Genomic DNA, 57,671 nt, shown 5'->3' with positions numbered 1-57,671 from the left:
GCAGGCCCGCACGCTTCGCGAGCGCCGCGGCTCGTTTATCAAGATGGTCGTCATCTCCGCCCTTGTCGCGGCAATCTGCTCGCGCCTTCGTGGTACAGTTGGTGCGCTTGGGTTTTCGATCTCTACGGGCCTGGTGATCTGGGGCGTGGTCGACGCGGTAATGCTGACCAGTCAGATCAAGGTACTCGACAGGCGCGCGATGGATATGATGCGCGCCCGCGACGCTGCCGCCAAGATCGCCGCCGAGGCACAGGAACTGTAACGACTCCGGACTCGATGGGAAGGTCTAAAGATGGCACAGGATATGCAGGACGCCGGTAACGTCTCCGCCGAGCTCGACGCCATGGTGTGCGATCTGATTGGCGCCTTCTTGGACGACCTGGCCGCAGGCGAAAACCCTGGCGTGGTTGTGGCAATTGAGGACGCCACTTCCAACCGTTATCTTGCCGCGCTCGACGAGGATGGCGAGGAGGCATGCCTGGAGGCTGCCACCAACTTTATCTCCGAGCACAAGATGGGTCTTAAGGACGAGGGCCTGGGCCGTATCGCCCGCTATGCTATCGGCTATACCGGCTGCGTCGAGATTGACGGCGGCTATCACGACGCCCTGCTCGTGAGCTTCTTTGAGACTACGCTCGAGAGTGGTTTTTCGGCATATGTGCTGTATGAGGGCATGGGTGCCGGCGATGGTTTTATGTGGAGCGACCCTGAACCTGCAGGTGAGGAAACCCCTCTTATCTAAAATCGCTAAAATAAACGAGTTTTCGGTAAAAGGCTCAATATTCCCGCTGAGCGTTGTATCGCTGGGCGGGCCGCATACGCGTGCCGTTTGTATATGGATAGAAGATAGGGGAACTACATGCGCGTAGACAATCTGAGGAACATCGCCATCATCGCTCACGTCGACCACGGCAAGACGACGATGGTCGACAAGCTCCTGCGTGCCACGGACGCCTTCCGTGCTAACCAGCAGGTCGAGGACCGCGTCCTGGACTCTAACGACCAGGAGCGCGAGCGCGGCATCACGATTCTCGCCAAGAACATCTCTATCGAGTACAAGGACGTTAAGATCAACGTCATCGACACCCCGGGCCACGCCGACTTCGGTGGCGAGGTCGAGCGCGTGCTGCGTATGGCCGACGGCGCCCTGCTGCTGGTCGACGCTTTTGAGGGTCCCATGCCCCAGACCCGCTTCGTGCTGCGTCACGCTATCGACACCGGCCTTAAGATCATGATCGTCATCAACAAGATCGATCGTCCGGGCGCTAACCCCGAGAGGGCCTACAACGACTGCCTCGACCTTATGGCAGACCTGGGCGCTACCGACGACCAGCTCGAGTTCGCCATGGAGCACGTTATCTACGCCAGCGGCGTCAACGGCTTTGCCCGTCATGACCCTGAGGACGGCAACATGGACATGTACCCGCTGCTCGACATGATCATCGACGACATGCCCGCGCCCGAGGTTGACGAGACCGCTCCGCTCGCCATGCAGTGCGTGACCATCGACCACTCCAACTTCGTCGGCCGTATCGGTATCGGCCGCGTGTACTCCGGCACCATCCACCAGGGCGATCAGATCTTGGTTGTTAAGAACGACGGCTCCAGCGCCACCGCTACCGTCAAGCAGCTCTTCACCTTCGACTACCTGGGCCGTACCGAGTGCCAGGAAGTCGGCGCTGGCGACATCGCCGCCGTCGTGGGCATCGACCGCACCGATATCGGCGATGTCTACACCGACCCCGAGAACCCTGTCGAGCTCGAGCCCATCGAGATCGACCCGCCGACCCTGTCCATCGTCTTCGAGGCTTCGACCTCCCCGCTCGTCGGCCGCGATGGCGACATCGTGGGCGCCCGTCAGCTCAAGGAGCGCCTGTTCAACGAGGCCGAGAACAACGTGACCATGAAGATCGAGGAGCTCGAGGACAAGAGCGGCGTCGAGGTCTCGGGCCGCGGCATCCTGCATCTGTCCGTTCTGATGGAGTCCATGCGCCGCGAGGGCTTTGAGTTCCAGGTCGGCCGTCCCCGCGTTCTGTTTAAGAAGGACGAGAACGGCAACAAGTTGGAGCCTGTCGAGCAGGCCGTCGTCGAGTGCCCGGACGAGTACTCGGGCAAGGTCGTTGAGGTCTTCGGCACCTCCGGTGGCATCATGACGAGCATGGATACCTCGGGCATCGTGACGCATCTCGAGTTCAAGATCCCGACGCGTGGCATCATGGGCCTTAAGAACCGCATCATGAACGTCACCCACGGCGAGGGCGTGTTCTATCACACCTTCCTGGAGTACGGTCCCTACGCCGGCGAGATCGGCAACCGTCAGAACGGTGCCATGATCTCCATGACCACCGAGAAGGCCGTTGCCTATGCTCTGGGTACGCTGCAGGAGCGCGGCCAGCTCTTCGTTGAGCCGGGTACCGAGTGCTACGAGGGCATGATCGTGGGCGAGCGCAGCAAGGCTGGCGACATGGTCGTCAACATCGCCCGTACCAAGAATCTGGGCAACCAGCGTTCTTCGACTTCCGATATCTCCGTCCAGCTGGTGCCGCCCCGCACCTTCTCGCTGGAGGAGGCGTTGGAGTACATCGCTGATGACGAGCTGGTTGAGATTACGCCCAAGAACATTCGCCTGCGCAAGCGTCTGCTCAACGCAACCGACCGCAAGAAGGCTGCCGTCCGCGCCGGTCAGGTCAACAAATAAGCGCTGGACTTTATAGCTTTAACGAGAAAGGGCGTCGACCGCAATGGTCGGCGCCCTTTTTTGGTGCACGGGGGTTGAGACGGCCTGCACCACCACAAAGGTGCCTGTCCCCTTTGTGGTGGTTGGTGGTTAGGCGGTGGGGAGCCCCGGCGTGTTAGCCGGCTGCTGCGGCTTGAGGTGGGCGTTGCGCCAGATGATTTGGATGACGTAGCCGAGCATAAAGACAAAGGCTACACCGCTGACAAAGTTGCCCATAAGAGGAAGTGCCGTGAGTGCGCCCGCGACGATACCGCCCACGGCGGCCATGGCGTAGCGATTCTGGTTGTGTCCGACCATACGTGCGACCGCGGTGCCCGTAAATGCCGCCGAGATCAGAGCGATGCCGATGATGCCGCACATGAGGGTGCCGGCGAGCGACAGGCCTGCAATCGAGATGATGAGCAACAGGACGGCGGGAACGACGGCGACCGTGCCCAGAAGACCGCTTACCCACAGCGGCGTGGGACGCTGATGCAGCATGCCGGCGGCGCTGGCGGTTGCGCGCGGAAAGACAAGCTCAAGCAGGATGGCGACAAAGCAGGTAGAAAGCGCCGCGGCAACGATGCCGCCGATAATGTCGTTGACCGTAGAGGTGTCCTCGTTTTCGGTTCGGTCGATCTTGAGAGCCCCGACCTGAGCGCCCTCTGCCCGCTCGGGATCCTGTGAGACGTGGGCGTTCACCGTGCCGGTGATGCGGGCGTTTTTGCCCAGGATGAGCTTGTCGGCCCAGACCTCAACATCGCCATCGACGGTGCCGTCAATGGTAACGGTGTCGCCGGCGAGCGCCGCCGATTTGGCAGAGCCACGCAGGGCGACCGTCTCACCCGCTGCGTAAAAACAGTTGGCAGTACTGCCGGTGTTGAGGACGACGTGCTGGCCGGCCACCGTGACGCTGCCATCGATTGCGGTTTTGGCGATATCGATGGTACGCGCCGCCAGGCGAACGGCGCCGCCTACGGTGCAGTCGCGAATCGACAGGCTCTCGCCCGCCGCGATAATATCGCGGCCGATGGGGGCATCGTCTAGGTTGAAGCTTTGACCGGCCCAGTACAGATCGCCCTCGATACCCGACGGAGTTGAGTCAACTTCGGTCGCGAGCACGTTTCCCGCGGTGTCGGTGCTGGCGAACGATGCCGCGGGGAGTGCGGTGAGCGCGAGCGCAATCAGCGCGAATAGAATAGCGATGTGACTCCGCGCTTTGCGGCGCCGGGTTGACGGTACTTGGTTGTAGGGCATAGTGAATCCTTCGTTAGATACTCGACAGGTATCTAACAGGGTACCCAATGCGCAAGCGCTCTAAAAGAACCTGCCGGTTGCATTTCGAAGGTCTGGGCCGTGCTACCTACTTTTTACGGTGCAAAAAGCGTGCGATGTCGTCTTCGGTGGGGCTTTTGATGTCAAAGCGCAGCGATAGCCAACGCAGCCCCATGGTCACGATGACGCATACGACCAGCGCCGCGACATTGCTCATGAGCCCGCTCATGACGAGGCTTACATAACTTGCCGATCCGGCGATGGCCGCGATGGCATAAAAGTTAGTGCGTTGGAAAATGCCCGGCACCACGCCCATAAAGCCGTCGCGCAGCATGCCGCCGCCCACTGCGGTGAAGAAGCCCATCATGATGCATACGGCGGGCGCAAAGCCGTAGACCAGCGCCTTGTCCGCGCCGGTGGCCGCATAAATGCCGACCGAGATGATGTCGAGCAGGGGAATGAGCTTGTCGGGCTTATCGACGATTGCCGGGAAGATATAGATGATGGCCGCCGTGGCGATGGAGAGCGGTAACGCCATTGGTTGGTTGAGGATATACACGTTGCCGACCTGGAGCGTCATATCGCGCAAGAGACCGCCGCCCAGACCGCAGACCACCGCGAGCGCGACCGCGCCCACCAGATCGAGCTTGTGCTCGCGCGCGACCAGCACGCCCGAGATCGATGCCGCGACAACGGCGAACATCTCGAGCCAAAATGGGATAGCGACCATGGCATCCGAAGCATGTGAAGTAATGGTCATAGCGGCGGCGACGGGCAAGATGGGTCCTTTGAGTTGTAGGTTTGAACAATGCCCGTACATAGTACATGGTTGACGGCGATTGAGACCTTATTGCTCGGCAAACGGTAGGGACTGGGCGCGGGCGTGGCATTGCTGGAATGTCAGGGGTCCAAAACATGTACGTCACCCTCCAAAAACGACATTTTTCGGCATCTTTGGAGGCTGACGTACATGTTTGGATTGGGCCCACAGCATGAATGAGTTGATTTACTCACATCCGGTATATTTCCCCACTTCAACGGACATAAGAGTTGGATACCGGCTCAGAGCGAGAGGCCCTCAATGGACACCCCTGTTCTCATTTCGCATAAAACCGCATGGCTTGTCCATCATGCACCCCAGAATTTGGTTCAGTCTCTTGCGCGGCACGACTACCAGATAGGCGCACAAGGCATTTCCACCCAGCAACGTGTTGCGCGCATACGACAGGCCCTTACCGACTGCGGCATTCCGTCCGATATGCTCAAGACTATCGATATCTCGGTTGTATTCGAATTCGAGCGAATTCGTACCAAAGGCGTCGTTTGCCACATTCTTGGACAAAATCTTCCCTACGAGCATATTAACGAGTTGACGCCCGGAATCTTCATCACCGACGAAGCCTTCACCTTCGTGCTCGCTGCCGAGTGGATGGATAGGATCGAATATCTCGAATATGGCTATGAAGTTTGCGGCGATTATCGCATGAGGCTCAATCCCGCCGACCCTTATACCGAGCAACCAGCCACCACCTCCAAGGATGAAATAATCGAACTGCTCGATCGGCATCCCGGCAAACCCGGTGCCACACGTGCACGGCTCGCGCTCAGGCACATCTACGATCGCTCTGCCTCGCCTATGGAGACCGCTTCGGCAATCGCCCTCTCACTCCCAACAAGCGAAGGCGGCGTTGGCATCCGAGGTATCGAACTCAACAAACCGCTCGAGATCCCTCAACGTCTCTGGCATTGCGCCAAAGCTCGAACACTCAAAATCGATGCGCTCGTTACCTACAAGCGCAGGGAGCTCGGTATCGAATATAAGGGCGGCTTTCACGATGAGTTCGAGCGCAAAGGAGCAGATGCGGAGCGAGAGGCCGTTCTCTCCCAAATGGGATATCGAATCGTTACGCTCACTTCGGCTCAGTTCGGCAGTCAGCTCGCCTTTCACCGCGCCATGAACAACATTCGCGAAGCACTCGGCATGCCTCGCTGTACCGACACCGGGCACCAGCGAGAGCAAAACGAACTACGCAAGGCGCTTATCCGCAACTGGAAAGGCATGCGAGACGAAGAGGCGCCTTCCGAATAGTGCCACTCCCGTGAGCTCAATCCAAACGTGTACGTCAGCCTTCAAAGATGTCGAAAAATGTCGGTTTTGGAGGGTGACGTACATGTTTGGGGAAGCGTGGGATCGAGACGTATTTCGATAACAAAAAAGCTCCCATTGTTGGGAGCTTTCTCAACCAAAATGGCGGAGGAGGAGGGATTCGAACCCTCGTGACCTTATACAGGCCAAACGGTTTTCGAGACCGCCGCATTCAACCACTCTGCCACCCCTCCGCGTGGGGTAAAAACAAAGCAGGCTCGAAGGCCTGCTTTGGAATTAACTGGCGGAGAGTCAGGGATTTGAACCCTGGAGACGCTTTTGACGCCTACACGATTTCCAATCGTGCTCCTTCGGCCACTCGGACAACTCTCCGTTAAATGCGAAAGTTAGTATACACGAGGAATCGTAAGGTGCAAGCCGAAAACTTAGCATTTTTTGATCCGCAGTGTCTTGCGCTATGCCTAAAACGTGCGGCACATGCAGCCTGACCAGCTAAATCATGCGAAGCGAATTGTTCAAAAAAGGACTTTATAGACCACGAGCAAACGAATTTAAATTCTTTTTGGCGATCAATTGGACCACTGGTATGCATTTCGCGACCACAGCGTTGTGCCCGTTGACCTGCGGCTTGGTGCGACTTGTCCCCACGGCGCCGTATCTTGTCCACAGTTCCGTCAAGCATTTGGTCAGCATTTGGTTGGAAGACGCATGAAGTGCCGTGCGAGTATGGGCATATGTGGAGGTCATGAGGTTGTAGCTGCATATTCTTGCAGCCTAGGAGGTTGAAAGATATTATTACCAAGTCTTTTCCTGCTTCAGGCGCACCTTCACGACCTGAAGCCACATTTGCCCAGAGGAGGTGACAATATGAAGGCTTATGAACTGCTGTTCTTTGTTGACCCGTCGCTCGACCCCGAGACTCGTCTCGCTGTTATGAAGCGTATCGATACCACGATCGCTGAGGGCGCTGGCAAGGTCGACTCCGTTGACGAGTGGGGCAAGCGCAAGCTCGCCTACGAGATCAACGACCTCACCGATGGTGACTACACCCTCATCAACTTCCACGCAGATCCTACCCAGATTGCCGAGCTTGATCGCGTTCTGCGCATCACCGACGCTGTGGTCCGCCACATGATCGTCCGTCGCGACGACCAGGAGTAAGACTGTCGTTTTGGACTGGGCTTGTGCCCCAAGAGGAAGTAGTGAGTTATGAGCATCAATCGAGTGAACATCACCGGTAACCTCACCCGCGATCCCGAGCTGCGCGCCACCGCCGGCGGAACCCAGGTTCTGTCCTTTGGCGTCGCTGTGAACGATCGTCGCCGCAACGCGCAGACTGGCGAGTGGGAGGACTATCCCAACTTTGTCGACTGCACTATGTTCGGCACCCGCGCCGAGGCCGTGAGCCGTTTCCTGGCAAAGGGAAACAAGGTCGCGATCGAGGGCAAGCTGCGCTACAGCTCTTGGGAGCGCGACGGCCAGCGCCGGAGCAAGCTTGAGGTCATCGTCGATGAGATCGAGTTTATGAGCTCCCGTGGTGGCCAGGGTGGTTACGATCAGGGCGGTTACGCCCCCGCAGCTCCCGCGCCCATAGCACGTCCTGCCGCACCGGTGGCTACGCCGCCCGCGGTCGACGTCTACGATGAGGACATCCCGTTCTAAGGGTTGTTCACCTATTTTTGAGTGAGAGGCGGCTTCGGTTCGCCGAAGTTGCCAAACGAAAGGTATTTTGACATGGCTAATGATTTTTCTGCACGTCAGCCGCGTCGTAAGTACTGCCAGTTCTGCAAGGAGAACACTGAGTTCATCGACTATAAGGACACTCAGCTTCTCCGTAAGTACATGACCGACCGTGGCAAGATCAAGCCCCGTCGCGTCACTGGCGCTTGCACGCAGCATCAGCATGACATCGCCAACGCCATCAAGCGCGCCCGCGAGATGGCTCTCCTGCCGTACACCGTCCCCGTGGTTTCCTCTCGTGGCAACCGCGACCGCGGCTAAGAAGGGAGACGCATCATGAAGGTTATTCTTCTCGATGAGATCAAGGGCAAGGGCGGCGAGGGTGACGTCGTAGAGGTCGCCCAGGGTTACGCTGAGAACTTCCTGTTCCCCAAGAAGCTCGCTGTTGCCGCTACCAAGGGCAACCTCAAGCAGCTCGACGAGCGTCGCAACAACATCGCTAAGCGCGAGGCCGTCCGTCTGGCTACCGCCAACGAGACCAAGGCTGCCCTCGAGGGCAAGCAGGTCACCGTTGACGTCAAGGTCGGCGACGAGGGTATCCTCTTTGGCTCCGTTACCGCCGCTATGATCGCTGACGCCATCAAGGCTCAGCTCGGTATGGACATCGACCGCAAGCGCGTCGAGCTCGGTAAGCCCATCAAGGTTGCCGGTGCCCACACCGTTGCCATCTCGCTGTACCGCGAGATCAAGGCCGAGGTTGTCGTTCTCGTCGGCGTTACCGCCGAGGAGCTCGCTGCCGAGGCTGAGGTCGAGGAGGCCGCTGAGGTCGCCGAGGCCGAGACCGCCGAGGTCGAGACTGAGGCTGCTGCCGAGTAGCATTTGCTGCAACGCAACAATCTTGTTCTAAGAAGGGCGCTCTGGGAAACCGGGGCGCCCTTTTGTTTTTTGCGCTGAGTGAGTGTCATGGTGAACGTTGCGTCGAAGTCCTATATACGGGACCGTTCATCCGTTTCGTTCGGTGATGATTAGCGGCGCGTGGCGCGTTTTGGGACCGTGGCTGATACTATGGATGCTCGCAAGCGATATGAATGAGGATGCTCATGGCATATGACGAAAGGGAGACCGGGCTGACGGTTGAGGACCGCGGCTCAAAGTTGGGTCTTCCCCAAAACCAAGATGCAGAGGCCAATGTACTGGCCGCCATGCTGCTATCGCCCGAGGTGGTCGAGGAGGCCCAGGTCGAGCTGCAGCCCGATGACTTCTACCGGCCCATTCATAAGACCATCTATACCGCGATGGTCGATATGTACAACAGCCGCATTCCCATCGACTCCATCTCGCTGATCGATTACCTGCGAAGCATCAACAAGCTCGATGCCGTGGGCGGCGAGGCCTACATTTTGGAGCTGATGGGCCAGACTCTGTCGCTCGTGAACTGGCAGCACCATGCCGCCATCGTCCGTCGCGACTCGATGCTGCGCGAGCTGATCGGCGCCACCAACGAGATCAACGCGCTGGCCTATAACGCCCCTACCGACACCAAGGAGGTCGTGGAGCTGGCCGAGAGCAAGCTGCTCAAGGTCACGGCGCGCGAGGTCAAGTCGAGCTACAAGACGTTGACCGAGTTTATGGTCGAGGCCTATAACGAGGCCGAGGAAGTGTGCCAGGCCGGTGGCCAGGCTGCGGGCGTGCCCACGGGTTTCCCGTCGCTCGACCGCATGCTCATGGGTTTTCGCGAGGGTCAGCTCATCATTATCGGTGCCCGTCCTGCTGTAGGTAAGACGTCGTTCGCCCTGAATCTGGCGCTCAACGCTGCCGCCGCTGGTTATACCGTCGGCTTCTTCTCGCTGGAGATGTCGGGCAAGGAAATTGCCCAGCGTCTGATCTGCGCCTACGCCATGATCTCGATCAGTGACTTTCGCATGGGCCGCATTAGCCCCGAGCAGTGGGCCAATATCAACGAGGCCACGCAGACCTTGTCTAAGCTCGATATTCTGATTGACGATACGCCCGGCACCACAGTGACCGAGATTCGCGCCAAGAGCCGCCGCATGCTCCACAACAAGGAGAAGGCCATCATCATCCTGGACTACCTGCAGCTGGTGAGTCCTCCGCCGGGACGTCGCTCCGAGAGCCGTACCGTCGAGGTCTCCGAGATGTCGCGTGGTCTGAAGATCATGGCCAAGGAGCTCAAGATCCCGCTCATCGCGCTGTCGCAGCTCTCGCGTCAGGTCGAATCCCGTACCGGCAAGCGCCCGCAGCTTTCCGACCTTCGTGAATCGGGCTCCATCGAGCAAGACGCCGATATCGTTATGTTCTTGGACCGCTCCGCCGACGAGGCCGAAGCCTCACGCGACGATCGACCCGACGAGGGCGTTACGCGTATCGTCGTGGCCAAGAACCGTTCGGGCCCGATCGGCGACGTCGACCTGATGTTCCTGCCGGCATCCACCAAGTTCTATGAGCTTGATGGGGCACATGCCGAGGAGTAGGACAGGCGCCCGTTGCACGGGTATACTGGGAATGTTTTGTGCTTCTGCGTGCCGACGCGGCGCGTAGACAGTCCATGAATGTAAGGAGTAAACATGCCGTCAACCGTTTTGGTCGGTGCCCAGTGGGGCGATGAGGGCAAGGGTAAGATTTGCGACCTGGTCGCCGGCGACTTCGATGCCGTCGTGCGCTACTCGGGCGGCAACAACGCCGGCCACACCATCGTCGTCAACGGCAAGAAGTACGGCCTGCACCAGGTGCCCTCCGGCATCATGTATTCCGACCACGTGTCGGTAATCGGTAACGGCTGCGTCGTTAACCCCAAGGTTGTCCTTGAGGAGATCGACATGTTCGAGGCCGACGGCATCACCACCAAGAACCTCAAGATTAGCGGCAACGCGCATGTCATCATGCCGTACCACATCGATCTGGATGGCGCCTTTGAGCAGAAGCTCGGCAAGAAGAACATCGGTACCACCAAGCGCGGTATCGGTCCGTGCTATCAGGACAAGATGGCCCGCATCGGTCTGCGCATGCAGGACATGCTGGACGAGGCACTGTTCCGCGACAAGCTGGAGACCGCTCTCGCCCGCGTGAACCCTGAGCTCGAGCTCATCTACAACCTGCCCACCTACACCGTGGACCAGATTTGCGACGAGTACCTGCCGATGGCCGAGCGCCTGCGTCCCTACATCACCGAGACGAGCCTGCTACTCAACAACATGATCGATGAGGGTAAGGACCTGCTGTTTGAGGGCGCCCAGGCGACGCTGCTCGACATCGACCACGGCACCTATCCGTACGTGACGTCTTCCAACTGCACCGCCGGCGGCGCCATCACCGGTTCCGGCGTGGGCATGAAGAATGTCGACCGCGTGCTGGGCGTCATGAAGGCCTATATCACCCGCGTCGGTTCGGGCCCCATGCCCACCGAGCTTTCCTATGAGTCCGAGGCCGGTCACACGCTGACCGAGGAGGGCTATGAATACGGCGTGACCACCGGTCGCCGTCGTCGCTGCGGCTGGTTCGACGGCCCCATCGCCAACTACGCCTCGCGCGTCAACGGCCTCACCGATATCGCCCTGACCAAGCTCGACGTGCTTTCGGCCTTCGACACCATCAGGGTGTGCGTCGCCTACGACGCCGCCGGCGAGCGCTATACGAGCGTGCCCGAGCATCAGGTGCGCTTTGAGCATGCCAAGCCCATCTACGAGGAGCTCCCTGGCTGGAAGTGCGACATCACCGGCTGCCGCAGCTTTGACGAGCTGCCGCAGGAGGCCCAGGACTACGTGGCGTTTATCGAGGATCTGGCACACACCCGCGTGACGTTTGTTGGCGTTGGCGCTGGTCGCGAGCAGATCATCAACCGATTCTGGAAGTAATCGGGACCATTTGGTTATTGCGATATACCCCTTTGCAGCCCAAGTGGGCGGCCGAGGGGTATATTTGCTTGCAAAGGGCTCGCGCGGAGCGGGCCATTCATCCATAGAGGAGGCACCCTTGAAGGCGGACACTCAAACCATCGACATCCTGTTGTTGGGCAGCGGCGGCCGCGAGCATGCTTTGGCAGCAAAGCTCGCAGCATCACCGCGCGCCGGCAAGCTCTACATTGCGCCGGGTAACGGCGGCACCGCGAGCTGCGGCGAGAACGTTGTTCTCGACGACTGCGATCCTGCGGCCGTGGCGGCGTTTGCTCAGAGCCACGGATGCGGACTCGTGGTAATTGGCCCCGAGGCTCCGCTCGTGGCGGCCGTGGCCGACGCCGTGCGCGCGGCGGGTATTCCGTGCTTTGGCCCGGGTGCCGAGGGCGCCCAGATGGAGGGCTCCAAGCTGTTCTCCAAGCAGCTCATGGAGCGCGCCGGTATCCCGACGGCAGCCTACGGCTCGTTTACCGACGAGGCTTCGGCTCTCGCCTACGTGCGCGAGCAGGGCGCCCCGCTGGTCGTCAAGGCCGACGGCCTTGCCGCGGGCAAGGGCGTTATCGTGGCGACCGAACTTGAGCAGGCCGAGGAGGCCGTGCGCGAGTGCTTTGGCGGCACCTTTGGCGATGCCGGCAACACCGTGGTTATCGAGGAGATGCTCGTTGGTCCCGAGTGCTCACTGCTCGCCTTTACCGACGGCAAGACCGTGCGCCCCATGGCCACCTCGCAGGACCACAAGCGCGCCCTCGAGGGCGACAAGGGACCCAACACCGGCGGCATGGGCGTCTACAGCCCGGTGCCCATCGTGACCGACGAGGAGCACGCCACCATGGTGGCGGTCATGGAGCAGACCGTTGCCGAGCTTGCTGCCGAGGGCATCGACTACCGCGGCTGCCTGTATGGCGGCTTTATGCTCACGCCTGCCGGCCCCAAGGTGCTGGAGTTCAATGCCCGCTTTGGCGACCCCGAGACGCAGGTCGTGCTGCCGCGCCTTAAGAACGACCTGGTTGAGGTCATGCTCGCCTGCGCCAACTGCGAGCTCGATCAGATTGAGCTCGACTGGCGTGACGAGTGGGCCGTGGCCGTTGTCCTGACGAGCGCGGGCTATCCCGGCAGCTACGAGAAGGGCAAGGTCATCACTGGTATTGAGGATGCCGAGGCCATGGAGAACGTGACCGTGTACCACGCGGGCACCGCCGTGGTGGATGGCCAGCTCGTGACCAACGGCGGCCGCGTGCTTGCCGTAACCGCTCTGGGTGACACGTTCGAGAACGCTCGCAACCTTGCCTACGAGGCCTGCGAGAAGATTGATTTTGAAGGCAAGACCCTGCGCCACGACATCGGCCTGCGCGCGCTGCGCGGCCGCGACGCCTGGGATGCCTAAAATCCGAGAGGAATGAGACGGATGGACGAGAAGAACGAAGAGCTCGTGGATGCGCAGATCGTTGAAGAGGGCAGCCGCATGTATGGGCACGCCGAGGGCGAGCCTGGCGGCGAGGTCGCTGACGAGCCGGCGCTGGTGCTGGGCGACGACGACCCGCACGATGCCGAGCTGCACGAGAAGATTCTTTCGGAGGAGTGCGCCTGGAAGGGCAAGATCCTCGACGTCCACCGTCTTGAGGTTGAGCTGCCCAACGGTCGCCGCAGCGCCCGCGATATCGTTCGCCATCCGGGTGCGGCGGCCGTTGTAGCGCTGACCGAGAGCGGCAAGATCGTACTGGTGCGTCAGTACCGCACCGCTATCGACCGCGTGACGCTCGAGATTCCCGCCGGCAAGCTCGATCCAGGCGAGGACCCGCTCGATTGCGCCAAACGCGAGCTGCATGAGGAGACGGGCTTTAGGGCTGATCGCATTCGCTTTTTGACGTCGATTGTCACGTCCTGCGGTTTTTGCGACGAGATCATTCACATCTACTTGGCTACCAAGTTGGAGTTTGATGCGCCCAACCCCGACGATGACGAGTTTGTCAACGTTGACCTGGTGCCGCTGCACGAGCTGATCGACGCCGTGCTCGACGGCAAGATCGAAGACGCCAAGACCGTCGTTGGCGCCTTGGCCTGCGACAGCATCGCGCATCGCCTTGGGGGTGCGGAGCTTTAACGAGCGGGGATGATCCCGCAGGTTTGTGTAAGTCAGCGAAAGTGCTCCATTTGAGACAAGGTGGCCCAAAAGAGGAGGGAAGCGTATGGATATACGCGACCGACGATTGAAGGCCAGATTGTCCAAATGGAGCACTTGCAGCGTCGAGACGAAACGCGGTTTGGTAAAACCGCGTAAGGTGATTATGCTGAAGAGGTTTCTTTCTTACTACAGGCCCCAGATGGGGCTTTTTGTTGCTGATACTGTTTGTGCTCTGGTGCTTGCCGCCATTGACCTTGCGTTTCCTATTATTCTGCGCAATTTGACCGGTGGGCTGTTTACCCAGGGTCATGCTGCCATTATGCAGGCGCTCGGTATGATCGCGGTAGGTTTGGTGCTGATGTATGTCATCCGCTGCGCCTGCCGCTATTTTGTGAGCTATTGGGGTCACGTGATGGGTGCGCGCATGGAGTCCAAGATGCGCGAGGACCTGTTCGACCAGTATGAGCGCTTTAGCTTTGCGTACTTCGACCGTAACAGCTCGGGCGACATGATGAGCCGCGTGGTCAACGACCTGTTCGATATCTGCGAGGCGGCGCACCACGTGCCCGAGTGGATCATCATCTGCGGCATCGAGATTATCGGCTCGTTTGTGATCCTCTTTACCATCGCCCCGGTGCTGGCGCTTGCCATGGCTGCGGTGACAGCAGCGTTTTCGGTCATCATGTTTTGGCAGAACATGCGCATGCGCGAGGTCTTTAGCGACAACCGCAAAAAGATCAGCGGCATCAATGCGCAGCTGCAGGATTCGCTGGCGGGCATGCGCGTGGTCAAGAGCTTTGCCAATGAGGAGACCGAGCGCTTCAAGTTCCGCGCCTCCAACAATCGCTATCTTTCGTCCAAGGAGAACATGTATCACGCCATGGGCGTCTATACCGCGACGTATGGCCTGCTCTCGGGTGTGCTCTATGTGATCGTGGTGCTGCTGGGCGGCTGGCTGGTCGCCCAGGGACAGCTGCAGGCGGTCGATATGGCGACCTTTGCACTCTATATTTCGCTGTTCTGCACGCCGCTCGAGACACTCGTCAATTCGGCCGAAACGTATCAGAAGGCCATCGCCGGCTTTAAGCGCATGGACGAGGTGCTCTCGACCGCGCCGGATATCCAGGACAAGCCGGGCGCTACGGATCTGCAGGTGACTGCCGGCGCCGTGGAGTATCACGACGTGTGCTTTAACTACGAGGACGTTGAGCTGGGCGAGGGCGATGCCGAAGAGCGTCCCGTTATCGACCATATGAACCTGTCCATCAAGCCCGGGCAGACCATCGCTTTGGTTGGCCCTTCGGGCGGTGGCAAGTCCACGACCTGTTCGCTGCTGCCGCGCTTTTATGACGTGGCTGCCGGATCCATTAGCATCGACGGTCAGGATGTACGCGATGTGACGCAGCAGAGCCTGCGCCGCGCTATCGGCCTGGTGCAGCAGGATGTCTACCTGTTTGACGGAACAATCGGCGAGAACATCGCCTACGGCAAGCCGGGCGCCACGGCAGAAGAGATCGCCGGAGCCGCCCGTCGCGCCAACATCGATGCCTTTATCGAGTCGCTTCCGCAGGGCTATGACACCGTGGTGGGCGAGCGCGGCAGCCGTCTTTCGGGCGGACAGAAGCAACGCGTCGCCATCGCGCGCGTGTTTCTCAAGAATCCCAAAATCTTGATCTTGGACGAGGCGACGAGTGCTTTGGATAACGAGAGCGAGGAGGCGGTGCAGGAGTCACTCGAGGAGCTGGCACGCGGCCGTACCACAATCATCATCGCCCACCGTCTTTCGACCATTAAACATGCCGATGAGATTGCGACCGTTGAGCATGGTCGCGTTGTGGAGCGTGGCACGCACGAGGAGCTTCTCGCCCGTGGCGGCACCTATGCCCGTTACTATCGAATGCAGTTCGAAGGTGCGCGTGCGCACGAGCTCGACTGATTGATATGACAGGAAGTTTATGGCTGACAAGAACCCTTTGACTCCGGAAGAAGTGACGGAGTTATTCTCCGAAATCGATGCATCCGGCGTCTTGGATCCCACGCTTGCCAAAAAGCGAACCGAGCGCATGCGTGAGAAGGAGGCTGCGGCCAAGCGCGGTGACAAAGCGGCGCTAGCGCAGCTGCGCAGCGAGGACCGCGCGAGCCAGGCAAAACATATCGACCCGCTGTCCGAGGACGATCCTTCGGGCTCGCAGGTGAGCCATACCATTACGAAGACCGCGGTGGCCGTAGTCATTGGTATTTTGGTGCTGATCGTGGGCATGCAGATCGGCTACGGCGTGATGCGCCGTCTGAATACCGCCAACCTGTCCGAGAGCGTTTCGGTGGATACCGTCTCGACCGCGCTCAAGGGTGGACTCGAATGGGGCAACGGCTTTACGCAGTTCCCGCTCGATTTTTCTGTCGACGAGGCCGATGAGCGTACGGGCACGGTTGAGGTGACGGTGTTGGACACGTCGTCTGCCAATGAGCTCGAGCTGCTGTCCAACGGGCAGATCCAGGCCGCGGCGCTTGCGACCAACGCCCTGCTCAACGACAAGATTGACCGCGTGGTGTATAACGTTCACGCCTATATCGACGAGGATAGCAACATTCAGCACGATTCCTTTTTTGGCATGTTCCCCGCGCGGGGTCATCAGAGCGCCATTTTGACGTTTGTGTGGACCAAGAGCTCATCCAACGCCACGAGCATCGACTGGAAGATGCGCATCGTAAGCATGGACGACACCATTGCCGAGCGCATTCAAAAACAGGTGAACTCGGTTTCGTCGCTGATCGAGGACCCGGTGGTGAGCCAGACCAAGATTGACGAGGAAAAGGCCGAACGTGACCTGGAGCATCGTCTGCATGGCCGCGAGATTTTCCGCGGCGGCAAGCCCGATCGCTCACCGTCCGATCTGCTGGAACAGGACAAGAAAAAGTAAGACGCCATCATCCCGCGTGAGCCACAAGCCCTGCGGGATGATTTTTCTGGGACGGGGATTAAATAATCATTATGCATAGAAAGTCATAATTATCATTTCGTAAACAATTTGATGAAATTAACGCCATGAGGCATGCTTGCGGTTACAATACCGCGAGGCCTAACTACACACCTTTAAGCCGGTCCTGTGAGACCGGGAAGGAGAATTATGGCGAACAACCATACCGCGGGCGCTGCCGCCCGCACCTTCGCGCCCAGCGAGCTTTGCCAGCATATGCTGGCCAAAACCAGCAAGGGCACCTGCGGTCCCTGTATCCTGTATCTTGAGGATGGGACCATTTTTTATGGACGTGCATGCGGCGCCGAGGGCACCGCGACCGGCGAAGTCTGCTTCAACACCTCGCTCGAGGGCTACTTTGAGGTCATGACCGACCCGAGTTATGCCGGCCAAATTGTAACCATGACCTATCCGCAGATCGGCAATTACGGTATCGACGAGACCGATGTCCAGTCGGCCTTCCCTGGCGACGCCGTGCGCCCTGCGAGCGCTCCGGCTATGCGCGGCATGATCGTTCGCGACATGTGCGCCACGCCTTCTAACTGGCGCTCGGCCGTCAGCGTGCCGGAGTACCTGCGCGCTCACGGCATCGTCGCTATCGAGGGTGTCGACACCCGCGCTCTGGTGCGCCATCTGCGCGACAATGGTTCCAAAATGGGCATTATCTCGACCGAGATCTTCGACGTCGACGAGCTTGCCGAGCGTCTGGCCGCAGCGCCCACGCTGGTAGGCGAGAACCTGGTCAAGACCGTAAGTTGCCCCGCGCCTCACGAGTTTGTGGCCGCCGACCTGCCTGCCACGCATGACTTTGCGCTTGCGGTTGCCGCTCCTGCCCGTCAGAAAGTGGTCGCCTACGACTGCGGTGTGAAGCGCGGCATTCTGGAGGGGCTGGTCCGCGCCGGCTGCGACCTTACCGTCGTGCCGTGGGATACTCCCGCCCAGCAGGTGCTCGAGATGAATCCCGATGGCGTCTTTTTGTCCAACGGCCCCGGCGACCCCGACGCCGTGGTGGAGACCTACGAGCAGGTGCAGCAGCTGATCGGCAAGGTGCCGGTCTTTGGTATTTGCCTAGGTCACCAGATGATCAGCTTGGCCTGCGGCGCCCAAATGGAAAAGCTTAAATTCGGTCACCGTGGCGGTAACCAGCCGGTTATGAATCTGGTGAGCCGTCGCGTGGAGATCACCGCGCAAAACCACGGCTTTGGCCTGCTGTTCCCCAGTCTGGGCAAACTGATTCCGGAGCTTTCCGGCGGCGAAACCGAGCATGCGGCCGATGGCGACCTGCGCGCCTGGGTGCGCCGCGGTATCGCGCCGGTCGTGATGAACGAGCGCTTTGGCCGCATTCGTCTGACACATGTGAACCTCAACGACGGCACCGCCGAGGGCATCCAGCTGCTCGACGCCCCGTGCTTCTCGGTCCAATACCACCCCGAGGCTTCGCCCGGCCCCACCGATGCCCACTATCTCTTTACCGCCTTTACGCGACTCATGGACGGCGAGGAGAACTACCTGGACATCGACACCGCGAAGGACCGCCTCGCCGGCTGGAATTTCGCCGAGTCCGAGAACGCTGCGACCGAGGAGAACTAACATGCCGAAACGTACCGACATCAAGCGCATCCTCGTTATTGGTTCGGGCCCCATCGTTATTGGCCAGGCCTGCGAGTTCGACTACTCCGGCGCCCAGGCCTGCAAGGTGCTCAAGGAGGATGGCTTTGAGGTCATCCTGGTCAACTCCAACCCGGCGACCATCATGACCGACCCGGGCTTGGCCGACCGCACCTATGTCGAGCCCATCACCGCCGAGTTTATCGAGCGCGTAATCAAGAAAGAGCATCCGGACGCGCTGCTGCCCACGCTGGGTGGCCAGACCGGTCTGAACGCCGCCGTCGAGCTGGCGAAAGACGGCACGCTGGACAAGTACGGCGTCGAGATGATCGGCTGCGACCTGGCCGCTATCGAGCGCGGCGAGGACCGCAAGCTCTTTAACGAGGCCATGGCCGAGATCGGCCTGGAGGTCGCGCGCTCGGGCTATGCCTACAGCGTGGCCGACGCCGAGGCTATCGCCGAGCGCGTGGGCTATCCCTGCGTGCTGCGTCCGAGCTTTACCCTCGGCGGCGCCGGCGGCGGCATCGCGCACACCCACGAGGAGCTCGTCTCCATCGTGAGCCAGGGCCTTGAGCTCTCGCCTGCCCATGAGGTGCTGGTCGAGGAGTCCATCGAGGGTTGGAAAGAGTATGAGATGGAGGTCATGCGCGACCACGCCGGCAACGGCATCATCGTGTGCTCCATCGAGAATCTCGACCCCATGGGCGTGCACACCGGCGACTCCATCACCGTGGCGCCGGCGCAGACCCTCTCCGACCTGGAGTATCAGCGCATGCGTGTCGCCTCGCTCGCCATCTTGGAGAAGATCGGCGTCGAGACCGGCGGCTCCAACGTGCAGTTTGCCGTGAACCCCCAGACCGGCCGCCTGATCGTCATCGAGATGAACCCGCGCGTGAGCCGTTCGTCCGCGCTGGCCTCCAAGGCCACGGGTTTCCCCATCGCCAAGGCCGCCGCTCGCCTGGCCGTGGGCTACACGCTCGACGAGATCGTCAACGACATCACCAAGGCCACGCCCGCCTGCTTTGAGCCCACGATCGACTACTGCGTGGTCAAGGTGCCGCGCTTTGCCTTTGAGAAGTTCAAGGGCACCGACCCCACGCTCACCACGCGCATGAAGGCCGTGGGCGAGATTATGGCGATCGGCCGCACCTTTGAGGAGGCCTTCGGCAAGGCCATGCGCTCACTGGAGGACGGGCATCAGGGCATTTGTGCCGGTGGCAAGGAAGGTGCCGAGAAGCTGAGCGACGATGAGCTCGCTCAGGCCGTGGCAACCCCGACCGAGCATCGCATCTTCTTTGTGGTCGAGGCCCTGCGCCGCAGCTGGGACGTTGCGCGTATCCATGCCATTTGCGGCATCGACCCGTGGTATCTCAACCGCATCAACGACATGGTGCAGGTCCAGGAGAGCATCCGCGGCCTGCGTGTGGAGGATATCGACGCCGACGCGATGCGCCTGCTCAAGCAGTACGGCACGAGCGACGCCGAGATTGCCGCGCTGACCGGCTCGGACGAGCGCTTTGTGCGCGCCTATCGCAAGGGTCTGGGCGTGGTTCCCAGCATGAAGACGGTCGATACCTGCGCTGCGGAGTTTTCGAGCGCCACGGAGTACCACTACAAGACGTACGAGAACATCTACCGCACGAGCCCGGATGCCAAGAAGTGCGTGGCTCCCGACGAGACCACGCCGGCGGACAAGCCCAAGGCGATGATCCTGGGCGCCGGCCCCAACCGCATTGGCCAAGGTATCGAGTTCGATTACTGCTGCGTGCACGCGAGCTACGCACTGGCGGCTCGCGGCTTCGAGACCATCATGGTCAACTGCAACCCCGAGACCGTTTCGACTGACTACGACACCTCGGACCGCTTGTACTTTGAGCCGCTCACCTACGAGGACGTCATGGACGTTATCGATGTTGAGCGCCCCGACGGCGTCGTGGTGACGCTCGGCGGCCAGACTCCGCTTAAGCTGGCGCGCATGCTCGAGGAGAGCGGCGTGAACATCATGGGCACCAAGCCCGATGCCATCGACTTTGCCGAGGACCGCGAGCGCTTTGCCGCCCTGCTCGACAAGCTGGGCATTATGTATCCGCCGGCGGGCCAGGCAACCTCGTTTGAGGAGGCCGAGGCCGTGGCCGCGCATATTGGCTACCCGCTGCTGGTGCGTCCGAGCTACGTGCTGGGCGGCCGCGGCATGATGATCGCCTACGATGCCGAGCATCTGCGCGATTACATGGCCGAGGCTGCGCGCATTAGCCCCGACTACCCGGTGTACCTCGACCGCTTCCTGGAGGGTGCGATTGAGTCCGATGTCGATGCCCTGTGCGACGGCGAAGAGGTCTACATCGGCGGCATCCTGGAGCATATTGAGGAGGCCGGTATTCACTCCGGCGACTCTGCGACCTGCATTCCGCCGTTTAGCTTTAGCGAGAGCCTGCAGGCGAAGCTCCGCGAGACCACGCGCCGCATCGCGATGGCGCTGGGCGTACGCGGCCTGGTCAACGTGCAGTATGCCATCAAGGGTGAGACCGTCTACGTGATCGAGGCCAACCCGCGTGCCAGCCGTACCGTGCCGTTTATCTCCAAGGCCACCGGCGTGCCGCTGGCCAAGTGCGCGGCGCGTATCATGGCGGGCGATTCCATCGCGAGCTTGGGCCTGCCGAGCGATGAGCGTCAGCTGGACTGGTTCTGCATGAAGGAAGCCGTTGTGCCCTGGGGCCGTTTCCCGGGCGCCGACGTCATCCTGGGGCCCGAGATGAAGTCGACGGGCGAGGTCATGGGTATCGCCAAGAGCTATCCCGAGGCATACGCCAAGACGCAGCTGGCGATCGACTACAAGCTGCCCGACCCGAGTTGCGGCAAGGTGTTCATTAGCGTGTGCGACCGCGACAAGCGCCATATCCTTTCGGTCGCCCGTATCCTGCGCTATCTGGGCTTTGACATCTGCTCTACCGAGGGTACGGCGCGCGTGCTGCGTGGAGGCAACGTGACGTGCGAGATCGTGGAGAAGATTAGCGGCCCGCACGACGGCGAGCGCCCCAACATCGGCGACCTCATCGCCGATGGCAAGATCGCGGTGATCATCAACACGCCGTACGGTCCTGGCTCGCGCGGCGACGGCTATCTGCTGCGCACCGAGGCAGTGCGACGCGGTGTGACCTGCGTGACCGCGATGTCTGCCGCCAACACGTACGTGAGTGCCATCGAGGCGGTGCGTGAGGACCAGCAGGGTCACGGCAGCGCCAACGACATGGGCATGGACGTCATCGCCCTGCAGGACCTGCCGCAGCACACGGTGTAGGTTGAGCTGGCCGGTCGGGGCGGGGGGCTGAGTTTCCCCCTTCGCTCCGGCTGCAAGCAGAGTCGCTCAGTGAGAAACTCAGCCCCCTCCGCCCCGGCCTACGGTGACTCGGTTGCACCGTGTGCTGCCGAAGGGGCTTTGTGCGATGACTAGGGCTGAATAGAAAATGAGTGTGGGCGCCGTCGTTCGTTTGAACGACGGCGCCCATGTTTTGGATTTATTGGGCTGTGGCGGTGAAGGTTGTTTTGTCGGCGGCGATGTGCACGTGCAGCTTTGCCTGACCGTCGCAGCTGATGAGCACGCCTACCTCGAACGGGGTTCCCGTCTTGTCGTAGGTCGAACGCACGATGCGCATCGCCGCCTTACCGGTGTTCTGTCCCAAAAGACGCGCCTCATGCTTGTCGAGGTTGACCGTCTCGTAGACGGCATCGACGCTTGCGGGCAGGATGCCGGTCTTTTCCGCGATGTAGGCGTAGAGCGAGCCATCCACGTCTTTGCGCGTGAGCTCGGGGCAAAGTGACACGGGGATATAGACGTAGTTGAGCTCCATGGGTTTGTCGTTGGCGAGACGCAGGCGGCGAATCTCCCAGACGGGTGTCCCTTCGGGCACTTTGAGCCCGGAGGCGATGCCGCGGACGGCCGGTATGCTTGAAAAGGCGAGAATCTGCGAGCTCGGAACCCGCCCCGCTTCGCGCATCCGCGCGCTGAAATTCAGGGCCAGGTCGATGCCGGGTGCTGAAGTTTGGGGCTTGATGAACGTGCCCTGGCCGCGCTTGCGCACCACGCGCCCCTCGATGACGAGATCTTGGAAGCAACGGCGCACGGTCGCGCGCGATAACTCCAGCCGCTCACAGATTTCGAGCTCGCGTGGCAGCGGCGTCTTGGTGTCGAACGCCTGGTTGGCGATAAGCAGAGCGATTCGATGTTTAAGCTGGACATAGAGCGGCGTATCACCGCTGCGGTCGAAGGGTTCGGAGGCGAGAAACGAGATCATATCCATGGGGTACCTCCATGTCGTGGGCGTACGTGACATGGTCTGACACTGCGGGGCAAACCGGAGATGCCAGGCCCGATTCTTGCTGGTATGTATGGTGCATAAGGAACATAAAACATTTATCAGGCAATCTACCTGCTATTTTAAAAATAATTAGAAGAAAAAATAATTTAGGCACAAAAATAGTTGCTACTGTTAACCGATGAATAGTTGCCGTTCGCAACTATTTTCTTGTACCGAACATGCCCCGGCGCAACAATAATCTCAGCAAAAAGCAAAGCCGTGCGACACACGGCAGGTCGAGAGGAGACCGCATGCGGTATCTGGTAATGGTCAGTCACGGAACGCTCGCTCCCGGACTGCACAGTGTCCTCAAGATGCTCGGCAATGACGCCCCGAACATCTTGTCGACGAGTCTCGTGGACGGCATGGGCGCTGACGAGTATGTCGAGAACGTCAAGGCGATGCTCGCTCCCGTTACCGCCGATGACGAGGTTGTCCTGCTTGGTGACATCCTGGGCGGATCGCCGCTCACCAATGCCATGAACACGCTGGCCGAGAAGGGTTTGCTCGCCCACACCATTGCCTTCGGCGGTATGAATCTGCCCATGGCTATGACCGCCATGATGGGGCTTGCCACCATGGACCTGGATTCCCTCAAGCAGATGATGCTGCAGGAGGGCAAGAACGGTATGTCCGAGCTCGTTGTCCCGACCGATGACGCCGACGACGAGGACGACGACATCTAGGCAGCGCATCCGCCCAAATTTTCGTGATGGAGCGGGGGTTAAGAGGAAAGACCCCCGGTGATAAAGAAAGGGAGAACGCATGATTTCGTTCATCCGTATTGATGACCGTATGATCCATGGACAGACCGTTACCCGTTGGGCCCTCGAGTATCCCTGCGACGGTCTTATCGCCGTCAACGACGCTGCAGCGTCCAACCCCGTGCTCAAGGAGGCCTACAAGAGTGCCTCGGGCAAGAAGACGTTCGTGTGGACCAAGGAGCACTTCAAGGAGGTCTCCGAGAAGGTTCTCAAGTCCGACACCAAGTACTTCCTGATCACCAAGAACCCGCTCGACATGAAGGAACTTCTCGTCGATTTTGGCTTTAAGCCCGGCATGGACCGCATCATCGTCGGTCCCTGCAACGATCGTCCCGGCACCACCAAGCTTGGCAACAACCAGTCGATCACGCAGGAAGAGGCCCAGGCGCTCGAGGATCTCACCAACGCCGGCTACACGGTCGAGTTCGCCCTTATCAAGGAGAAGTCCATCGGTGAGTGGCCCAAGTTCCGCGGTCAGTTTGGCTTCTAGTTAGGTGCCAGCCGCATTTTGGTATCTACAGCCCTTGGTGAAAGGGGCTGAGGAATAAAGAAAGGGGAAAGCATGGCAATCAATGCATTCCAAGCCGCGCTGTTCGGCCTGTTCGCCTGCCTGGCATCACTGCCTGGCATGGGCGGCACGACGATCGGCAACTACACTCTGGGTCGTCCTCTGGTCGCCGGCCTCATCGTCGGCATCATCATGGGCGATATGCAGACGGGTATCCTCGTCGGCGCTGCCATCCAGGTTGTCTACATCGCTCTCGTGACCCCCGGCGGAACCGTCTCCGCCGACGTCCGCGCCGTGTCCTATATCGGCATCCCGCTGGCGATCCTCGCCATCAAGAACTCGGGCATCGATCCCGCCTCCGCTGAGGCTGCCGGCATGGCCGCATCCCTCGGTGCCGCCGTCGGCACGCTCGGCACTGTGCTCTTCTATGGCACCGCCACCATCAACCTGGTGTGGCAGGGCATGGGCTGGAAGTGGCTCGAGAAGGGCGATCTCCACAAGCTCTACCTGGTCAACAACGTTCTGCCTTGGATCGGTCACATCGTCTGCTCGTTCCTCCCGACGTTCATCATCACCATGGGCGGCACCGCCATGGTCGACCTCATGAAGACCTACATGCCCATGGACGGCATCGCGATGAAGACGCTGTTTACCGTCGGCTCGCTGCTGCCTACCGTCGGTATCGCCATCCTACTCAAGCAGGTCATCTCTAAGCCCACGGACTTCCTGACGTTCTTCTTCGGCTTCACCCTGTCCGCTGTTATGGGCTGCAACCTGATCGCCGCTGCCGGCATCGGCTGCTTCTTCGCCCTGATCAACTATGAGATCGCTTCGCTCAAGATCGACCTCGCAAACGCTCCCAAGGCAGCTATCGCCTCGGGCTCAGATGATGAGGAAGAGGAGGACATCTAATGGCAGAGAAGAAAAAGCTCTCTAAGAAAACGCTTGCCAAGTCGTTCCGTAACTGGTCCTATGGCAACCTGACCTGCTTCTCGCAGGAGCACATGCAGACCTTCGGTTACCTGTGCGCCATGCTTCCGATTGTCGAGGAGCTCTACGACACGCCCGAGGAGCAGAAGCAGGCCCTCCAGACCTACTCCGCGTTCTTCAACACCGAGCCGCAGATCGGCACCATGATTGTCGGCGTCACCGCCGGCCTCGAGGAGGCTCGCGCAAACGGCGAGGCCATCGACGACGACGCCATCAACGGCATCCGCGCCGGCCTCATGGGCCCGCTCGCCGGCCTTGGCGACTCGCTGATCGTCGGTACCCTGATCCCGATCCTGCTCGGTATTGCCCTCGGTCTCTCGACCGGCGGCTCCCCGCTCGGCGCCATCTTCTATATTGTCGTGTGGAACCTGCTCATGTTCCTTGGCATGCGCTTTGCCTACAACCAGGGCTATGAGCTCGGCGGCAAGGCGGTCGAGGCCCTCGTCGGCCCCAAGGCCAAGGCTCTGCGTGATTCCATCGTGATGGTCGGTACCATGGTCATCGGTGCAGTCGGTGCTACCTGGGTCTCCATCACCTGCAGCCCCAACCTGGTGCTGCCCGGTGGCGGTAAGTTCCAGGACACGCTCGATGGCATCTATCCGCACCTGCTGCCGATGATCTTCATCATCTTCTGCTGGTACATGATGACCAAGAAGAAGGTCAACCCCATCGTTATGATGCTGATCCTCGTTGTGATCGCATTTGTGGGCGTTCTCATTGGCTTCTTCGACCCGGCACTGAGCTACTAGTCATCATCCCCTGGCCCCCTGTAAGGCCGTGCGGCCTCAACCGCACGGCCTTCTGATTTTGCGCCGCCCTTCAAGGGCAATATGGCCAGCGACCTCCATCGCCTACACGACACCCGCTATATTGCTCTTGAAAGATGACGTATTCGACAAACGATGCACTTGCGCATGATGCACACTTTGCACGAGGAGGACCATATGCACGAGAAACATGGACACGACCTTTCGCGCGACGACTTGATTCGCGAGGCAAAGATGCAGACCGATGCTATTCAGCGGCTCAATGTTTGGCTGCGCCTGGGCTATTCGCTCGTGGCGATTGGCTTTTTGATGGGGATGTGGGGTATGCAGGGCGGCCCCGGCTGGGGTGTCCCCGTGGGCATCGTGTGCCTGGTGGTGGGCACTCCGCTTTCGATCGTGCTTAAGGTCGGCACGACCAACGCCAAAAAGAATGTCGAGCGCATGCTCGAGGCCGCTGGTGTCGACGTTGAGGAGCTTATGCGACGCAAGAAGGACGAGCAATAGACTTCCGCGTTGGGGTATCATAAATAATTGTTGCGAATGTTAACTAATGTACGGCAAATGACGGTTTTATGGCCCTTCTAGAGTTGCAAAGGACAATATCCCCAGTGGATTACGATGACGTCGCTCGAAAACTGATTGTGTACTCACGTTCCCTTGCCAAGGGATCCTTGAGTGCTGCCGGCGGCGCCAGTGTGGGCGAGGCACCGGTTTTACAGTATCTATCGGGTATTGACGGTGATGTCATTCCCTCCGAGATTGCCAAGAAGCTGAAATTCTCCCGTGCGCGCATGTCGCATATCTTGGATTCACTCGAGAGTAAGGGTTACGTTCAGCGCAGGACTGATCCAAACGATCGTCGGCGTGTGCTGGCGAGCATTACCGAGGAAGGCCGTGATTTCGCGGCGAAAAAAAATGCCGAGAGTGTGGCATCGCTCTCGAAACAACTCTCAGCGCTCGGCGAGCACGATGCCCAGGAGCTCGTGCGCATCCTGAATAAAGCTTACAGCCTTACCTATGATGCCGACGACTACCTGGACAATCTATAAGGATAAAGACAGACATTTAGGTGCATCTTGAAATGCACCCGGGACAGTTGTGCCCATCAGCCACCGTCAACATCTCATTCCAAACCAAATCAGCCAACGTACGTCATGGCAATCCCCGGTAGGTTGCAGGATGGCGGCTGAGCCTTTCCCTCGGGAAACTTCGCGAAGCCCAGTTCCCGAGGGAAAGGTATGGTCTGTGTAATACCAGACAAACAGTACATTTTTGCTAGATTGGTATTTGACTGAAGAACCAATTGGTATGGCTTATTAAGCCCACCTTGCCGTTGACGCTTATTTTGCTGCCGCTGGGAGAATTCCGAACTTGGGTGCGCAAGTGCTCCCATATGTTGATATGACCTAGTAGGTGGCTATCTGGTTACTACCAGTTGGCCCCTTGGTAACGGGTGGCCCCCATTGTGCGGAATGTACCGAACATCTCCGTTTGATACGTTTTCCCATGCTGCCGGGGGGGGGCGTCCTCGGCACCTCAGCATGTCGGAAGAAAGGAGACCAGATGCGCAGGAATTCCATTTTTACGAAACGGTGGGTGAAGGGAAGCGCGGTCCTCGTTGCCACTGCAGCGACGCTCGTGTTTGCCAATCCCCAGCAGGCGATTGCCACGCCACTCAAGGGCGTCGACTCGGCGACCGTGTCCCAGTCTGCCTCGAATGTCGTCGACATCGATTTCGCTGACGGCATCAAGGGCCGTATTACGTTCCTCGAGGACGGTATTTTCCGTTATAACGTCGACCCCAAGGGTGAGTTTTCCGAGTACGCCACGCCGCGTAGTAAGTCCCACACGGCTAAGATCCAGGCTCAGCCCGATACCTCGGACACCTACAGCAAGCCGAGTGCGACGGTTGCCGACAAGGGCGACACTATCGAGATCACCGGCGGAAAGGCGACCGTGATCCTGGACAAGGCGACTGGCAAGATGAGTATCAAGTCAGGCGACCGTGTCGTGGTTTCCGAGTCCGCGTCCCTCGACCTTGATAAGAAGGGTACCGTCCAGACGCTCGCCAAGGAGAAGTCCGAGAACTTCTTTGGCGGCGGCACCCAGAACGGACGCTTCCTGCACACCAACCAGACCATCGCCATCTCCAACACGAACAACTGGACCGATGGCGGCGTTGCCTCGCCCAACCCGTTTTATTGGACGAGTGACGGCTACGGCGTACTCCGAAACACGTTTGCAGAGGGTTCCTACGACTTCGGTTCCACGGACTCATCGACGGTCACGACTTTGCACAGCGAGAATGAGTTTGATGCCTACTACTTCGTGGCGACCAACGAGGGCGCTTCGAACGTGGCAACCGAGATGCTGCAGGACTACTACAAGGTGACCGGTAACCCGGTACTGCTGCCCGAGTACGGGTTCTACCTTGGTCATCTTAATGCCTATAACCGTGATGGCTGGTCAACGACCTCGGGTCAAAAGAAGTGGGAGACCAAGGGCAGCAAGTCCTCGAGCGAGAAGGGCGACGTTAAGTACGAGTCTGGCATGTCGACGGGCTACAAGCTCGACGGCACACTTGCGGCCGAGACGCTCAACGGTGAGGGCCCTACGGTTGATACCGAGAACATGAAAGCGACCGATTTCGACCGCCAGTTCTCTGCTCGGCAGGTTATCGATGACTACGAGGACAACGACATGCCGCTCGGCTGGTTCCTGCCGAACGACGGTTACGGCGCCGGCTATGGCCAGAACGGTTACTACAAGACCGGCGGCGTCAACTCCGACGGAGCGAGCTCGGCCGACCGTCTTAACGCTGTGCGTGCCAATGTCGACAACCTTAAGAAGTTCACCGAGTATGCCAACTCCAAGGGTGTGAGCACGGGCTTGTGGACCCAGTCCAACCTTGAGCCCGACAGCAACCCTGAGACCCCGTGGCATCTGCTTCGCGACTTCGACGCCGAGGTCAAGACGGGAGGCATCACTACCCTTAAGACCGACGTTGCCTGGGTTGGATCTGGCTACTCCTTTGGTCTTAATGGCATCAAGACAGCTTATGACACGGTGACGACCGGCGCTAACAAGCGCCCCAACATCATCACGCTCGATGGTTGGGCCGGCACGCAGCGCTTTGGTGGCATTTGGACCGGCGACCAGTATGGCGGTAACTGGGAGTACATTCGCTTCCATATCCCCACGTATATCGGTCAGAGTCTTTCGGGCAACCCCAACATCGGCTCCGACATGGATGGCATCTTTGGCGGCGACCCCATCATCTCTGCGCGTGACTACCAGTGGAAGACGTTCACGCCCTCTATGCTTGACATGGACGGTTGGGGCACCTACCGTAAATCGCCCATGACGCACGGCGATCCCTACACAGGCATCTCGCGCTTCTACCTCAAGCTCAAGGCGCAGCTCATGCCCTATATCTACACGAGCGCGGCCTCGGCGGCCAACATCGACACGGGTAACGGCGATGCCGGCCTGCCCATGATCCGCGCCATGCTGCTTTCCGACAACTCCGAGTACGCCGCAAGCACTTCGACGCAGTACCAGTATATGTTCGGTGAGAACTTCCTAGTGGCACCGGTGTATCAGGATACCCAGGCAGACGAGAACGGCAACGACATTCGCAATGGGATTTACCTCCCCAACTACGGCACCGACGAGAATCCCACCATCTGGATCGATTACTTCTCGGGTAAGCAGTATCGCGGCGGCCAGGTTCTCAACAACTACGAGGCTCCGCTTTGGAAGCTGCCGCTGTTTGTGAAGGCCAACGCTATCGTGCCGATGTACGCCGAGAACAACAACCCCGAGGCCGTGAGCGACACCAACACCAAGGGTACCGACCGCAGCCAGCGTATCGTCGAGTTCTTCGCCACCGAGGGCGACGGCACCTTTACGCAGTACGAGGACGACGGCTCCTCCATCGAGAACAACACGACTGAGGACGATTCCTACGGCACGATCGACAATATCTCCTACGGTGAGCATGTGAGCACCGTCTACAGCTCCAAGGCCGCAGGCGGCACCGCGACCTTTACCGCCGAGGCCTCGCAGGGCGGCTACAACGGCTACGACTCCAACCGCACCACGACCTTCGTGGCCAATGTGTCCGCCAAGCCCACGAGCGTTGTCGCCAAGAACGGCGGATCCGCACTCAACGTGGTTGAGGTCGACTCGCAGGAGACCTTTGACGCCGCGACCCCCGAGGCCGGCCAGGCGGTCTACTTCTACAGCGAGACCCCCAACCTCAACCACTACGGCAGCGATGCGGACGGCACCGAGGCCGAGCAGGGCGAGAGCTTTAACAACACCAAGATCACCACGAACCCCAAGGTCTACGTCAAGTTCGCGAAGACCGATGTTGCTGCAGCGGCGCAGACGCTTGAGCTGGGCGGTTTCGTGAACGCCGACGCCACGCTCACAGCCGATCGCCTCAACGAGAACCTCTCCGCACCCACGAACCTTACTGCCCCCGAGGACGCCACGACCCCAACGAGCATCAAGCTCACCTGGGGAAAGGTCGATGGTGCTACCTCCTACGACCTTAAGGTCGACGGCACTGTGTTTGCCGTGGGTGATGCGGCCGAGTTCACGCACACCGACCTCGCCTACAATAGCAAGCACACCTACCAGATTCGTTCGCGCAACGCCGAAGGTTACTCCGCCTGGAGCGATGTGCTCGAGGCGAACTCCGCACTCGATCCGTGGCGGAACGTCCCCGACGCCGAGGAAATCACCTGGGAGGGCTCACTTTACGGCAGCCATAAGGCCGAGCTCGCCTTCGACCATGAGTTCCAGTCGGGCGACGGCGGTTTCCACTCCGGTGGCAACGATCTGGGCAAGGCGCTTACCGTTGACTATGGACGCGCTTACAAGCTCGATAAGCTCGAGTACTATCCGCGCGATGACGCCGGCAACGGCACCGTGACCAAGATGCGTGTTGAGACGAGTCTCGATGGCGTCCACTGGACGAGCCAGGAGGTCGATTGGGCACGTTCCGCTGATTGTAAGACGGTAGCGTTTGACGGCACCGTGGCCGCTCGTTACGTGCGCATGACACCGCTCGCCTCGGTCGGCAATTTCTTCTCCGCGTCCGAGATTGCCATCTACAAGACCGACGGCACGGATGGCTTCGCCGTGGGCTCCAACCTCAACAAGGCCACGATCTCCGACGGAGACTACTCCAACATGAAGAACTATCTGGGCCTCGAGAATCGCGAGCCCGATACCCCGACGTTCGGTTCGCAGATCCGCGACCACTTCGCCGACCTCAACGATAACGGCGTTTACGACGTCTACGATTACTCGTTCACCATGGCGGGTCTTGACGGCGGCACTAAACAAAAGGGCAAGGTCGCAGGTTCGCTCGCGGTGATTCCGAGCAAGACCGAGGTCGAGGCCGGTGATGAGATCACCGTTGATGTCTATGCGGCCGACGCCAAGAACGTCAACGCCCTGGGTGCCCTCGTCAACTTCAAGAGCGACCAGTTCGAGTTTGTGTCCGAGAGCATCGCGCAGGACGGCTCGACTGCCGGCATGGAGAACCTGTCTCGCGAGAAGGTCCAGTTCGTGGACGGAACGCAGACTATCAATCTCGCCTTTGCCAACCGCGGCGATGGCAAGCTCTACAACGGTACTGGCGCGGTGGCGAGTTTCAAGCTCAAGGCCAAGACCGCCGGAAAGGTCGAACTGCCCTCGACATCTTGGCTTATCGGCCCGGCATGCGACGCACTTGAGTTTGCGAGCGACGGCACGGTGACGATGCCGGACGTTCCTCAGCCAACGGTCGCCGAGTACGCCCAGGATGCCTTCAACATCACGATGACCAACGATGAGCTCACGACCGACGACGGGACCAACGTCGAGAAACTTATCCAGCAGAAGAGCTATAACGCGCTGTTCGATAATAACGAGGGCGACAACGGCTTTGAGTTCCTGTGGAACTGGAGTGGCAACTGGGACAGCGAGGGTAAGCTACCGAGTTACGTGAAGCTTCCCACCACGATGACATTCGCATTTAAGACGCCGTCGAAACTCGATAGCGTCGAGGTCGTTAACCGCAACGGCGGCAACGGAACCGTACAGAAGATCAAGGCCGTCGTGACGTTCGAGGATGGCTCGATCCAAGAGTTCGCGGGCGGGGAGTACGATTCCTTCCTGGCTCGCTACGCCTTTGACCTCTCTGCCGAGAACAAGGGCAAGAAGGCGACCAAGGTCGAGGTCACGCCGCTTGAGGCATCGGGTGACCAGATGCTCACACTGCGTGAGGTCAACTTCAACTACACGCAGGGTGTCGAGGCCATCGAGGGTGTCGAGCTAGGCAAGAACCAGACCGAGTTCTTTGAAGGCGACATTACGCCCGTCGACGCCAAGGCTACGCCTGAGAGCGCTGGCTACCCCTATGTGACGGTCGAGAGCTCCGACCCCTCTGTGGTAAGCGTCTCCGCTGTTCAGGCTGGCGATAGCGTGAGCTACTACCTGCGTGCCAACAAGGCCGGCAAGGCAAAGATCACGGTGGCGTCGGTACTCGACCCCTCCAAGACCGCATCCTATGAGGTCGAGGTCAAGGCTGGTGTCGATACCTCTGCGCTCGTGGCAGCGCTTTCCAAGGCCGCGGGCTACAGCGAGTCCGTCTACACCAAGGATTCCTATGCAGCTCTCACCACTGCGGTCGAGGCGGCTCGGAAGCTCCTCGACAGCGGCCAGGGCAGCTATAGCAAGAAGGATGTCGCAGACGCCACTGCCAAGATCGAGAAGGCAATCGACGGCCTCAAGATGCGCCCTGTCGATGAGAAGATCCTCATCAACACGCCCGAGAACCGCAAGAACGTCAAGGTGGCCGACTTCTCGAGTGAGGCCGACTACGAGGGCAGCAACGCCGTCAACGCTCTCGACGGCGACGAGCGGACGCTTTGGCACAGCGACTGGGCCCATGGGACCGGTATGCCCCAGTATCTGAGTGTCGACCTGGGCCGCGACTACGATCTCACCGACGTTACATTCCTGCCGCGCCAGGACGGCGGCACTAACGGCGATATCTTCGAGGCCGAGATACTGGTCTCCGACACTGCCGACGGTTATGAGATGGGCACCGCCGCGTCGATGGGTACGTTCGCCTTCGACAACGACGGCCGCGTGCTCACCGACCGTGGCGACTGGAAGCAGATGAGCTTTGGCGCCGCGCGCGGTCGCTACGTGACCGTCAAGGTGATTCACGCCGGCGGTGGCGACGTTGATGCCTACTGCAGCATGGCGGAGCTCAAGTTCTACGGTACGGCCGTCCCCGATCCGGTGGCGAAGGATGATCTCGCTACCGCGATCGAAAAGGTTGATGCCGAGGTTGCTGCCGGCGACCTCAAGGCCGGTGACTACACCGAGGCCTCCTGGACGGCGCTCGAGAACGCCCTGGCGAGCGCCCGCGCCATCTTGAGCGATGAGGACGCCACGCAGGACGAGGTCGACCAGGCGCTCAGGGCGCTCGAGAGCGCCCGCGGCGCGCTCGAGAAGACCCCGGTGGTCCCGGTCGAGAATCCGACTAAGAAGCAGCTCAAGGCCCTGGTCAAGCAGGCGAAGGAGACTGACACCAGGGGCAAGACGGACGAGTCTGTCAAGGCCCTGACGGATGCCATTACCTACGCCGAGGACGTCTTGGGTGATGAGAATGCTTCCGACACCCAGCTCCAGGCGGCCTATGACCAGCTCAAGCTGGCCATTGAGAGCCTCAGGGATGCCGACTCCGGCAACCAGGGCGGCTCGGGCAACCAGAGTTCCGGCAATGGCTCGAACGGCGGCAACCAGGCGGGCAAGCCCGCAGGCGACAAGGCCCAGGGCAGCAAGAAGAACGGTTCGGCGATCCCCAATACCGGCGACCAGACGGCGGCGACCGTCGTGACCGTCGGTGGTCTCGGCGCCATCATCGCCGCGATCGGCGCTTTCTTCCATCGTCGCAGCAAGGCCAAGTAGCCCCAGCAACAGCTAAGCAAGCGTGCCCGCCGTCCCACCCAAGGACGGTGGGCATGCTTTTTGAATGTAGGCGGAAAGCTCCGACCCTTCGGCCTTAATCTCGCAAAGCATTCCGTCTCTCACCGAACACATCGGCATCGGTGGCTATACTTGAATTATTTGCAGTTAAGGGTCGCGGATTCGCTGCGTCACCGCTCTCAACAGGAGGTCTATGTTTATGGCAGATCAGAAGCCGGTTGTCGGGATCATCATGGGTTCCAAGTCCGATCTGGGCGTTATGGAAGGCTGCACCGCCGAGCTCGAGGCACTGGGTGTGCCCTATGAGCTCGTCATTGCGAGCGCGCACCGCACGCCGGCGAAGGTCCACGACTGGGCTTCGACTGCCGCCGATCGCGGTATCAAAGTGATTATCGCCGCCGCCGGCAAGGCCGCTCACTTGGGTGGTGTCGTGGCTGCCTTTACGCCGCTGCCGGTTATCGGCGTGCCTATGAAGACGAGTGACCTGGGCGGTATGGATTCGCTGCTGTCGATGGTGCAGATGCCTTCGGGCGTGCCCGTGGCCTGCGTTGCCATCAACGGTGCCAAGAACGCCGCCATCTATGCCACACAGATTCTGGGTGCTTGCGACCCCGAGTACCGCAAGGTTATCGAGAAGATGAAGCAGGAGATGGCTGACGCCTAAGCGTTCCGCCGTTTCACCGCAGTATAAGGAGAGCCATGTCCGATTATCAGGGAAAACGATTCAAGGCTTCTCAGATTCCCGATCCGTCGAAGCCGGGTGCTGCCCGTGCGGCACAGCAGGGTCGGACATCCTCTCCTCAGCAGCCGCGCGCGCCGCGCCCCGTGACACCGGCGACGCATCGTCGACAGGACGCGCCGGCCGCATATCGTCCTTCGTCTTATAGCTCCGCTAAGAAGCCGCCCCGGTCTTCATCGCATGCCGCGCCGTCGGATCGCACCGAGCCGCCGCGCAAAAAGCGCCACTCCATTATTCCCATTCTGCTCATCATCATCGGTATCGGTCTGATTGTCGCCGCCGCCGCTATTTTTATTAATGCCCAGATTGGCTATAAGCAGGCGAGCGATTCGTATCAGAAAATCGAGAAGCAATATGTAAGCGATAAGGACGCCAGCGGCGTGCCGATTATCGACTTTGATGCGCTTGCTCAGACGAACCCCGAGATTGTGGGTTGGATTTACGTGCCGGGAACCAACATCAACTATCCCGTGGTGCAGACCAACAACAACTCCAAATACCTCAACACGCTGTTCGATGGCACGTCTAACGCCTCGGGTGCCATCTTCTTGGATAGCGATGACACCGCGCCGGGAATGGTCGACCAGCAGACCACGATCTACGGCCACCATATGAACGATGGGTCGATGTTCAACGTGATTTCGGATACGACTGACCAGGCAACGTTCGATAGCATTGAATATGTGTACTACATCACGCGCGATGCGACGTATAAGTTGCGTCCGCTGGCGACCAAGGTGGTCGAGGACACGTATGCCAAGGCGCGCACGACCAATTTTGAGGGCGACGACGGACTCAAGAACTACCTGTCCGAGATGCTCGACGGCGCTTCTGCCGTGGCGAGTGATGCCACCGATCGTGCCGCTTCGGCAACTAAGGTTGTAACGCTTGTGACCTGTCGTTCGCTGTCGCTGAGCAACACACGCGCCGTCATGGTGCTCACGCCGGTCGAGGAATAAGTTGTTCGAGAGTAGCTAAAAAGGCCCCGTCCCAAATTGGCTACTCGACGACGGTAAGGGAGAAATGATGCTCGAGAGTGGCAAATTGATGCCTTCGATTGATGCTTGGCTGCGCGAGGCCAAGGCCGATGCTTCGGCGGCAGGCTGTGGGATGTATCTGACGCATAACGGTGTGGTGCGCGCGACGCCCAAGGCTGAGGTGCGCGGAGTCGAGACCGATGGCGTGGCGCCTGGGCATAAGGTGGGCGGCATGGTGTTTGGCTTCGATGCTCAGAAGGTGCAGGCTGCTATCGAGGCGACGCGTGCGATGCCGGGTATCGGCTATGTGCGTGTGTGGCTGGCAAGCGGCGAGCTTGCCGTAGGTGACGACATCATGCTCGTGCTCATCGGCGGGGACATTCGCCCGCACGTGGTCGATGCGCTGCAGGCGCTCGTTGGCACCATTAAGAACGAATGCGTGAGTGAGGTCGAGCGCGAGGCGTAGAGGCTTGCGTCGATAGAAGGATCGTTTATAAAAATGCCCACCGGTACGTGTGATACCGGCGGGCATTTTGCGTTTTGGGCGCGGTGGGCGCTACACGCGCGTCGCATCCTTGGGGCTCATGGTCATGCTCTGGAAGCGGTTTTCCATGTACTCGTTATCGAAGTGCTCTCCGTAGAACTGTGCGACGGGAATGTCCGGCTCCGTGTCGTTAACGCGCTGGTACCAGTAGTCGAGCGACTGCAGCGTCATGACGCCGTCGACCAGCATGATAACGGTAAAGATGACGGTGGCCGAGTAGCGGCTCTTCCAGGGGATCTTGTTGATAAGCTTAAGCAGCCTCGGCAGCAGCAGCTTGATCCAGATGAGGCCGCCCAGGCCCCACAGGCAGGCGAAGCCCGTGCAGGTGCGTCCGCCCGTGAGGACCACGAGCGGATCGGGCAAACCGAACAGCGTTATGTGCGAGTAGCTCCACGAGACCACGCCAAACGCGGTCTGCATAAACCAGCCCACGAACACCTCAAAGCTGGCGCCGAGCAGGGCGCTCACCAGGAAAATGATGATGGGGTTCTTTTTGTAGAAGCGGTTAAGCACCATGGTCATGAGCACGGCGCCAAATCCGTAGATGGGGCTGAAGGGGCCAAACAGCATGCCGGCGCGGTTCTGATAGACGCCCGGGTCGTCGACCGTCATGTGCCAGATGTCCTCGGCGATCAGGCCGAGTATGCAGCAGACAAAGAACACCCAGAACAGGTTGAAGTAGTTGAGCTTGATGTAGCCCTCGCCGGTTTCATCGCGGCCGAGCATGCCCTCGGCGGCGGCGTCGCGGTCGAGCATCTCCTGCAGGCGGCGCTGCAGTTCGCGCTCCTGACGCAGCGTGGGGTCGACGGTTGCCGAAAGTGCAACAAGGATGCCGAGCTGGATCGCGGGACGCAGCAGGAAGGGCCCGATGCCCTGGAGCATCACGTCGACCAAAAGCTCGACGACGGTGAATGCAATAAGGATGTAGGACAGGCGGGCGGCGTTGCGGCGCTGGTTTTTGATAAGGTCCAGGCCAAAGATGATTAAGATGACGGCACTTGCCGCAGAGAGCATGATGCCGGCGACGATAAGGCCGACTGCGACGAGCGTGTTGTCGCCGAGCTTTTCGGTGGCGTTGCCGTTAACAAGTGCCGTGATGACCTGCCACATAAAGGCAGCGACCGACGGGAGCGTGCCCACGCCGGAAAGGATGCACAGGACGGCGTACACCTTAATGATGAGGGGAATCTTCTTGACCTCTGTGGCGCTGGGGACGCTGGGGTCGAGTTCGTTTCGATCCATACAGAACCTTTCTCGCTTTGTTGTAGGTTATAAGGATACGCCGCCGACCTGCCAAAAGACAGGGCGAACGTCCCAATTGCAACTTTGTAATCCCCAACGGCGGACGCGGCGGCCATCTGGGGGCGCGGGCACTTACACTGGACAGACCGATAAAATGTTTGGCAACAAAACTGATTATTAGCTCGGTGGGCTTTTAAAAAGCGCTGCTCATGCGCTGGGGAGCACGTCGCGCCGTGCGTATAATAAGGCGGGTAACGCCAAAAATACGAGGCTCTGAGGGGATACCATGTCTCAAGAAACCATCCGCGCGGCCGAGCGTGCCGCGGGACAGGTGAACACCATGTCGACGTATGATCCGGACTCCGACCAGCTGCATGAGGAATGTGGCATTTTCGGCGTATGGGCGCCCGATCGCGACGTGGCTCGACTGACGTACTTTGGCCTGCGTGCGCTGCAGCACCGTGGCCAGGAATCGGCTGGAATCGCCGTGGGTGACGGCGGCACGGTTATGGTCCGCAAAGATCTGGGCCTGCTCGACCGCGTGTTCTCCAACGCCGACCTGTCGACGCTCTCCGGCCAGCTGGCCGTGGGTCATGTGCGCTACGGCACTGCCGGCGCCAAGAGCTGGGAAGCCTCTCAGCCGCACCTCTCTACCATCAATAGCGTCATTATCGCGCTCGCGCACAACGGCACCCTCGTCAACACCGACGAGCTGCGCCGTCAGCTGATCGAGCTGGGCGTGCCGTTCCTCTCCAATTCGGATTCCGAGGTCGCGACCAAGCTTATCGGCTACTTTACCCAGCGTACGGGCCACCTGCGCGAGGGTATTCGCAAGACCATGGAGCTCGTGCGCGGCGGCTACGCCATGACGCTCATCAACGAGCAGGCGCTCTACGCATTCCGCGATCCACACGGCATTCGCCCGCTCGTGCTGGGCAAGCTGGTGGACGAGGGTCTGGACCAGGCCGATGCCGCAGCCGTTTCGCAGCTGCCGTCGCAGGACGGCGCCGCGACGGTCGACTCCGCCGTCCGTGTCACGCGCGCCGGCGGCTGGGTCGTTGCTTCCGAGACCTGCGCACTCGACATCGTGGGTGCCGAGTACGTCCGTGACGTCCGTCCCGGCGAGATCTTGCGCATCAGCGCCGAGGGCCTGGTATCCGAGCAGGGCGTGCCTGCAGCCGAAGAGCCCGCCAACTGCATCTTTGAGCAGGTCTACTTTGCCCGCCCCGACTCCATCATGAACGGCAAGAGCGTCTATGCCTGCCGTTACGACATGGGTCGTCAGCTGGCACATGAGGAGCCTGTCGAGGCCGACCTGGTCATCGGCGTGCCCGACTCCGGCCTGCCGCCTGCGGAGGGGTATTCGCACGAGAGCGGTATTCCCTTTGGCGAGGGCCTTATCAAGAACCGCTACGTGGGCCGTACGTTTATCGAGCCTACGCAGGAGTTGCGCGCCATGGGCGTGCGCATGAAGCTCAACCCGCTGCGCGACAACATCGAGGGCAAGCGCCTGGTCGTCATCGACGACTCCATCGTGCGCGGCACCACCATGGTGCAGCTCGTCAAGATGCTGCGCAACGCCGGCGCCAAGGAGATTCATATCCGCATCAACTCGCCCGAGGTCATCTGGCCGTGCTTCTACGGTATCGATACCGACGTGCAGTCGCAGCTTATCAGCGCCAACAAGACGGTCGACGAGATTTGCGAGTATATCGGCGCCGATTCGCTGGCCTTCCTTTCGGTCGAGGGCCTGCTTAAGGTCATGCCCAAGGGCGGTTACTGCGATGCGTGCTTTACCGGCCGCTACCCCGTGGCGATTCCCGAGAGCTTTGGCCGCGACAAGTTTATGGAGGGCTTTAAGCCCCGCAACCTGGACAAGCCGCTGCACTTTGACGACGACGCCGTGATCGAGAAATACGACGACCGCAGCTGGGAAGAGGAGCACGGCGAGGCATAAAACCTGCCATATGGGGACAGGTTTATTTTGGTAGGTTTTACCTGCTGTTTTGTTGATATGACGGCGCGTGCTGTTATGGCGCGCGCCGAAATGAACGCAACTATGAGCACCGTTTGGCGCCCGTGCGGCGCCACGGTAGTGGGAGAGGAAGGCTCAGATGAGCGACAGCAAGCATGTGACGTACGAGGACGCCGGCGTCGACACCGCCGAGGGCGGTCGCGCCGTCGACGCGATTAAGCAGATGGTCAAGGACACTAACCGTTCCGAGGTTATCGGTGGCATCGGCGGCTTTGGCGGCCTGTTCTCGGCCGCCGCGCTCAAGGATATGGAAGACCCGATCCTGATTAGCGGTACCGACGGCGTGGGCACCAAGCTCGTGCTCGCCCAGATCATGGACCGTCACGAGACGGTTGGCCAGGACCTGGTCGCTATGTGCGTCAACGATATTCTGGCTTCGGGCGCCGAGCCGCTGTTCTTCCTGGACTACGTTGCCATCGGTCACATCGAGGCCGAGCACATGGCAAAGATTATCAAGGGTGTGGCCGACGGCTGCAAGCTCGCGGGCTGCGCGCTCGTGGGCGGTGAGATGGCCGAGCACCCGGGCGTCATGGCTCCTGCCGACTACGACCTTGCCGGATTTACCGTGGGCGTCGTCGACCGTCCCAAGATGCTCGACCCCGCAAACGTCCGCCCGGGCGATGTGATCCTGGGCCTGCCTTCCACCGGCGTGCACTCCAACGGCTACTCGCTCGTGCGTAAGGTCATTGGCGTCGACGGCGTTAAGCCGGGCACGCCCGAGGCCGTCGCTAAGGCCGAGGAGCTGAGCCGTCCGCTCGAGGAGCTCGGCGGTGCATCGCTGGCAGACGCTCTGTTGGCCCCCACGCGCATCTACGTCAAGCCGATCCTGGAGCTGCTGCGCGGCGGCGCCAACGTGCACGCCATCGCCCACATCACTGGCGGCGGTATTACCGAGAACCTCAACCGCGCGCTCGCCGACGACGTCGACGCCGTGGTCACCCGCAACGGCGCCGAGATGGGATGGGACGTTCCGCCCGTCATTACTTACGTGTCGCGTCAGGCCGAGCTCGCGCCCAACGAGGCATGCAAGACCTTCAACATGGGCGTCGGCCTGTGCCTGATCGTCGCCCCCGAGGACGAGGCCGCCGTGACCGAGGCCCTGGTCGCGCTGGGCGAGAAGCCGTTCCGCGTGGGCGAGTGCGTCGAGGGTTCCGGTAAGGTCGTGTACTCCGATGAGCGCTAACGAGCAGATGGCTGCTGGTGAGGGCCTGGGCTATGTGCCCTACACCCGTCCGACCGGCACTGATACGGCTGAGCCGCTCAAGATTGGCGTGCTCATCAGCGGTTCTGGTACCAACCTGCAGGCGCTGATCGACCTGATCGCTGCCGGCAAGCTCAACGCTTCGATTGAGCTCGTGGTGTCGAGCCGTCCTTCGGCCAAGGGGTTGCAGCGTGCCGAGCGTGCGGGTATCCAGACGCTGACGCTGTCCAAGGATGTCTATGCCGACCCCATCGCCGCCGACGAGATCATCGCGCACGAGCTGCTCGAGCGCGGCTGCGAGTATGTGGTCATGGCCGGCTACATGCGCATGGTGCACACGCCGCTGCTGGCGGCGTTTCCCAACCGCGTGGTGAACCTGCATCCGGCGCTGCTGCCGAGCTTTACCGGCGCGCATGCGATCGACGATGCCTTTGCGCGCGGCGTCAAGGTGACCGGCGTGACCGTGCACTTTGCCAACGAGGTCTACGACAACGGCCCCATCATCGCCCAGCGCGCGCTGGCTGTCGAGGAGGGCTGGGATGTCGACACGCTCGAGGAACACATCCACGCGATTGAGCACGTACTGTATCCCGAGGTCGTGCAGATGCTCGCCGACGGCCGCGTCCACGTGCTGGAGAGCGGCAAGGTCGCAATTGATGCGCCCCGCGGCTAGCGGCGCACAGTACAATTTAGTTGAGTGGTCAGGGTGGTCATTGGCGCCAAGGCGCGCGTGGCCACCTTTTGTTTTGGGTAGTCATCGGGGACGTTCTTGAATGACTAGGTGAGAGAGGTGAGCGCATGGCGGATAACGAAGCGCTGTTTGCGCCTGAGCTGGTGTTTTTTGATTGGGAGTGTGCGACGCCGGATGAGGTGTTCGCGCGGCTTGAGGGCGAGCTTGTACCGCGTGGCTACATTGCCGACGGTTGGTTCGACGCCGTTCGCACGCGCGAGGATGCCTATCCCACGGGTCTTGCCATGCCGGCGGCAAACATTGCCATTCCGCATACCGATCCGGGGTTTGTGGCCAAGCCCTATATCGCGGTGGTGAAGCCCGCCGCGCCCGTGACATTTAACGCTATGGCTGGCATGGGCGCTCCGGTGCCGGCGCAGATCGTCATCAATCTGGGCATCGCCGAGCCGGGCGGCCAGGTCGAGGCCCTGCAGGCGCTCATGAACGTCTTTATGGACGCCGATGCCGCAGCCGACGTGCTCGGCCAGACCACGTCCCAGGGCATGGTCGACGCCATCCGCCGTCACTTCTAAGGTGCCGGCTGCCAGAGCTGTCCCCTTTGCACCAAAATGGTGCAGATTAACCTGTCCCCAATGCACCAAGCGTGCCGCGGGGGCTGCGTTGTGACACAATGGCGTTTGTTCGATTCGTTATGCGAAAGGCCAACTATGGCAAATAAGAAAAAGAACCCCGCACCCGAGCCGACGCCCGAGCAGCAGGCTCGCGCCGCCTCCAGCTCTCGCAAGAAGCAGCGCAAGACCCGCGTGTCCAAGACCGTCAAGATCGTTCTGGTGGTCATCGGCGTGCTGGCAATGCTGCTTTCCGTCTCGGCCATGGCGTGCTCCGGCCTGATGTCGCAGGCAGAGGATACCTCGGGCTACAAGCTTACCGGCGGTGTAGCTGCCACTATCAACGGCACCAACCTCACCGAGGACACCGTGACCAAGCAGATCATGAGCATGCGCACGTCCTACGGCTACACCAAGGACAAGGACTGGGCGCAGTACCTGGTCGACAACGACCTCACGCCCAAGAAGTACCGCAAGCAACTCATCGACTCCTACACGCAGCAGATTCTGCTTCAACAGGCACAGAAGGAGAACGGCGTGACGGTGTCGGACGAGGAGGTCGAGAAGGCTTGGAAGGACGCATGCAAGAGCGCGGGCGGTGCCAAGGCCTTTAAGAAGACCCTCAAGACCTACGGCTATACCGAGGACACCTACAAGGACTCGCTCAAGGAGAGCCTGGCGCAGCAAAAGCTTAAGGATGCCGTCGCGCCCACGAGCAAGCCCAAGGACAGCGAGATTGTCGCTTACATCAACGAAAACCTGTCCAGCTACAACGACGCCCGTCGCTCGTCGAACATCCTGATCAAGGTCGATTCTGACGCTTCCGACGAGGACAAGGCCGCCGCCAAGGCCAAGGCACAGGAGTGCCTGGACAAGATCAACTCCGGTGAGCTGAGCTTTGAGGACGCCGTTGAACAGTACTCCGAGGACACCGGTTCCAAGGAGAAGAAGGGCGATGTGGGCTGGGATAAGCTCACCACCTTTGTCGACAGCTACCAGACGGCGCTCGAGGGGCTCAACAAGGGCGACGTGAGCGAAGTCGTCGAGTCGACGTACGGTTACCACGTCATCAAGTGCACCGACTACTTCCATGTCGATAATCAGGTTGATGACATCAACCAGGTGCCCAAGGCCATCAAAAAGTACGTCTCCAACGTGGTGAAGACGCAAGCGGCCAGCACCGCGTACAGCGAGTGGCTGGAGCAGTACAAGAAGGATGCCGACATCACCGTCAACCCCATGCCCAAGGACGTGCCGTACAACGTCAGCCTGAAGGGCGTCACCAAGAGTTCGACCGACAATTCGTCGACGACTGAGTAATCATGGGATGGCGCTCGCGTGAGTGCCGCCCACACTATTGAGGAGGATTTGCAGATGACCAACGAAGAGCTGCAGAAGGAAATGATCGCGGCCATGAAGGCTAAGGACAAGGTTCGCCTGTCCATCATTCGCCAGGTCAAGGCCGAGGTGAAGAATATCGAGGTTAACGAGCGCCGCGATGTGACCGAGGAAGACGTCAACAGCATGATCAAGCGTCTGATTAAGCAGACGAGCGAGACGCTGGAGATGTCCATCAAGGCCGGCACCGACCAAGAGCGTACCGACAACCTGACCGAGCAGGTCAAGATTCTGGAGAGCCTTCTGCCCGCGCAGGTTTCGGGCGAGGAGCTCGAGGCCCTGATCGAGCAGGTCATCGCCGAGCTGGGCGCCACGTCCAAGAAGCAGATGGGCCAGGTCATGGGCGCTCTGGGTAAGGCCACTGGCGGCAACTTCGATAAGCCGGCAGCAGCAAAGATCGTTGGAGCAAAGCTGGCGTAATTTGTTGCGCGGTTTTACCAAACCGCGCAACGGCTCGACGCTGCAAACCCGTACACGCGGCAATCTGATGTTCAATTTCAAGGGCGCGACCATAAGGTCTGCGCCCTTTCATTTCACGTCACCTTGCTCGCGTGTACGGGTTTTCGCTGACTTATGCTCAACAAGGGCGGTTGGGCGCTCACTGGGGACAGACTTAAATGAGTGCCCAATGAGTGGGCGGAAGGTTGCGGGTTCTTTACGGGGATGTAGTGTGGGCTGCGGAAACGTGGTTCTTTCCGTACAATAGTTCAACTCGTGTAAACGCAGGGAAGGGACATCCATGGCAGACATGATCGAGATCAAGCATCTCAACAAGTACTTTGGCGACCTGCATGTGCTCAAAGATATCAACCTCACCGTCAAGCGCGGCGAGAAGCTCGTAATGATCGGGCCTTCCGGCTCGGGCAAGTCGACACTCATCCGTTGCGTCGATTATCTGGAGGAGCCCACGTCGGGCGAGGTCATCATCGACGGTACGCCGCTCACCAAAAAGAATCACCTGGAGATGGCCCGCAAGTATAGCTCCATGGTGTTTCAGCAGTTCAACCTGTATCCCAACATGACGGTGCTCGGTAACCTGACGCTCGCGCCCATCAAGCTGCAAAAGAAGAACAAGGAGGAGGCGACCGAGATCGCCATCGCCGCACTCAAGCGCGTCGGCATGGCGCATAAGGCCGGCGAGTATCCGCAGAATCTCTCGGGCGGTCAGCAGCAGCGCATCGCCATCGCTCGTGCCCTGTGCACCAAGCAGCCCATCATCCTGTTTGACGAGCCGACCTCGGCGCTCGACCCCGAGATGGTCCAGGAGGTTCTGGACGTTATGATTGAGCTCGCGCAGGAGGACATCACCATGATCTGCGTGACGCACGAGATGGGCTTTGCGCGCCAGGTGGCCGACCGCGTCATCTTTATGGAGGACGGCCGCATTCTGGAGGAGGGCACGCCCGAGCACTTCTTCGATAACCCCGAGAACCCGCGCTGTCGCGAGTTCCTGTCCAAGATTCTGCACTAGGCGCGGTGATGGACATGACGGATATGACGAGGGCGGCCGTGTCGCGCCTTCACTTTTTGCAGCTGGCTGGCGCCGGCATGCTTGCGCTGACGGGGACCGCGCTTGCCGGTTGCGGCAACTCCACCAGCGGCGAGGGTTCCGACAAGGGATCCAAGCTTGCGGCCATTAAGTCGCGTGGCCATCTGAATGCCGGCGTTAAGAAAGACGTTCCCGGCTACGGCTATTACGACACCGCCAAGGGTCGCTTTGAGGGCATGGAAGTCGATTTGTGCTACCAGATCGCCGCTGCCGTCTTTGGCGTGAGCTACAAGGAGGCCCGCGCCCAGGAGCTGGTCGAGTTTACCGACGTAACGCCCAAGACGCGCGGCCCGCTGATCGATAACGGCCAACTCGACGTGGTCGCGGCGACCTACACCATCACCGACGAGCGCAAGAAGAGCTGGGATTTCTCGACGCCGTACCGCACCGACTACGTGGGACTCATGGTCAAGAAGCGTTCGGGCTTTACCTCGATTGAGGACCTGGACGGCAAGGTCATCGGCGTGAGCCAGGGTGCCACCACGCAGGGCCTGATCGAGCAGATGATCAAGGAAAACGGCTTTAGCTGCAAGCCCGAGTTTAGGGCCTTTAGCGGCTACCCCATCATCAAGAGTTCGCTCGACGCCGGCAATATCGACGTCTTTGCCATGGACCGCTCCACGCTGGCCGGTTACATGAACGAGACCGTTGAGCTGCTGCAGCCCGAGGTCAAGTTTGGCGAGCAGGGCTACGGCGTGGCGACCAAGAAGGGCTGCGACCTTTCGGCCGTGGTCGATCAGGTGATTTGCGATCGCCTGGCCGACGGCTGGCTCGACCAAGAGGTCAAGACCTGGGGTCTTGTATAGGCGCATCGTCCAAGGAAGGAATCAAATGCTCGAAGGATTATTTGACGCCGACCGTTGGTCGACGACATTTCAAAACATGGGGCCCTTCTGGGAGGGCTTTGGCGTGACGCTACAGGTGGTCGTTGCCGGTCTGCTGCTGTCGCTGGTGCTGGGCACGCTGCTGGGCGTGTTCTCTACCACTCGTTCGCGCGTGCTGCGCGCCATCAGCCGCGTGTACGTGGAGTTTTACCAGAACACCCCGTTGCCCGTGCAGGTGCTCTTTATGTACATGGCCGGCCCGCAGTTTTTGCAGGCCATAACCGGTGCCGACCAGCCGGTGCGCATCGCGCCGTTCGTGCTGGGCTTCTTAGGCGTGGGTCTGTATCACGCGGCCTACATTTCGGAGGTCATCCGCACCGGTATCGAGGCGGTTCCGCGCGGTCAGATGGAGGCGGCCCAGAGCCAGGGCTTCACCCGTGCGCAGGCGTACTGGTACATCGTGCTGCCCCAGACATTCAAGATCATTCTGCCGCCGCTGTGTAACCAGGCGCTCAACCTGGTCAAGAACACGTCGGTGCTGGCGCTTGTGGCCGGCGGCGACCTTATGTACCGTTCCGACAACTTTGTGAGTCTGTACGGTTACCTGCAGGGATACATCGTCTGCTGCCTTATGTACTTCATCATCTGCTTTCCGCTCGCCATGCTGGTGCAGTGGCTCGAGCGCCGCTCCAAGGAGCGTCCGCGCGGCGTGAGCCTGGCCGAGCTGGGGCTCGACAACGTAGAGGAGGCCTAGCGCATGGAAATCTTCAACGCGACCAACCTGCTCTACATTTGGGGCGGCTTTGTTAAGACCATCGAGATCTCGGCGCTGTCGATCTTTTTCTCGCTCATCTTTGGCACGGTGCTGGCGCTTGTTAAAAGCTATGCGCCCCGCCCGTTCCGTATTTTGGTGAGCGCCTATATCGAGCTGTTCCGTTGCACGCCGAACCTGCTGTGGATTCTGTTTATCTACTTTACGGTGCAGGGTTTGGACATTGTGATTTCGACCATCGCCTTTACGCTGTTTACCAGCGCTGTTATGGCCGAGATTGTGCGCGGCGGCCTCAACTCGATTCCGCGCGGCCAGTTTGAGGCGGCGCAGAGCCAGGGCTTTGGCTTCTTTGCCACCATGCGCTACATCATTCTGCCGCAGACGTTTAAGACGATCATTCCGGCGCTGTTTAGCCAGTGCACGACCGTCATCAAGGACAGCTCGTATCTTTCGGGCATTAACGTGGCCGAGCTCATGTACACGGCAAACGTCGTGATGGCCCACGCGATCGACCTGTCGCAGGTGCTTATGCTCTACGGTCTGGTGTTTGCGATGTACTTTGTGCTCAACTTTGGTATCTCGCTGCTGGTTCGCGCATATCAGAGGCGAATGGTGGCAGCGTAGAATGTGGCAAAGGGACAGCCCCTTTGTCACATAGAGAAAGGAATCGCGATGAGCGATCTGGAGAATAAGAAGAATCCTGTGGTCATTACCATTGCGCGCGACTTTGGCGCCGAGGGCCACGAGATTGGCCGCATGCTTGCCGACGAGCTGGGGATTCCACTGTACGATAACGAGCTGCTGGTGCGTGCGTCGTTGCGTGCGGGCGAGTCGCTCGACAAGATGGCCGCCTACGACGAGCGTCTGGCCGTGGAGAATATGGCGTTCCTGCCCGACCGCTACGACGCGCGCTCGTACTCGGACAAGTTGTTCCAAAAGATGAGTCAGGTGATTTTGGATCTGGGCGAGACTGAGAGCTGCATTATCGAAGGCCGTCTGTCCGATTACCTGCTGCGTAACAATCCCAACCACATTGCCGTGTTGGTGACCGCTCCCTTTGAGAACCGCGTCGAGATCGTGCGCAAGAAGCGTGGCCTTAATAAAAAGAAAGGCGCCAAGCTGGTCAAGCAGCAGCAGAAGGCGCGCGAGGCGTTCTATAAGCGCTATAGCGCCGGAAAGTGGAAGATGACGAGTGGCAAGGATATCGTCGTCAACCGCGCCAAGCTGGGTCGCGAGGGCTGCAAAGACGTCATCGCGGCGGCCTACCGCTACAAAGTGGCCCAGCTCGAAGGCTAGCCGACCAAAACCACCACAAAGGGGACAGGCACTTTTGTGGTGGTTTTTGTTTTAGGCCGAGGAAAGGCCTTGGTGAGACCGGCGCGCGTCTGCGTGTCGGTCTTTTGATAAATGGAGCTCAGGTGGCGCTGTACCATGCGCATCGAGATACCAAGCTCCTCGGCGACCTGTTTGAGCGGGCGCTCATCTTGGGTCACAGCCACCAGCACGTCAACTTCGCGTGGGGTGAGAGCGTGATCGGTGATGAAGACCTGACGCTGCTCCTCGATACTCGGTGCTGCCAGCGCCTCCTCGGCAAGCTGTTGATGTTCGCGCTCCTGCTCGGTTTGGGGCAGGCGGAATAGGCCCGCGGCAACGAATGCCGCGCAGGCGGCGACGAGCAAAACGAGCGCACCGATCATGATGAGGGCGACGTTGCCAGAGGTCACAAGCGCAAGCGAGACGCCCGACGTGGTGAACGCGCACACGTTATTGGCTGCACGGCCCATGCCGGCCCAGAAGGCGGGCACGTGCATGCGCGGTGCCAGCTGAGTAAACGTGGCGGTAAAGAACGTGACAAAAAAGCCCGAGCTCAGGTAAAAGACAATGAGGCCCAGGTTGGGATCGGCTCCTGCTTCGACGGCTAAGATCGAAATGGTGGAGAGTACCGTGACGCCGAACATGACGAGTCCCATGTAGCGACGCTCGGCAAGATCAAAGATAAGACCGGCGGCAAGACCGCTCGCTGCCAAAAAGAGGCGCGGCCAGGTCTGCACGGCGATGGTGCCGTGGGCGTTGGAGAACGTGACCACGTTATCGAGAGTAGAGAACAGACAGGCCAGAATCATGACGAGCGCGATGCTCCAACACGCCTGCTTGGCAAGGGCGTGCGATGGCTCAACAAAGGGATTGATGGCGGGGCTGGAGCTCTCAGCAGCCTTTTGGGGAACGACGCTGAGGGCGGAGATAGCGATCGTCGCTGTGCCAAGGACGATGAGCTCTGCGATGCCGCCGCAATTGAGCAGGTTGATGGCGAACTGCATCAGGATGCCCGCGGCATAGGCTGCTCCCGCACCGGTGGCGAGCTTGGGATCGTCTTGGAATGTCGTTGCGAAGGCATGGTGTGCCGCGCCGCCCAGTAGGCCGAGTCCGAGGAATGCGAGGCATCCCAGAATCTCGAGCGCAAGCGGGCTCGTGGGGGACTGAATCTGAGTCAACCCCAAGATGGCGATGGGGACGGCGGCGCTGACAACTGCCTGAGGCCGGCTTTTGCGCCGTGCGAGCCCGAGCAGCGGCGCATATCCGATAAAGCCGAGCACGCTCGCACCTAGAATAAAGCCCTGTGCGAGCACAACACGTTCGGCGCCGGCGAGTAGCCCGACATTGACGTCGAAGCGAAACTCGGCGGCAAGGAAGGCGAAGGTGAAGAGCGCGAGTGCCAGAAGCGCGTTGATTTTAGGCCTGCTCAGGTTCAAGGACGGTCCTTTGGGTGGACGAATAATCGTGTCCTCGATTGTAGCGTTCCCGGGACGAGTGTGGCGATGGCGAAATCATATTGACTTAAACCGCAGGTAGAGGCCTGGGTTCACATCTACGAACCTAGGCATACGGAGTCATTTGACACATCTTGGTGGTACAGAATCACCGCAAAGGGGACAGGCACCTTTGTGGTGGTATGGCCCATCGACCAAGGAGGCCGTTATGTACGGAAACCACTTTGACAAGCAAACCCAACGCGAGCGTACCTGCTCGCTGGTTCACGGTACTTGGCGTTGTGTGGGTGCCAAAATCGCTTGCGCTGGCGCGTGTGCGCTTATGGTCGGCCAGCTGCTGCTGCCGAGCGTGGCGCTGGCGACGGAATGCGCCGATCTCGCCGCTGGGACGGATGAGGTTGCCGCGGCTCCGGTGACGCCGACGGTTGCGGAGGATACGGCTGCTCCGGCGCCGGTACCGGTGGCCCCGGCTGCGCCGATGGCTGACGCGGCTCCGGTGGCGCAATCCACGGCAGAACCTCAGCAGGCTCAGCAGGACGCACCGGCGGCAACGGTGAACGATGCGACACCCGCCGAACAAAACACTCCCAGCGACAACGCCGCCACGCCGGCAAACGATGCCATCATGCCCTGTGGCGTGACCGACGCCATCGAGAACCCGGGTGGCGTCAACTTCAACACGACCGTGGTCGATCATTATACGGACTGTGTGCTTCCGGGCAACATCACGCTCGAAAAGGGCCAGTCGTATACCTATGATTTTCCCGATGTTGAGGGCGGCATGCCGGATGAGCCGCTCTGCGAACTTGTCGAAACCAAGTACTACCGGGCCGATGCTGTTTCGGGCACCCTGGCTGAAGTTCAGGACACATCTATGTCCGATGTGACGGCTCACTTTGAGCCTGTTGGCGATCACATGAGGCTGACGCTGACCTTTACGGGTGGCGCGGCAGGCGGCTCGTATCGACTCACGCGCAATGAGGTTCTTTATATTGGCGCGGCACTGACGTATACCGGAACTGACTATGAGGGCGGTGCCATCATTGTTGGGGATCCCGATGATATCTTCAACGCCTATCAGCCGGGCAGCTCGATTACCCTCAACGAAACCAGGGACGACTATTACCTCCGCTATACCATCAATAGCGAAATTACGCTTGTTGCATCGGAAAACGAAGCCCTTCATAACCTGGACGTCAACGACGTAAAGACTGACTACGCGCCCGGCGAGGCGCCCCGCGCGACCGCGACGATCCCCGCCGCCGATGCCGACAAGTATGAGATCGCCTACGAATGCTGGGAGGAAATGGAGCTCGACATGGAATCCGGGGAGTCGGTACCCGTTGCCTTCTGGTATTCCGACCCCGCAAAGTACACGCCGGGCATGAAGAAGATTGACCACTTCGAAGAGGGCAAGTTCTACATGTATTCCGTTGAGCTGAGACTCAAGGGCGACAATACCGTGGCCGATGACTGCGAAATGAACGTCAACGGTCATTGGGCGCACCACATCAAGACCGTCAACGGCGTCTTCGCGCCAAACGCTGACAATATGCTGTGCGAGCAGCCGATTGACGAATGGCGTGCCATCGACGTTATCGAGATCAACGGCGCCACGACCACCTTTAAGGCGGGCGATAAGCCGGTCTTTACGGCGAATGTTCCGACGGGCTCCAATTCCCTTCCTCAGTGTGAGTACTGGACGGGTAGCGACGGCAGTGAGGTGAATTCCGTTGAGTTTTGGGACCAGCACATCACCAATCACATCGACGCCTTTAAACCCGGCGTGACCTATCGCTACGGCATCTACCTCAAGCCCGCGCGCGGCTTCTACTTCACGCCCGACACCAAGCTGGTGATCAACGGCCAGGAGTGCGGCTACCAGATGGGCGAAGCGAGTGTAGTTGATCCCGAGAGCGGCTGGATCTACACCCTGTGGCTCAACACCGATTTGACCTTTACGCCTGAAGCCACGCCGGCTCCCGATCCGCAGCCTACGCCGGATCCCAAGCCGACACCGCAGCCTGAGGTTAAGCCTGAGGCTAAGCCCGAAGTGAAGCCCGAGACCAAACCAGCGGCTAAGCCGGTCACGACAACCACCACGACCAAGACGGTTGAGAAAACCACGCCGGCCAAGAAGCCCGATGCTGTCCTGGTCGCCACGGGAGACACCACCGCGATAACGGTCGCCGCCCTGGGCATCGCTGGCGCAACTGTTGCCGCTGCCGGTGTTGCTGCGACCAAGCGTCGCAAGCGTTAGGTTGCGCTCCGCCACGACGGATGAATAACCCCAACCACCACAAAGGTGCCTGTCCCCTTTGTGGCGGTTTGCGCAGGTAGAACGGTAGGTTCGTATATATGAACCTACCGTTCGCTTTGTTTTTGGACGACGATTACGCTGGATGACTTTTGGTTTTCAGGAAAGGAACGACCATGAGGTGGACCACTGTTCGAGCGCTTTGTTGCCGCCTGACCGTTGTCGCTGTGACCCTCACCATGGTGACGGGTTCGTTGCCCGCGGGCGCGTTTGCCGAGGCCCTCAACACCGACGGCACTTTTGTACAGACGGATAACGGCCAAGCAGGCGACGCCGCTTCCGCCGATTCGGCTGACGTCCAAACGTCAGACTCTGCTTCCGCCGGCCCCATGCCCGATGCCGGCGCTGCCGACCCCACAGTGCTCGATACCGGTGACGCCCCTACGCCCCCGGCCTCCGAGATTGCATCGGCGGCGGGCCTGACGGGCGCCGGACAGACCGAGAGCACACCTGCGGGTACGCTCGCCACCGATCTTGTCGAGGGCAAGGAACTCGCCGAGCAGCAGAAGCAAGAGGAGGCTTCCGGTGCCGAGGCAACCTGGAACGAGGAACTTGAACTCTGGGCAACCTCGAAGGGCGCCACGGGCGTAAAAGGTGAAGACGATGATGGCCACGTGGCCGGCGAGCAGACCCCCGCGCAGTACTACTTCTCGATCGATAGCCTCACCAACGAAATTTCTATCGAGTATGGCGACGCGGGCATTACCACGTTGGAGGTACCCTCGACCATCGACGGCAAGCATGTCGTAAGCCTTACGGGTATGGGAAGCGCTGCGCTCACATCAATTACGTTTGCCCCCGATTCGCATATCCGCTCTGTGGGCGGTTTGGGCGGCAGCAGCATCAAGGAAATCGCACTGCCCGATTCGGTCGAGGAGCTGGGCTGGAATGCGTTTACCGGAAGCAAGACGCTCCAGACGGTGACCTGGCCCAACAACGCGGCCTTTACCACGATTCCCGAGCAGGCCTTTGAGGGCTGCGAACAACTTGACGACAAGGTGGTGGCAACGCTGCCGCCTTCGGTTAAGACTATCGACTATCGTGCCTTCGCCAATTGCGGCGTGCCACAGTTCTATGTCTCGGACACAACGGTACTCACCTTTACCCAGATCAACGTGCCGGGCACGGTGGAGCGGATTGAGCGCTATGCCTTTGACGGGTGCTCGCATGTGTCGTCGGTAACGATCGGTGAGGGTGTCAAATACATCGGAGCGCACGCGTTTACCTATCTTAGCCCCAAGCTGGCTGGCAAGGAGATCGTGCTGCCCAAGAGTGTCCAGTCGATTGATCTGGAGCCGTTCGACAACACGCGTATTACCAGCAGCGCCGGCAGCTCAACCACTAATCACAACGCGGTGGCGCTGCGCATCATGAATCCCGATGTCAAGCTCGAAGAGGCAGGCCTGTACACAAATAACGTGACGATCGATGGCGTCGATTACTCGATGCCTTTTAGCGAGGGCCAGACCATCTATGCCTATGCGACGGACTCGGCGGGCAATCCTTCGATGATTAAGAAAATTGCTGATGCTGTTGCCGATCGCAAGGATTCGGCCGATTCTTCGCGTCCTGCCTACACTTTTGAGTGGATGGGCGAGGCTGCCCAGGTAACGGGCAAACTTCCCCAGGGCGCGGCGGCCGTGCTCGTGCAGGCGGGGCAGTCCACGCCTCTGGCGGTTGGCGATGACGGTGCTTTTACGGTGGATGCCCTTTCCAAGATGGCGGCCACACTGCGCATATCGCTCGATGGTTGCTACGATATGGTGCTCGCTCGCCCGGGCGATCAAATGACGGGCACGTGGGACGTCGGGGAGATCAATGCCGAGGACTTTACCAAGATTCCGGCCTCGCGCGCGATTGAGCTCAACGTGGGCTATCTTGAACCGATTGTGGGCCAGGATAAGACCGAACGCATTGAGCTCGACAGCCTGGATGACATCGATGTGACCGTTACGTGTGATGGCAAGACCCTCAAGCCGGCCAAGGGTGACAAGGAAAACGACTATCGCATCCAGGGCACGGTGCTCGTGGTGTCGCAGGCTATTGCCGACGCGGACCAGGATCTGGAGATAACGCTCGAGCCCAAAGACAGACTCAAGCTGGGTGGGGCGACGGCGACGGTGAAGCCTTCGGCCGGCAAGGTCGATATCGACTTGAAGCCCTGGGGTACGGCGACGGTTACCACCAAGGGCGAGTATATGGGAGCCAACCGCGTGCTCGTGTTCCGCGCATCCGATGGCAAGCTGGTCGCCGACGGCGTCACCTATCTGACGGGCTATGAGGATGACGGCGCCACGCCCATCATGAAGGCCGAAACGCCGCGCCTTAAGGCCGGCTCCTATACGATTGTTGCCTTTAACAAGACGAGCTACGACATTCAGGCGAAGGACTACTCCACATTTAGCCGCTTGGGTTTGACCGCGGGCAAGCATATCGCGCAAAAGCAGGTGAAGATCGAGGACGGCAAACAGCTCGATGTGACGCTTGACGTCCCCACGTTTGACGTGGAGACGTATCGTGCCGAGCGCGGGCTGACGGCGGGCTCGGTTATCGCTGATTCGTCCGCGGTCGTTGGCGTGGAGACCGAGCTGCGCATTCATTACGAGCTCAAGGACAGCCAGGCTGCCAAGATTGAGATTCCGCTGGCCAAGGATGCCGTCGAGGATGTGTCCGCAGGCTCCCGCGAAGCCGGCGCCAGCTCCGATGCCGGGTGGGTTGACACAACTTGGGAGGGCGACAACCTCGTTCTCAATATGAAGAAGGGCATGGGCGCCGATGTGTTTGTGCGCTTTAAGCCTAAGGCCGCGGGCATCTATACCATCTCGCCGCTTATTACGCTGGGCGAGGTGACATTGCCGCTGGGAAGCACCACACTCGAGGTTAGCGGATCGTGCATCGAGGTCGACAGCACCGACGTTCACAGCCTGCTGGGCAATGTGGCCTACGTTTATGCGGCGCCGGGCAAGAGCGTGCAGCTCACCGTGGGGACGGGCTCGTCGGCTGCAAAGTACACCGGCAAGACCAATAAACTCGGCCGTGCCAAGATTGAATACGACCTGCCGCAGGATACGCTTGCCGCCGAGCGCGTGATGCTCGAGGCGCGTGTGGGTTCGACCGACGTTGCCGCGGCTGCCGCCGATGTGACGGCTCGCAATTATGTGCGCTATGTTCCGGGCGCTTCGGTCTGGAACTTTGATGTGACGTATCGTGGCGGTACGCAAAGCCTGGTCAAGGACGGCAAGGACACCGGCAAGAGCCTGTGGACCTTCCATCATCTGCCACAAAAGAAGAACGCCTACTGGACCTTTGACATCACGCTCGAGGTGGGAGACGAAGAGGCCGCCGACACGCTCGACCTGTACGTGGACTGCGTGGATGGCAAGACGGTGACGATTCCTCTGACTCAAAAGTCGCGCGAGGGTACCCGTGTGCGCTATGTGGCGGAGTATGTGGACGAGGGTTACCTTAAGCTGCTCGACGAGTTTAACAAGGCGAATGACTCGACCTATGTGAACTGCGGAAACTTTGAGCAGATCTTTATGCCGCAGACCTACCGCATCTCCAATGCTCAGCTTATGACCATGCTGAGTTTTGATGCCAACGCTTCGGCCAAAAAGCATTCCGCCGCGGCCGAGGAGCGCCAACAGGAGTTCTCGAATGCCGTACAGCAGTGGCACGAGTATATGATGGATAACTCGTTTAATGATGTCGACGAGGCCTTTAACGACGCGATTGACCAGATGGTCGCCGATGCGTTTGCCGAGGAGGACAAGGACGGTAAAGAGGACGAAGCCCAAGGTAGAGCTGCTCGCAAGGCCCGTCGTGCCCCTGCTGCCCGCGAAGGCGAGGGTGATGATGCTGGCAACGACGAGGCGGCGCAGTTTGCCGCCGAGCTTAAGGCCGCGGTTGGCGGCTCGTCGGCGCTGCTGACCAAACAGGGCGACAGCTATGGCGTCAACGTGGACAAGATGATCTTTGAGGATGCTTACGGCACCAGCGAGGATTGGTATCAGGAACTCGCGGCGGCCCAGGGCGCGAACGCCGCGGATGCGGCCGCCATCAAGGAGCTCGTCGACCATGCGTCGCGAGCGGAGTTTATTGCCCAGCAGGCCGAGGATCTGGTAGGCCAGTCGATGGGTATCGGCCAGCTCAACCAATACGGAAGCTGGAATGACGCAACCGCTGCGGCGCTCAACAAGTGCGCGGGCATTAAGGCCAGCGAGTACAACGGCCAGTCGACGAGCGGGTTTAACGATTTGGGCCAGGCGCTCGGCAGCTCGCTGAGCTACAAGGCGGCTGATGACGATACCGTCAAGGGCTTTAAGGTCGCCGCGCCCGATGGCGAGCAGACGGCCTATATAGAGTCGGAATTTATCGAGAACTCCAATAACAACAAGAACCAGGCGCTTCTGTTTAACTCGATTGCCATGCAGTGCGACATTCTGGACAACCTGTACGACAACTGGAATGTGGTCCATAGCCTCAACAACTCCAAGGTGCGCGGATGGCTCATGGCCTGGAAGCTCAACGGCGACGTGAGCGCCCATATGAAGCTCATTCGCACGATCCGTTCGCTCAAGAGCTATAAGATCGAGTGCGAGATGTTCGGACAGGTCTTTAAGACCGATGCGTGGAAGGCGGCCGGCCAGGCGTTTCCCGCGGCGACCCAGGGCATCGGCATCTTTACCGGCATTTACGGCGTGAATGATGCCAGCAAGAACTGGGAGAACGTGAACGTCCGTATGCAGAAGGTGAAGGGCGAGCGCGAGGGCTATGAGCTTCAGCATACGCGCTTGCTTGCCAAGCCCGAGAAGACCGAGGACGACTGGAAGTGCATTTACGCGCTGCGTGACGCCATGGAGAAGGCGCGTGCGTTTGAGGATCTGCTGTATCGCCAGCTCTGCCACGACAGCACCGATGTGGCAGTGGGCTCCATTATGACAATCGCCGACGTGTTGACGGCCGGTTCGGCGGGTACCGTGGTGGGCGCTGCCTATGATGCGGCTTCGACCAGCGTGGGTTCGGAGCGCGCGATTAAGCTGACCAATGCTGAGTGCGCCTACGATGTCGCCTGTGAGCAGGTGGAGCGCGCGTGCCAGAATCGTATTACGGTCAACTGGGGCGAGCTGACCGATGCCGAGGTCTATAACGCCAACAAGGACGGCTTGATTTCGGACGAGAAGATGCAGTCGATCTTTGAGGCACGTTACCGCCATGTGGCTGCCAAGGCTGCACCCGACCCTGCGGGCGTGGTGTACGAGGGCCTGCTGTCCAATACGGTTGAAGGCGCGACGGTTGAGCTGTGGAGCGCCGACGATGCGGCCGGCACCAATGCCACGCGTTGGGATGCCGAGGAGTATGAGCAGGACAATCCGCTTGCAACGGGTGCGGACGGTGCGTACAACTGGAATACGCCGACCGGCTGGTATCAGGTGCGCGTGACCAAGGACGGGTATGAGGAGGCGTGCTCCGCCTGGCTGCGCGTGCCGCCGATTCAGACTGAGGTGAACATTGGCTTGGTGTCGACGGCGGCGCCCGAGGTGGCTTCGGCCCATGCCTATACCGATTGCATCGAGGTTGAGTTTGCGCAGTATATGGACGCGAGTGACGATACTCTGGCCGCATTGTGCGCGCAGGGCTTGGGCGATGTGACGTACAGCTGGCTCGATAAGCAGGATGACCCCGATGGCAAGCCGCTGTCGCGCGTGCTGCGTATTCGCTATGCCGATGCGCGTGAGGCGGGCTCGACGGTGGCGTTTGAGCTTGATGGCGCTCGGAACTATGCGGGCACGGCCATGTCGCGCTGGACAAGCGGGGAGCTTGCCGTGGGCGTTCGTGCCGACAAGCTCAAGCTCAACGTGGAACAAGCTGTGACCATGCTTGAGGGCGGCGACTTTGAGCTAGTGGCACATGTGACCGATAAGGCGGGCAAGCCGTTTGCGGGCGCCAAGGTTAGTGTTGGGCTGGAGTCCTCGGCTATCTGCTCTGTCGATGCCACTCAGGCCGTGACGGGCAAGGACGGCGCGGCGACGTTTGTGCTGCATGGTGCTCTGCCCGGTTTGACGACGTTGACGGCGGCGGTGGATGGCACGGCGCTGTCCAAGCAGGTTGACGTGCGCGTGTCTGCCGAGGCCGTGCGACCGGCGCGACCGGCGGCGACGATTGGTGCGACGACGTTTGGCTCGTGGTCGCCCAAGGAGAATTACATTACGGTGCCCAAGGGCACGAAG

44 protein-coding genes and 2 tRNA genes (2 of these 46 running past the window's edge) are annotated in these 57,671 nt (G+C 60.1%); 39 read left to right on the top strand and 7 right to left on the bottom strand.

Translation table 11 applies throughout. The annotated features are described in order from the left end of the window. From DWZ22_RS01830 to typA, 3 genes are all read left to right on the top strand, one after another. Positions 1–262, top strand: partial view of a hypothetical protein gene (locus DWZ22_RS01830; RefSeq protein ID WP_118405291.1) — the 3' portion only. Its footprint begins 128 nt before the window's first position; the window shows 262 of its 390 coding nt (coding positions 129–390); its start codon lies off the left edge, out of view; it ends in the stop codon at positions 260–262. 30 nt (positions 263–292) lie between these two features. Further along, complete coding sequence (locus tag DWZ22_RS01825) at positions 293–742, top strand: hypothetical protein (RefSeq protein WP_117734803.1); 450 nt, start codon at positions 293–295, stop codon at positions 740–742. 117 nt (positions 743–859) lie between these two features. Continuing rightward, positions 860–2,698 carry a translational GTPase TypA gene (typA, locus tag DWZ22_RS01820; protein ID WP_118405290.1) on the top strand — a complete coding sequence of 613 codons (1,839 nt, stop codon included), beginning with the start codon at positions 860–862 and terminating at the stop codon, positions 2,696–2,698. 129 nt (positions 2,699–2,827) lie between these two features. Here typA and DWZ22_RS01815 read toward each other — a convergent pair whose 3' ends face one another. Continuing rightward, positions 2,828–3,973, bottom strand: a complete 1,146-nt coding sequence (locus DWZ22_RS01815) for a polymer-forming cytoskeletal protein (protein WP_118405289.1) — start codon at positions 3,971–3,973, stop codon at positions 2,828–2,830. 106 nt (positions 3,974–4,079) lie between these two features. Continuing rightward, the gene (locus DWZ22_RS01810) at positions 4,080–4,769 is read right to left on the bottom strand and encodes a trimeric intracellular cation channel family protein (protein ID WP_233546422.1); all 690 of its coding nucleotides are present in this window, start codon (positions 4,767–4,769) and stop codon (positions 4,080–4,082) included. Positions 4,770–5,072: 303 nt separating this feature from the next. On the opposite strand from DWZ22_RS01810, the gene DWZ22_RS01805 reads away from it, so the two are divergent. Beyond that, positions 5,073–6,080 carry a hypothetical protein gene (locus DWZ22_RS01805; protein ID WP_118405287.1) on the top strand — a complete coding sequence of 336 codons (1,008 nt, stop codon included), beginning with the start codon at positions 5,073–5,075 and terminating at the stop codon, positions 6,078–6,080. Between the two features lie 160 nt (positions 6,081–6,240). On the opposite strand, the gene DWZ22_RS01800 is transcribed toward DWZ22_RS01805, so the two are convergent. Together DWZ22_RS01800 and DWZ22_RS01795 are read right to left on the bottom strand one after the other, a co-directional pair. Continuing rightward, positions 6,241–6,331 (bottom strand) — tRNA-Ser (locus DWZ22_RS01800). A gap of 48 nt (positions 6,332–6,379) precedes the next feature. Next, positions 6,380–6,470, bottom strand: a tRNA-Ser gene (locus DWZ22_RS01795). Positions 6,471–6,965: 495 nt separating this feature from the next. Between DWZ22_RS01795 and rpsF the strand changes: the two genes are divergently transcribed. The 12 genes from rpsF (at position 6,966) to carB (ending at position 21,695) form a co-directional block, all read left to right on the top strand. Then, a complete protein-coding gene (gene rpsF / locus DWZ22_RS01790; RefSeq protein WP_006235831.1) occupies positions 6,966–7,259 on the top strand; it encodes a 30S ribosomal protein S6 in 294 nt (97 codons plus the stop codon). Between the two features lie 48 nt (positions 7,260–7,307). Then, complete coding sequence (locus DWZ22_RS01785; protein ID WP_117794619.1) at positions 7,308–7,760, top strand: single-stranded DNA-binding protein; 453 nt, start codon at positions 7,308–7,310, stop codon at positions 7,758–7,760. A gap of 72 nt (positions 7,761–7,832) precedes the next feature. After that, the gene (rpsR, locus tag DWZ22_RS01780) at positions 7,833–8,099 is read left to right on the top strand and encodes a 30S ribosomal protein S18 (protein ID WP_006235829.1); all 267 of its coding nucleotides are present in this window, start codon (positions 7,833–7,835) and stop codon (positions 8,097–8,099) included. 15 nt (positions 8,100–8,114) lie between these two features. Beyond that, complete coding sequence (rplI, locus tag DWZ22_RS01775) at positions 8,115–8,654, top strand: 50S ribosomal protein L9 (protein WP_089572584.1); 540 nt, start codon at positions 8,115–8,117, stop codon at positions 8,652–8,654. A gap of 218 nt (positions 8,655–8,872) precedes the next feature. After that, positions 8,873–10,270, top strand: a complete 1,398-nt coding sequence (dnaB, locus tag DWZ22_RS01770; RefSeq protein WP_117734797.1) for a replicative DNA helicase — start codon at positions 8,873–8,875, stop codon at positions 10,268–10,270. 93 nt (positions 10,271–10,363) lie between these two features. Beyond that, positions 10,364–11,650: an adenylosuccinate synthase gene (locus tag DWZ22_RS01765; protein ID WP_118405286.1), complete on the top strand. Its 1,287-nt coding sequence runs from the start codon at positions 10,364–10,366 to the stop codon at positions 11,648–11,650. 118 nt (positions 11,651–11,768) lie between these two features. Then, positions 11,769–13,073, top strand: a complete 1,305-nt coding sequence (gene purD, locus DWZ22_RS01760; protein WP_118405285.1) for a phosphoribosylamine--glycine ligase — start codon at positions 11,769–11,771, stop codon at positions 13,071–13,073. Between the two features lie 21 nt (positions 13,074–13,094). Then, on the top strand, positions 13,095–13,790 hold the full coding sequence (locus tag DWZ22_RS01755; RefSeq protein ID WP_199583416.1) for an NUDIX domain-containing protein: 696 nt from the start codon (positions 13,095–13,097) through the stop codon (positions 13,788–13,790). A gap of 184 nt (positions 13,791–13,974) precedes the next feature. Then, on the top strand, positions 13,975–15,747 hold the full coding sequence (locus tag DWZ22_RS01750; protein ID WP_117855493.1) for an ABC transporter ATP-binding protein: 1,773 nt from the start codon (positions 13,975–13,977) through the stop codon (positions 15,745–15,747). Between the two features lie 19 nt (positions 15,748–15,766). Further along, on the top strand, positions 15,767–16,732 hold the full coding sequence (locus tag DWZ22_RS01745) for a hypothetical protein (RefSeq protein ID WP_118405284.1): 966 nt from the start codon (positions 15,767–15,769) through the stop codon (positions 16,730–16,732). A 207-nt stretch (positions 16,733–16,939) separates the two neighbouring features. Beyond that, on the top strand, positions 16,940–18,379 hold the full coding sequence (gene carA / locus DWZ22_RS01740; protein ID WP_117840263.1) for a glutamine-hydrolyzing carbamoyl-phosphate synthase small subunit: 1,440 nt from the start codon (positions 16,940–16,942) through the stop codon (positions 18,377–18,379). Position 18,380: 1 nt separating this feature from the next. Then, positions 18,381–21,695, top strand: a complete 3,315-nt coding sequence (carB, locus tag DWZ22_RS01735; protein WP_118405283.1) for a carbamoyl-phosphate synthase large subunit — start codon at positions 18,381–18,383, stop codon at positions 21,693–21,695. A gap of 217 nt (positions 21,696–21,912) precedes the next feature. Here carB and DWZ22_RS01730 read toward each other — a convergent pair whose 3' ends face one another. Beyond that, positions 21,913–22,695 carry a GntR family transcriptional regulator gene (locus DWZ22_RS01730; RefSeq protein ID WP_158573286.1) on the bottom strand — a complete coding sequence of 261 codons (783 nt, stop codon included), beginning with the start codon at positions 22,693–22,695 and terminating at the stop codon, positions 21,913–21,915. A 308-nt stretch (positions 22,696–23,003) separates the two neighbouring features. Between DWZ22_RS01730 and DWZ22_RS01725 the strand changes: the two genes are divergently transcribed. The 10 genes from DWZ22_RS01725 (at position 23,004) to DWZ22_RS01680 (ending at position 35,958) form a co-directional block, all read left to right on the top strand. Beyond that, on the top strand, positions 23,004–23,438 hold the full coding sequence (locus tag DWZ22_RS01725) for a PTS sugar transporter subunit IIA (RefSeq protein WP_089572603.1): 435 nt from the start codon (positions 23,004–23,006) through the stop codon (positions 23,436–23,438). Positions 23,439–23,517: 79 nt separating this feature from the next. Continuing rightward, on the top strand, positions 23,518–24,006 hold the full coding sequence (locus DWZ22_RS01720) for a PTS sugar transporter subunit IIB (protein WP_089572604.1): 489 nt from the start codon (positions 23,518–23,520) through the stop codon (positions 24,004–24,006). Between the two features lie 72 nt (positions 24,007–24,078). After that, positions 24,079–24,936 (top strand): PTS sugar transporter subunit IIC, encoded by an 858-nt coding sequence (locus tag DWZ22_RS01715; protein WP_089572605.1) that lies wholly within the window; start codon positions 24,079–24,081, stop codon positions 24,934–24,936. Further along, positions 24,936–25,763 (top strand): PTS system mannose/fructose/sorbose family transporter subunit IID, encoded by an 828-nt coding sequence (locus tag DWZ22_RS01710; RefSeq protein WP_117646152.1) that lies wholly within the window; start codon positions 24,936–24,938, stop codon positions 25,761–25,763. The genes DWZ22_RS01715 and DWZ22_RS01710 overlap by 1 nt, the downstream gene beginning before the upstream one ends. A gap of 195 nt (positions 25,764–25,958) precedes the next feature. Beyond that, on the top strand, positions 25,959–26,285 hold the full coding sequence (locus DWZ22_RS01705) for a hypothetical protein (RefSeq protein WP_117646153.1): 327 nt from the start codon (positions 25,959–25,961) through the stop codon (positions 26,283–26,285). A gap of 104 nt (positions 26,286–26,389) precedes the next feature. After that, positions 26,390–26,830, top strand: coding sequence for a MarR family winged helix-turn-helix transcriptional regulator (locus DWZ22_RS01700; RefSeq protein ID WP_158573285.1), 441 nt, complete (start codon positions 26,390–26,392; stop codon positions 26,828–26,830). A gap of 514 nt (positions 26,831–27,344) precedes the next feature. Further along, on the top strand, positions 27,345–33,758 hold the full coding sequence (locus tag DWZ22_RS01695) for a discoidin domain-containing protein (protein WP_158573284.1): 6,414 nt from the start codon (positions 27,345–27,347) through the stop codon (positions 33,756–33,758). 217 nt (positions 33,759–33,975) lie between these two features. Continuing rightward, a complete protein-coding gene (gene purE / locus DWZ22_RS01690) occupies positions 33,976–34,440 on the top strand; it encodes a 5-(carboxyamino)imidazole ribonucleotide mutase (protein WP_117776632.1) in 465 nt (154 codons plus the stop codon). A 35-nt stretch (positions 34,441–34,475) separates the two neighbouring features. Further along, entirely contained in the window at positions 34,476–35,474 is a 999-nt protein-coding gene (locus DWZ22_RS01685; RefSeq protein ID WP_117646156.1) for a class B sortase, read from the top strand. Between the two features lie 67 nt (positions 35,475–35,541). Continuing rightward, positions 35,542–35,958: a molybdenum cofactor biosynthesis protein MoaE gene (locus DWZ22_RS01680; RefSeq protein WP_117564036.1), complete on the top strand. Its 417-nt coding sequence runs from the start codon at positions 35,542–35,544 to the stop codon at positions 35,956–35,958. Between the two features lie 90 nt (positions 35,959–36,048). On the opposite strand, the gene DWZ22_RS01675 is transcribed toward DWZ22_RS01680, so the two are convergent. Beyond that, positions 36,049–37,278, bottom strand: coding sequence for a putative ABC transporter permease (locus tag DWZ22_RS01675; protein WP_117855488.1), 1,230 nt, complete (start codon positions 37,276–37,278; stop codon positions 36,049–36,051). 286 nt (positions 37,279–37,564) lie between these two features. Between DWZ22_RS01675 and purF the strand changes: the two genes are divergently transcribed. The 11 genes from purF to DWZ22_RS01620 all read left to right on the top strand — a co-directional run bounded on the left by purF (position 37,565) and on the right by DWZ22_RS01620 (position 47,652). Then, entirely contained in the window at positions 37,565–39,235 is a 1,671-nt protein-coding gene (gene purF, locus DWZ22_RS01670; protein WP_117564038.1) for an amidophosphoribosyltransferase, read from the top strand. Between the two features lie 157 nt (positions 39,236–39,392). Beyond that, on the top strand, positions 39,393–40,496 hold the full coding sequence (purM, locus tag DWZ22_RS01665) for a phosphoribosylformylglycinamidine cyclo-ligase (RefSeq protein ID WP_117646159.1): 1,104 nt from the start codon (positions 39,393–39,395) through the stop codon (positions 40,494–40,496). After that, positions 40,486–41,187, top strand: a complete 702-nt coding sequence (gene purN, locus DWZ22_RS01660) for a phosphoribosylglycinamide formyltransferase (RefSeq protein ID WP_118405279.1) — start codon at positions 40,486–40,488, stop codon at positions 41,185–41,187. The genes purM and purN overlap by 11 nt, the downstream gene beginning before the upstream one ends. Before the next feature lie 125 nt (positions 41,188–41,312). Further along, positions 41,313–41,777: a PTS sugar transporter subunit IIA gene (locus DWZ22_RS01655; RefSeq protein WP_118405278.1), complete on the top strand. Its 465-nt coding sequence runs from the start codon at positions 41,313–41,315 to the stop codon at positions 41,775–41,777. Between the two features lie 135 nt (positions 41,778–41,912). Further along, entirely contained in the window at positions 41,913–43,133 is a 1,221-nt protein-coding gene (locus tag DWZ22_RS01650; RefSeq protein ID WP_118405277.1) for a peptidylprolyl isomerase, read from the top strand. Between the two features lie 54 nt (positions 43,134–43,187). Continuing rightward, positions 43,188–43,631: a GatB/YqeY domain-containing protein gene (locus DWZ22_RS01645; protein WP_006235801.1), complete on the top strand. Its 444-nt coding sequence runs from the start codon at positions 43,188–43,190 to the stop codon at positions 43,629–43,631. 319 nt (positions 43,632–43,950) lie between these two features. Then, positions 43,951–44,682, top strand: coding sequence for an amino acid ABC transporter ATP-binding protein (locus DWZ22_RS01640; protein WP_118405276.1), 732 nt, complete (start codon positions 43,951–43,953; stop codon positions 44,680–44,682). Between the two features lie 8 nt (positions 44,683–44,690). After that, entirely contained in the window at positions 44,691–45,566 is an 876-nt protein-coding gene (locus DWZ22_RS01635; RefSeq protein WP_118405275.1) for a transporter substrate-binding domain-containing protein, read from the top strand. Positions 45,567–45,591: 25 nt separating this feature from the next. Then, complete coding sequence (locus DWZ22_RS01630; protein WP_035136546.1) at positions 45,592–46,338, top strand: amino acid ABC transporter permease; 747 nt, start codon at positions 45,592–45,594, stop codon at positions 46,336–46,338. Positions 46,339–46,341: 3 nt separating this feature from the next. Next, positions 46,342–46,980, top strand: a complete 639-nt coding sequence (locus DWZ22_RS01625; protein WP_006235796.1) for an amino acid ABC transporter permease — start codon at positions 46,342–46,344, stop codon at positions 46,978–46,980. 48 nt (positions 46,981–47,028) lie between these two features. Beyond that, positions 47,029–47,652, top strand: coding sequence for an AAA family ATPase (locus tag DWZ22_RS01620; protein ID WP_118405274.1), 624 nt, complete (start codon positions 47,029–47,031; stop codon positions 47,650–47,652). Here DWZ22_RS01620 and DWZ22_RS01615 read toward each other — a convergent pair. Beyond that, positions 47,649–49,106 carry a helix-turn-helix transcriptional regulator gene (locus DWZ22_RS01615; RefSeq protein WP_118405273.1) on the bottom strand — a complete coding sequence of 486 codons (1,458 nt, stop codon included), beginning with the start codon at positions 49,104–49,106 and terminating at the stop codon, positions 47,649–47,651. The genes DWZ22_RS01620 and DWZ22_RS01615 overlap by 4 nt on opposite strands. 226 nt (positions 49,107–49,332) lie before the next feature. Here DWZ22_RS01615 and DWZ22_RS01610 point away from each other — a divergent pair, with 226 nt between their 5' ends. Next, complete coding sequence (locus tag DWZ22_RS01610) at positions 49,333–51,384, top strand: hypothetical protein (RefSeq protein WP_118405272.1); 2,052 nt, start codon at positions 49,333–49,335, stop codon at positions 51,382–51,384. Between the two features lie 173 nt (positions 51,385–51,557). Beyond that, positions 51,558–57,671: the 5' portion of a leucine-rich repeat protein gene (locus DWZ22_RS01605; RefSeq protein WP_118405271.1), read on the top strand. It continues 507 nt past the right edge of the window; only the first 6,114 of its 6,621 coding nucleotides appear in the window; its start codon is at positions 51,558–51,560; its stop codon lies beyond the right edge, outside the window.

The sequence above is a fragment of the Collinsella sp. AF31-11 genome (assembly GCF_003475605.1).
GTDB lineage: Bacteria > Actinomycetota > Coriobacteriia > Coriobacteriales > Coriobacteriaceae > Collinsella.
The sequence above is the reverse complement of the archived record's forward strand: the minus strand, read 5'-3'. Positions and strand labels throughout refer to the sequence as shown.

Coding starts and splice junctions, on each gene's coding strand:
- rplI (WP_089572584.1), top strand. CDS start 8,115: ATGAAGGTTATTCTTCTCGATGAGATCAAGGGCAAGGGCGGCGAGGGT.
- DWZ22_RS01680 (WP_117564036.1), top strand. CDS start 35,542: ATGCTCGAGAGTGGCAAATTGATGCCTTCGATTGATGCTTGGCTGCGC.
- DWZ22_RS01765 (WP_118405286.1), top strand. CDS start 10,364: ATGCCGTCAACCGTTTTGGTCGGTGCCCAGTGGGGCGATGAGGGCAAG.
- DWZ22_RS01610 (WP_118405272.1), top strand. CDS start 49,333: ATGTACGGAAACCACTTTGACAAGCAAACCCAACGCGAGCGTACCTGC.
- typA (WP_118405290.1), top strand. CDS start 860: ATGCGCGTAGACAATCTGAGGAACATCGCCATCATCGCTCACGTCGAC.
- DWZ22_RS01620 (WP_118405274.1), top strand. CDS start 47,029: ATGAGCGATCTGGAGAATAAGAAGAATCCTGTGGTCATTACCATTGCG.
- DWZ22_RS01755 (WP_199583416.1), top strand. CDS start 13,095: ATGGACGAGAAGAACGAAGAGCTCGTGGATGCGCAGATCGTTGAAGAG.
- purF (WP_117564038.1), top strand. CDS start 37,565: ATGTCTCAAGAAACCATCCGCGCGGCCGAGCGTGCCGCGGGACAGGTG.
- DWZ22_RS01750 (WP_117855493.1), top strand. CDS start 13,975: ATGCTGAAGAGGTTTCTTTCTTACTACAGGCCCCAGATGGGGCTTTTT.
- DWZ22_RS01705 (WP_117646153.1), top strand. CDS start 25,959: ATGCACGAGAAACATGGACACGACCTTTCGCGCGACGACTTGATTCGC.
- DWZ22_RS01695 (WP_158573284.1), top strand. CDS start 27,345: ATGCGCAGGAATTCCATTTTTACGAAACGGTGGGTGAAGGGAAGCGCG.
- rpsR (WP_006235829.1), top strand. CDS start 7,833: ATGGCTAATGATTTTTCTGCACGTCAGCCGCGTCGTAAGTACTGCCAG.
- DWZ22_RS01720 (WP_089572604.1), top strand. CDS start 23,518: ATGATTTCGTTCATCCGTATTGATGACCGTATGATCCATGGACAGACC.
- carA (WP_117840263.1), top strand. CDS start 16,940: ATGGCGAACAACCATACCGCGGGCGCTGCCGCCCGCACCTTCGCGCCC.
- DWZ22_RS01825 (WP_117734803.1), top strand. CDS start 293: ATGGCACAGGATATGCAGGACGCCGGTAACGTCTCCGCCGAGCTCGAC.
- DWZ22_RS01645 (WP_006235801.1), top strand. CDS start 43,188: ATGACCAACGAAGAGCTGCAGAAGGAAATGATCGCGGCCATGAAGGCT.
- dnaB (WP_117734797.1), top strand. CDS start 8,873: ATGCTCATGGCATATGACGAAAGGGAGACCGGGCTGACGGTTGAGGAC.
- DWZ22_RS01630 (WP_035136546.1), top strand. CDS start 45,592: ATGCTCGAAGGATTATTTGACGCCGACCGTTGGTCGACGACATTTCAA.
- rpsF (WP_006235831.1), top strand. CDS start 6,966: ATGAAGGCTTATGAACTGCTGTTCTTTGTTGACCCGTCGCTCGACCCC.
- DWZ22_RS01730 (WP_158573286.1), bottom strand. CDS start 22,695: ATGGATATGATCTCGTTTCTCGCCTCCGAACCCTTCGACCGCAGCGGT.
- DWZ22_RS01675 (WP_117855488.1), bottom strand. CDS start 37,278: ATGGATCGAAACGAACTCGACCCCAGCGTCCCCAGCGCCACAGAGGTC.
- DWZ22_RS01745 (WP_118405284.1), top strand. CDS start 15,767: ATGGCTGACAAGAACCCTTTGACTCCGGAAGAAGTGACGGAGTTATTC.
- DWZ22_RS01805 (WP_118405287.1), top strand. CDS start 5,073: ATGGACACCCCTGTTCTCATTTCGCATAAAACCGCATGGCTTGTCCAT.
- DWZ22_RS01650 (WP_118405277.1), top strand. CDS start 41,913: ATGGCAAATAAGAAAAAGAACCCCGCACCCGAGCCGACGCCCGAGCAG.
- DWZ22_RS01710 (WP_117646152.1), top strand. CDS start 24,936: ATGGCAGAGAAGAAAAAGCTCTCTAAGAAAACGCTTGCCAAGTCGTTC.
- DWZ22_RS01655 (WP_118405278.1), top strand. CDS start 41,313: ATGGCGGATAACGAAGCGCTGTTTGCGCCTGAGCTGGTGTTTTTTGAT.
- purE (WP_117776632.1), top strand. CDS start 33,976: ATGGCAGATCAGAAGCCGGTTGTCGGGATCATCATGGGTTCCAAGTCC.
- DWZ22_RS01635 (WP_118405275.1), top strand. CDS start 44,691: ATGGACATGACGGATATGACGAGGGCGGCCGTGTCGCGCCTTCACTTT.
- purM (WP_117646159.1), top strand. CDS start 39,393: ATGAGCGACAGCAAGCATGTGACGTACGAGGACGCCGGCGTCGACACC.
- DWZ22_RS01785 (WP_117794619.1), top strand. CDS start 7,308: ATGAGCATCAATCGAGTGAACATCACCGGTAACCTCACCCGCGATCCC.
- DWZ22_RS01725 (WP_089572603.1), top strand. CDS start 23,004: ATGCGGTATCTGGTAATGGTCAGTCACGGAACGCTCGCTCCCGGACTG.
- DWZ22_RS01640 (WP_118405276.1), top strand. CDS start 43,951: ATGGCAGACATGATCGAGATCAAGCATCTCAACAAGTACTTTGGCGAC.
- DWZ22_RS01815 (WP_118405289.1), bottom strand. CDS start 3,973: ATGCCCTACAACCAAGTACCGTCAACCCGGCGCCGCAAAGCGCGGAGT.
- carB (WP_118405283.1), top strand. CDS start 18,381: ATGCCGAAACGTACCGACATCAAGCGCATCCTCGTTATTGGTTCGGGC.
- purN (WP_118405279.1), top strand. CDS start 40,486: ATGAGCGCTAACGAGCAGATGGCTGCTGGTGAGGGCCTGGGCTATGTG.
- DWZ22_RS01625 (WP_006235796.1), top strand. CDS start 46,342: ATGGAAATCTTCAACGCGACCAACCTGCTCTACATTTGGGGCGGCTTT.
- DWZ22_RS01685 (WP_117646156.1), top strand. CDS start 34,476: ATGTCCGATTATCAGGGAAAACGATTCAAGGCTTCTCAGATTCCCGAT.
- DWZ22_RS01715 (WP_089572605.1), top strand. CDS start 24,079: ATGGCAATCAATGCATTCCAAGCCGCGCTGTTCGGCCTGTTCGCCTGC.